Below are 54,000 nucleotides of genomic sequence, written 5' to 3'. Positions count from 1 at the left end.
CCGGCTCGATACCGGCTTTGGCAAGCAGGGGCAGCGCCTCATCGAGGATGCGGCCCTTGGGAATGGCGAAGGTGAGCGGACGAGTCATGACGCGCGGGCCTTACTGGGCGAGGCGGGAAAGGGCAAGGTGGCGCTGGTTCCGGCAAGCGCGGCACTTGCGTGCGCAGGAACGCGCCGGGCTATCTACGCCGCCTCCGCCAGCGCCGCTTCCGTCGCGGCGATCCAGCCGCCGCCCAGCACCCGGTCCCCGGCATAGAGCACCGCCGCCTGCCCGGGCGCGACGCCATATTCGGGCGCGTCGAAGACCAGCCGCTCGCCCTCCAGCCGGGCCGGGACGGGTTTGGCCATGGAGCGCACCTTGGCCGTCAAGGGCCCGGAAAAATCCCCGCCCAGCCAGTTGATGTCGCTCAGCCTTGCCGCCGAAACCGCGAGCGCCGCCTTCGGCCCGACGATCACCCGCCGCGCCTGCGCATCCAGCCGCACGACATAGAGCGGTTCGGCCTGGCCGCCGATCTCCAGCCCTTTGCGCTGGCCGACGGTATAGTGGATCATCCCCTTGTGCGTGCCCATCACGCGGCCGTCGATATGGACGATGTCGCCGCCCTCATCGGCATCCGGCCGCAGCTTGCGCACGATCTTCGCATAGTCGCCGTCCGGCACGAAGCAGATGTCCTGGCTGTCGGGCTTCATCGCCACCGACAGGCCCAGTTCGGCCGCGATCTCCCGCACCTGCGGCTTGGGCAGGCCGCCCAACGGGAAGCGCAGATAGTCGAGCTGCGCCTGAGTCGTGGCGAACAGGAAATAGCTCTGGTCCCGCGCCGGATCGGCGGCGCGATGCAGTTCGGCGCCCTGCGCTCCCTCCACCCGACGCACATAATGGCCGGTGGCCAGGCAGTCGGCGCCCAGATCGCGGGCTATTGCAAACAGATCGGTGAACTTCACCCCCATATTGCACTTCACGCAGGGGATGGGCGTGCGCCCGGCCATATATTCGTCGGCAAAATCAGCGATCACCGAATCCCGGAACCGGCTTTCATAATCAAAGACATAATGGGCGATGCCGATGCGGTCCGCGACCGCCCGCGCGTCGCGTATGTCCTGCCCGGCGCAGCAGCTTCCCGTCCGCCCGACCGCCGCGCCATGATCGTAGAGCTGGAGCGTGACGCCGATGGTCTCCGCCCCCGTGCGCGCGGCGAGCGCGGCGACGACGCTGCTGTCCACGCCGCCGGACATGGCGACGACGATGCGCCGCGCATCGAGCGGCTCGTTGAGCTGGAACTGGGGCTGCATGCGCGCGCATATAGTCGCCCGCCCTTCGGGGTGCCAGACGAATTCAACGTTTCGTCGCATTCCATACCCCATTTTGGGGGCAAATTTACCGGACCTTATCCTTTGCTCCGTAAACCGCTCTCCCATGGATCTGGGATTCCTCAGGACGGGCGGGCTCAAGGCCGGCTTCGTCAAGCCTTCGGGCCGGCGGCGCGTGCCGGTCTGGCCGTCCTTGCGGGCCGCTTCGGCGGCGGCGCAGGCGGCCAGCCCCACCGCGCAGGCGGTCGCAGGCGTCCTGCGGGGGCAGGAGATCGAGGGAGACTGGGTTCAGGAACTGGCCGATATTCTCGCGCCACGTTCCGGCGGCAAGATCGAGGCCGTGGGGCTCGCGGGCAGCTTTAACCCGTTGATCGCGAACCGTTTAAAGGTGGGGAAAGGATGATGAAGGGGGCGTTTACCGTGGCGCTTTAGGGCCTGTTCAGGGCTTGAAGCGCAAACAGGCAAGCACTGCTGAAATCGGCAACGCCAGTGCCGCTTATTGAGGGTGATAATGATCGAAAACCAGAAAATCAGACCTGCACAGGTCGTCGGGCCGCTGGGAGAACCCCTGACTCTGGAAAGCCTGCCGCCCGTCGATACGACTCGCTGGGTCGTGCGCCGCAAGGCTGAAGTCGTGGCGGCCGTGAACGGCGGCCTGCTGACCGTGGACGAAGCCTGCGCGCGCTATTCGCTGACGCTGGAGGAATTTGCGAGCTGGCAGCGCGCCGTCGACCGTTCGGGCATGCACGGCCTGCGCGTGACGCGCATCCAATATTACAAGTCCCTCTACGAACGGCAGCAGAAATACTGATCATCCGTTTCAGCAATGAAGGGTCGCACAGGAAGGCCGCCGGATATGTCATCCGGCGGCCTTCTTCTTTGTCAAGTGCGAAAGGGAACGTAACGCCGACTTCTCCGTTGAACAGATCAGCCCACCCGAAAGGGGCTATGGTCCAAGGAGAGTGAGAAATGGGCATCATCTTGTGGCTCGTTGTCGGCGGCATCATCGGCTGGCTTGCCAGCATGGTCATGCGGACCGACGCACAACAGGGCATCCTGCTGAACATCGTCGTCGGCATCGTCGGCGCGTTCATCGGCGGCCTGATCTTCAGCGGCGGTTCGATCAATGACGGCCTGACGCTTTACAGCTTCCTCGTGTCGCTGGTCGGCGCCATCATCCTGCTCGCGATCGTTAATCTGGTCCGTCGCGGTTCGGTCCGCTAAACAGCGCCGGAGACGATCAAAAGGGCCGTGCTCCGAAAGGGCGCGGCCCTTTTTTGCGTTCAGCCCCGCCCGGAGAAGAAGCGATAGAGCGCCAGCACGCCGATCGCCCCCAGCACCGCCGCGATGAAGCTCGCCTGCTCGCCGGGCGCATAGACGCCCAGCAGCCGCCCGACATAGCCCGCCAGCAGCGCGCCGGCGATGCCCAGCAATATGGTGACGACGCAGCCGCCCGGATCGCGCCCGGGCATGACCAGCCGCGCGATGGCGCCCGCGAACAGGCCGACCATGATCCATCCGAGCAATTCCATCGCCGCCCTCCAGCCGCCATACAGGGCATAGCGCCATAGTCGCGCCGCTTTGGCAAGGGCCAGCAGGTACGACGGAAGGGCTTTGCCGTCCTCCGCACCGCCGTGATAATGGGGGCTTGAGCCGGGTGATGTATTCATATAATACAGCACCCGAACGGCGCCTATGGCCGAAAGATGGGTTCAGGATGAATTACGAAACTTCATTGGTCGGCGACGCTCCGGCAAATGTCCTTGGCGAGCAGGAGGAACGCTCCGTCTGGCGCCGTCGGCTGACGATCGGCGCCGTGATCGCGATCATCCTGATCGCCGCCGCCACCTGGGTCAGCATGCACGGCAAAGGGGCGGAGGCGCCCGCCGGCGCCGTGCAGGCGCCGGTCGTGACGGTGATCAGCCCGGGCCGGTCGACCGTATCCAACACCGTCAGCGCCACCGGATCGCTCGCGGCGCGGGTGGAGATGCCGGTGGGCGTGGTCGGGGAAGGCGGCGCGGTGACGCGCGTGCTGGTCCAGCCGGGCGACTGGGTGCGCGCCGGCCAGGTGCTGGCGACGGTCGAACGCTCCGTCCAGACCGAGCAGATCCGCTCCCTCGCCGCGCAGGTGGAGGTCAACCGCGCCGACGCCAAGCTGGCGCAGGCGCAGCTCGACCGCGCCCGGGCGCTGGTGTCGCGCGGCTTCATCAGCCAGGCCGACATCGACCAGCGCACCGCCACCCGCGACGCCGCCAATGCCCGCGTCAGCGTCGCCGTCGCGCAGCTGGCCGAACAGCGCGCTCGCACTGGCCGCCTCGACATCCGCGCGCCCGCCGCGGGCCTGGTGCTGACCCGCGCGGTGGAACCTGGCCAGATCGTGAGTTCGGGCAGCGCCGTGCTGTTCCGCATGGCGAAGGGCGGGGAGATGGAGATGCTGGCCCAGGTCAGCGAGGGCGATCTGGCCGCGATCCGTCCGGGCAACAGCGCCACCGTGACCCCGGTCGGCGGCACGGCGCAATTTGCCGGGCGCGTCTGGCAGGTGTCGCCGGTGGTCGACAATCAGACCCGGCAGGGCATCGCCCGCATCGCCATCCCCTATAATCCGGCGATCCGTCCGGGCGGCTTCGCATCCGCCGCGATCGTCAGCGGCACCGGCTCCGCGCCGATGCTGCCGGAATCGGCGGTGCAGAGCGACGAGAAGGGCAATTTCGTCTATGTCGTCAACGGCCGGGACGAGGTGCAGCGGCGCGACGTCAAGATCGGTCAGGTGACCGATGCGGGCGTGTCGATCCTGAACGGCCTCAACGGCGACGAACGCATCGTGGCTTCGGCCGGCGCGTTCCTGACGCCGGGGCAGAAGGTGAAGCCGGAAGCCGGCAAGTCGAAATGAAGCGGCGGGATGCGTCTGACCGGCGCATCCACCGGCAGGCGAGGAAGCCGTCATGAGTTTTCGTAATATCTCCGCCTGGGCCATCCGCAACCCGGTGTCGCCGATCGTCCTGTTCGTCGCGCTGCTGCTGGCCGGCCTGGTCAGCTTCAGCCGGATGGACGTCAACCAGAATCCCGACGTCAGCTTCCCCATGGCCAGCGTCGTCGTGCGCCAGCCCGGCGCCGCGCCGACAGAGCTGGAGACGCAGGTGACGCAGCGCGTCGAGGCCGCAGTGCGCGGCATCAGCGGCGTGGACGAGATCACTTCCTGGGTGTCGGAGGGCGAATCCAACACCAATGTGCAGTTCCAGATCGGCACGCCCGTCGACCGCGCCGTCAACGATGTGAAGAACGCCGTCGACCAGATCCGCAGCGACCTGCCCGAAGGGATATTGGAGCCGCAGGTCAGCCGGGTGGACATCGACGGCGGGCCTATCGCCTATTTCAGCGCCGAAGCGACCGACATGACGCTGGAGGAGCTGTCCTGGTATGTCGACAATACGGTGGCGAAGCGGCTGCTGGCCGTGCCGGGCATGGCGGCGGTCAAGCGCGGCGGCGGCGTGTCCCGCGAAATCCGCGTCATCTTGGACCCGGCCAAGCTGCAGTCGCATGGCATCACGGCGTCCCAGGTCAACCAGCAGCTTCAGCAGGTGAACCTCAACGCGGCGGGCGGCCGCACCGAAATCGCGGGCGCCGAACAGGCGATCCGCGTGCTCGGCAACGCCCGCGACGCCTATGCCCTGGGCCAGACCCAGATCGCCATTTCCGGCGGCCGCACCGTCAAGCTGGCCGATCTGGCCGACGTGCGCGACATGTATGCCGAACAGCGTTCGCTGTCCCTGATGAACGGGCGGCAGGTGACCAGCTTCAGCATGGAAAAGGCCAAGGGATCGTCCGACGTCACCGTCTTCGACGAGGCGATGAAGGTGCTGGACCAGCTCCGGAAGGAAAATCCGAAGGTCCAGTACAAGCAGCTCTACACCAGCGTCGAATATACCAAGGGCCAGTATCACAGCGCCATGCAGGCGATGATCGAGGGCGCGGTGCTGGCCGTCGTCATCGTCTTCCTGTTCCTGCGCGACTGGCGCGCGACCATGATCTCCGCGCTCGCCATTCCGCTGTCCGCGATCCCGGCCTTCTGGTTCATGGACATGATGGGCTTCACGCTGAACGGCATCTCGCTGCTGGCGCTCAGCCTGGTGGCGGGCGTGCTGGTCGACGACGCCATTGTCGAGATCGAGAATATCGTGCGCCACATGCGCATGGGCAAAAGCGCCTATCAGGCCTCCATCGACGCCGCCGACGAAATCGGCCTCGCGGTGCTGGCGACCACCATGGCGATCGTCGCGGTGTTCCTGCCCGTCGCGCTGATGCCGGGCATTTCGGGCCAGTTCTTCATTCAGTTCGGCATGACCGTGGTGGTCGCGGTGCTGCTCAGCCTGGCCGTCGCGCGCCTGATCACGCCGATGATCGCGGCCTATTTCCTGAAGGCGCATGGCCAGGAAAGCCATGGCGAGGGCTGGCTGATGGACGCCTATATGGCCGTGCTGCGCTGGTCGCTGGACGAGCGCAAGGCCGTCGCCCATCGCGCCCGTGGCGGCATGGCCCGCTTCACCGCCTGGATTCGCGACCACCGCATCTGGACGCTGGGCATGGGTTTCCTGGCCTTTGTCGCCACGATCTTCGCCTTCGGCACGCTGCCCATGTCGTTCCAGCCGACGATCGACACCGATTTCAGCCAGGTGAAGATCGAAACCGTGCCCGGCAGCACCCTGCAACAGACGACGGCGATCACGCGCAAGGTCGCGGACATGCTCGCCGCCGACAAGGATATGGTAGAGGCCGCCTTTGCCGACATCCAGACGACGGGCGCCGACATCTTTCTGACATTGAGGAAGGACCGGCCCATCTCCTCCGTCGAATGGGAACGCAAGGTCGCGCCCAAATTCCAGCAGGTGGCCGACGCCCGCGTCAATTTCCAGTCGCAATCGGGCGGCGGCTTCGGCCGCGACATCATCATCATGTTCGGCAGCGACGATCCGGTGAAGCTGGAGGAAACCGCCAACAGGCTGGTGGCGGAAATGGCGGGCATCCATGAAATCCGTGCGCCGCGGGTGGCGGGCGACATGAACCGGCCGGAAATCGTCATCAAGCCGCGCTTCGACCTGGCCGCCAGCCTGGGCGTCACCACCGCCGCGCTCAGCCAGACGATCCGCGTCGCGACGATCGGCGACATCGACCAGAACAGCGCCAAATTCTCGCTGTCCGACCGGCAGATTCCGATCCGCGTGGCGGTCGCGGAAAACAGCCGGCGCGACCTTGCGACGATCCAGAACATGCCGGTGCCCACGGTCAGCGGCGGGTCCGTACCGCTGAAGGTCGTGGCCGACATAGAATTCGGCGCGGGCCCGACGCAGATCCGCCGCTACAACCAGATCCGCCGCATCGTCGTGGGCGCGGACCTGGCGCCGGGCATCGTGACCAGCCAGGCCATGGCCAAGATCGACGCCCTGCCGACCATGAAGGCCATCGCCGCCGGCAAGATACTGGGCGTGCAGAAGCTGAATACCGGCGACAGCAAGTGGCAGGCGGAGATGATCCAGAATTTCGTCATCGCCGTCATTTCCGGCATCATGCTGGTGCTGGCGGTGCTGACGCTGCTCTACAAGCGGCTGATGCCTCCGTTCGTCAACCTGGGGTCGCTGCTGCTGGCGCCGCTGGGCGGGGCGGTGGCGCTGCACCTGACCGGCAATCCGGTGTCCATGCCCGTGCTGATCGGCCTGCTGATGCTGCTGGGCATCGTCGCCAAGAACTCGATCCTCGTCATCGACTTCGCGCTGGAGGAGATGGGCAAGGGCGTGCCGAAGCTGGAGGCGATCATCGACGCCGGGCACAAGCGCGCCCAGCCCATCGTCATGACCACCGTGGCGATGGTGGCGGGGATGGTGCCCACGGCCCTGTCGCTGGGCGGCGACGGCGCATGGCGCGCGCCCATGGGCATCACCGTGATCGGTGGGCTCATCCTCTCGACCGTGCTGACGCTGGTGATCGTGCCCGCGACATTCAGCCTGGCGCTGGGGATCGAGGAATGGGTCGGCCCGCGCCTGGGCCGCCGCCTGCTGACCTACAAGCCCGGCGACAACCGCGCTGCGACGGCGCAACCGGCGGAATAGGGTGGTTTCTGCCTTTCAGCTTTTCTCATAATGCGCCGTGCTCCCGCGAAGGCAGGGGCACGGTTCACCTGAACCGAACGCGAACGCCCGCTATCCGCCCCACCGTGCCAAAGCCGGACGGCGGATCGGCGGTCGGGCTTGCCCGCTCCCGCTCCGCGGGCCTATAGGCCGCGCCATGACCAGCGAACCCTTCCGTTCGCAGCTCGCCGCGCTGGAAAAGCGCGGCCGCCTGCGCAGCCTGACGCCTCGCGCCGGGCGCGACTTCGCTTCCAACGACTATCTCGGCTTGGCGGGCGATCCGATCATCGGTCAGGCCGTGGCCGATGCCGTGGCGCGCGGGGTGCCGGTGGGGTCCGGCGGATCGCGCCTGCTGCGCGGCAACGCGCCCGAACATGAAGGGCTGGAGGCGAAGGCCGCCGCTTTCTTCCGGACCCAGGCGGCGCTGTTCATGGCCAACGGCTTTGCCGCCAATCTGGCGCTGTTCTCCACCCTGCCGCAGCGCGGCGACCTAATCGTCGCGGACGAGCTGATTCACGCCAGCGTCCATGACGGCATCCGCATGTCGAAGGCCGCGGCCGTCTTCGCCCGCCACAATGATGTGCAAAGCTTTGCCGACCTGATCGCCGCCTGGCGGCAGGAGGGCGGCAAGGGGCGGGTGTGGATCGCGGTCGAAACGCTCTATTCGATGGACGGCGACATGGCGCCGCTCGGCGACCTCGCGACGCTGGCGGCCAGGCATGACGCCATGCTGATCCTGGACGAGGCCCATGGCACCGGCGTCTTCGGCCCTTCCGGACGGGGCCTGTCGGCCGGGCTGGACGGGCTGCACAATGTCGTGACGCTGCACACCTGCGGCAAGGCGATGGGCGTGGAGGGCGCGCTGATCTGCGGGCCGCGCATTCTGATCGATTACCTCATCAACCGGGCGCGCGCCTTCATCTTCTCGACCGCGCCGTCGCCGCTGATGGCGGTGGCGGTCTCCGCCGCGCTGGACCGGATCGAGCAGGCGGGCGACCTGCGCGAGCGGCTGAAGACGCTGATGGTCGATGCGGGCGAGAATATCTGCGCGCCGCTCGGCCTGCCAAGCCCGCGCAGCCAGATCGTGCCGGTGATATTGGGCGAGGACCGCCGCGCCATGGCCACCGCCGCCGCCTTGCAGGAGGCCGGCTTCGACGTGCGCGGCATCCGTCCGCCGACGGTGCCGCCGGGCACCAGCCGGCTGCGCATCTCGCTGACGCTGAACGTGGGGCGCGCCGACATCGCCGCCCTGGGCGACATTTTGCGGCGGGTGGCGACGTGAGCGGCTTCATCGTCACGGGCACCGATACGGACATCGGCAAGACGGTCTTTGCCGCCGGCCTGGCGGGTGCCCTTGGCGCCCATTATTGGAAGCCGGTGCAGGCGGGCGTCGATCCGGAGGGCGACAGGGAGCGGGTCGCCGCGCTGTCGGGCCTGCCTCCGGCGCATATCCTGCCCGAAGCCTATCGCCTCACCACGCCCGCCTCCCCCCATCTGGCGGCGCGGATCGACGGGGTGGAGATCGCGCTTGACCGGCTTGCCCTGCCGAAGGTGGACGGCCCGCTGGTGGTCGAGGGCGCCGGCGGCCTGATGGTGCCGGTCAGCGACAGGATGCTGATGATCGACCTGTTCGCGCATTGGGGCCTGCCCGCGATCCTTTGCGCGCGGACGGGGCTTGGCACCATCAACCACAGCCTGCTCAGCCTGGAGGCCCTGCGGGCGCGGGCCATCCCCATCGCCGGCATCGTCTTCATCGGCGAACCGCATGAGGAAAATGAACGGATCGTTCCGCTGCTGGGCCAGGTGCCCAGCCTTGGCCGCCTGCCCTGTCTCGATCCGCTGGATGCGGGGCAGTTGCGGACGGCTTTCGCAGCATCGATCCGTCTGCCCGGCTAAAGACCGGTGAGGCAAAGCGGAAAACGCCCAAGTTTTTCGACAAACGACATGGACATCCTCGCTTCGAAGCGCTCAATTCCCTGCATCGCATAAAGCAAGGGAAAGCTTTGATGAAATATCTCCTCCTCGGCGCGGCGGCAGTTGCGCTGGCCGCAGGCGCGTCCGTGGCCCAGACCGGTCAGACGACCGACCCCGCCGCAAAGCCCACCTATGGCAGCTACGGCTTCGACAGCGCCGGCATGGACAGGTCGGTGAAGCCCGGCGACGATTTCTACGACTACGCCAACGGTAGCTGGGCGAAGAACACGCCCATCCCCGCCGACAAGTCCAATTACGGCGCTTTCAACACGCTGGACGATCTGTCCCGCGAACGGACCAAGGCCATTCTCGACGCCGCGCAGGGCGATCCGAACAGCAAGATCGGCAATGCCTATGCCAGCTATCTCGACGCCGCGACGGTGGAGAAGAAGGGCCTGAACCCCGTCAAGCCGTGGCTCGCGAAGATCGGGGCGGTGAAGGACAAGGCGTCCTATGCCCGGCTCGCCGCCGAAGCCGCCCGCGCCGGCATCGACGGCCCCTTCGGCTTCTACGTCAATCAGGACGACAAGGACCCGGAAACCTACATCCTCGTCCTGCACCAGTCGGGCCTGGGCCTGCCCGACCGCGACTTCTACCTGGAACCCGACGCCAAGATGGCGGCGATCCGCACCGCCTATGTCGCGCATCTGGAAAAGATGCTGACCCTAGCGGGAGAAAGTGATGCCAAGGCCCGCGCCGCCGCGCTGATGGCGTTCGAAACGGAAGTGGCCAAGGTCCACTGGACCCAGGTCGACAGCCGCGACGCCGACAAGACCTATAACAAGATGACGCTGGCCGATCTGCAAAAGGCCGCGCCGGGCTTCGACTTCGCCGCCTTTTTCGCCGCCAACAGGCTCGCGCCCAAGGATCTGCTGGTGTCGCAGCCCAGCGCCGTGGCCGGGGAAGCCGCGCTGATCGCCAAGACCCCGGTCGGCGTGCTCAAGGACGCGCTGCTGCTGCGCACGCTGCACGGCTTTGCCGACCAGTTGCCGGACGCGGTCGCCAATGAGAATTTCGCCTTCTACGGCACCACCCTCTCAGGCACGCCGGAGCGCGAGGCGCGCTGGAAGCGGGCGGTGGACTTCCTCAAATCCTCCATGGGAGAGGAAGTGGGCAAGGTCTATGTCGCCAAATATTTTCCGCCCGAAACCAAGGCGGCGATGGACCAGCTCGTCAGGAACGTGATCGCCGCCATGGGCCGCCGCATCGACGGTCTCACCTGGATGAGCGACGCCGCCAAGGCCCGCGCCCACAAGAAGCTGGCGGCCTTCACGCCCAAGATCGGCTATCCCGACAAATGGCGCGACTATAGCGGCCTGACGATGCAGCGCGGCGACCTGTTCGGCAATGCGCTGCGGTCGAACCAGTATGAGTTCGACTATCAGATGGGCAAGCTCGGCAAGCCCATTTATCGCTGGGAATGGGGCATGACCCCGATGGAGATCAACGCCTACGCCAATTTCGGCATGGTGGAGATCGTCTTCCCCGCCGCCATTCTGCAACCGCCCTTCTTCGATCCCCATGCCGATCCGGCGGTCAATTATGGCGGCATCGGCGCGGTGATCGGCCATGAACTCAGCCATCATTTCGACGATCAGGGCGCGAAATATGATGAGACCGGCAAGCTCAACCAATGGTGGAGCGATCAGGACGTCGCCAATTTCAAGGCGCTGACCGACAGGCTGGTCAAGCAATATGACGCCTATGAACCCTTCCCGGGCGCGCATGTGAAGGGCGCCTTCACCCTGGGCGAGAATATCGGGGACCTGGCCGGAGTCGCGGTGGCGCTCGACGCCTATCACGCATCCCTGGGCGGCAAGCCCGCGCCGGTGATCGACGGCACCACCGGCGACGAGCGCTTCTTCCTGGGCTGGGCGCAGGTGTGGCGGCGCAATTATCGCGAACCCAATCTGCGCCAGCGGCTCGTCACCGATCCGCATTCGCCATCGCAATATCGTACCGACACCGTACGCAACTTCGATCAGTGGTATGCGGCTTTCAAGCCTGATGCGGGCGGCAAGATCTATCTTGCACCGCAAGATCGCGTGAAGATCTGGTAAGGATATGGAGCGGGGGCCGGAAGTGATTCCGGCCCCATTTTCGTTCTTGTTACGTAATGATTTCATCGGACGATGAATCGTGAGTTACGGGCGATTAACCGCATTTTCTTTGTTGACCGTCTCTTAAATGCAACATTTTGTCGGATCGCCCTTTTATCGGTTCAACCTCTTCCTCAGCTTGGCGTTCAAAGTCTGTGCAAGTTTGAGGAGAAGCATTTTGACGGGTCTGAAATCAATCATTCTGAAAAGCGGCATGGCCTCGATCGCGCTGGCGGTCGCAGGCCCGGCGCTGGCGCAGGGCGCTGCCGCTCCCGCCGCCCCGGCTGCTCCAGCGGCGGCGGGCGCGAGCACGTTCAGCGATGCGGAGATCAAGCAGTTCGCCGCCGCTGCGGTCGAGGTGACGAAAATTCAGCAGGATACGTCCATCGCTGAAGCCGACAAGCAGCCCAAGATGCTGGCCGCGCTTCAGGCGTCCGGCATTCCGCCGGAAAAGTTCAACCAGATCGGCCAGGCGGCTGCGGCTGACCCCGCGCTCCAGCAGAAGATCCAGGCGGCGGCTCCGTCCGCGCCCGCCGCTCCGGCGGCGCCTGCGGCCGGTGCGGCTCCGGCTTCGCCGACCACGCCGCCCGCCCAGTAAGCGCGGCGTTGGAAGCATCATTGCATTGGGGGAGGTCATCGGCCTAAGCAGCGGCCATGACCTCTCCCGTCTGGCACCCTTTTTTCCAGCATGGCTTGAACGAGCCGATCCCCCTCGTCCGCCGGGCCGAGGGGGCTTTGCTGCATCTGGCCGACGGCGGCACGCTGATCGACTGCATTTCAAGCTGGTGGGTCACGACCCACGGCCATTGCCATCCCCGGATCGCCGCGGCGATCGCCGGGCAGGCCGGGCGGCTCGACCAGCTGATCTTCGCCGGCTACACCCATGAACCAGCGGAGGAGGTGGCGCGCGGGCTGATCGAACTGGCCCCCAGGGCCGCGGACCGCGACCCGCTCGCTCATGCCTTCTTCTCGGACAGCGGCTCCACGGCGGTCGAAGTGGCGCTGAAAATGGCGCTTGGCTACTGGCACAACCGGGCGCTGGACGGCCTTTCCGACCCGCGCCACCGCATCCTCGTCCTCCAGCACAGCTATCATGGCGACACCATCGGCGCCATGTCGGTGGGGGAACGCGGGGTCTATAACGCCGCCTGGTCGCCGCTGCTGTTCGATGTGGACACGGTCCCCTTTCCCCATGAGGGCAAGGAACAGGCGACGCTCGACGCGCTGGAGGCCGCCTGCGCGCAAAGGCCGGCCGCCTTCATCGTCGAACCGCTGATCCTGGGGGCAGGGGGGATGCTGATCTACCCGCCTTCCGTCCTGCGGGACATGGCGGCGATCTGCGCGCGCCACGACGTCCTTTTCATCGCGGACGAGGTGATGACCGGCTGGGGCCGCACCGGCGCCCTTTTCGCCTGCGATCAGGCCGGCGTGGTGCCGGACATCATGGCCGTGGCGAAGGGCATCACCGGCGGCGCGATCCCGCTCGCCGCGACGCTCGCCACGCCGCGCATCTTCGACGCGCACAGGTCCACCGACCGCGCCCGCCTTTTCTACCATTCCAGCAGCTACACGGCCAACGCCATCGCCTGCGCCGCCGCCGCCGCCAATCTCGCCATCTGGCGGGAGGAGGATGTGCTTGGCCGCATCGCAACTCTCGGCCAGGCCATGGCGGATCGACTCGAAGAACTCGGCGCGCATCCCGCCTTTGCCAAGGCTCGCCGGCTGGGCGCCATCGCCGCCATCGACCTGATCACGCCGGACGCCGGCTATCTGTCCGACGTCGCGCCGCGCCTGCGCGCCTTTGCCCATGAAAACGGCCTCTTGCTGCGGCCGCTGGGAAACACCATCTATCTGATGCCGCCCTATTGCCTTGACGCAGATCAGCTCGATCACGTCTTCGCGGTGCTTCAAAAAGCCGGTGAAAAGTTCGGACGTCCCGCCTGACTTTCTTTTTCCGCATTTTGGCGCTATGGCGGCGCGATTTTTCGGCTTTCCAGGATATTATGGCAAAAGAAGAACTGCTTGAAATGCGCGGACAGGTTGTGGAGCTTCTCCCCAACGCCATGTTCCGCGTGCGGCTTGAAAATGATCACGAGATCCTCGGCCACACTGCCGGCAAGATGCGCAAGAATCGCATCCGCGTGCTGGTGGGCGACGAAGTGCTGGTCGAACTGACCCCCTACGACCTGACCAAGGGTCGGATCACCTACCGCTTCAAATAAGCCGCCTCACGCATGCGGCTCATCCTTGCTTCGGCTTCTCCCAGACGGTGTGAACTTCTGGGTCAGATCGGCGCGTCTCCGGACGCGGTGGACCCGGCCGACCTCGACGAAACACCCCGGAAGGGCGAACTTCCCGCCGCCTACGCCGCTCGCGTCGCCGCCGAAAAGGGCGCGCTGGTGGCAGGGCGTCACCCCGGCGCCTTGGTCCTGTCTGGCGACACGGTGGTCGCCGCCGGTCGCCGCATCCTGCCCAAGACGGAAACGGAAGCCGAAGCGCGCGAGTGCCTCCAACTCCTGTCCGGCCGCCGCCATCGCGTCTTCAGCGCAATCACCCTGATCGACGCGGAGGGCAAGGCCCGCCACCGCCTCTCGACCAATATCGTCACGTTCAAACGGCTCGATCGCCCCGAAATCGAAGCCTATATCGCTTCTGAAGAATGGCGCGGCAAGGCGGGCGGCTATGCGATACAGGGCCGCGCCGCCGGACTCATCCGCGCCATGCAGGGCAGCCACAGCGCGATCATGGGCCTGCCCCTCTACGAAACCCGCGCGCTGCTCAAGGCAGCGGGCTATCCACTGGACTAACCACACATGGCCGAATGGCTCTACGAAGAAGGCATTGGCGAGGCCCGCGCCGCGCTGATCGAAAAGGGCCGGCTGGTCGAAGCGCAGATCGAGCGGGAAAGCGACGCCGCCCGTGCCGGTGCGGTCATACAGGGCAAGCTTATCCGCACCGTCATCCCGAAGAAGCGCGGCATCGCCCGCCTGATCTCCGGCGAGGAAGTGCTGGTCGAACCCATCCCCCCGAAGATCGCGGAGGGCGCGACAATCCTCCTCGAAATCCTGCGCGAAGCCATCCCGGAGGAAGGGCGCGCCAAGCTCGCCAAGGCGCGCATTGCCCAGCCCGGCTCCAAGGCGCATCCCGCCCCCAGCCTGCTCCAGCGCCTGCGCGCCACCGGCCTGCCCATCATCCCCTGCCCCGCGCATGAGGAAGACCGCTTCGAAGCCCATGGCTGGAGCGAACTGATGGAAGAGGCGATCTCCGGCGAGATCGGCACGGAGGAAGCGGCGCTGCGCATCTTCCCCACGCCCGCGATGATCCTGATCGACGTCGACGGCTCCCTGCCCCCGGCCAAGCTCGGCCCCAAGGGCGCGAAGCTGGCGGCGCAGGCGATCCGCCGCATGGGCCTGACCGGCTCGATCGGCATCGACCTGCCGACGATGAACAACAAGGACGAGCGCGCCGTCGCCTCCGCCCAGATCGACAAATATCTGCCGCTCCCCTTCGAGCGCACGGCGGTCAACGGCTTCGGCTTCGTCCAGATCATCCGCCGCCGGGAACGCATGAACCTCATGGAACTGCTCCGCGCCGACCCGGTCGAGACGGCGGCCCTGGCGCTGCTGCGCCGCGCCGAGCGCCACGGCAATGGCGGCCCCGCGACGATCACGGCAGCGCCTGCGATCATCGACCGCCTGCACAAGGCGACCGACTGGATCGAACAGCTCGCCAAACGCCGCGGCGGCGTGATCGGCTTGAAGGCGGACGCGGCACTAACCATATCGGCCGGCCATGTCTTCTAAAGCCTCCTCCTGCCCGATCTGCGGCCAGCCCTCGCACCCCGAAACCCGCCCTTTCTGCGGAAAGGCCTGCCGCGATCGCGACCTTCTGCAATGGCTGGGCGAGGGCTACCGCGTCCCCGGCGCACCTGCTTCAGACGAGATGAAAAAAAGTGACGAAGATGGGGTAGACAGCACCCCGGCCTGATGCCTATAGGCACGCCTCACCAAACGACAGGTGGTCCTCACCGTCGCCCGTGCCCGGGTAGCTCAGTTGGTAGAGCATGCGACTGAAAATCGCAGTGTCGGCGGTTCGACTCCGTCCCCGGGCACCATTTGTTCTTTTTTCCTCATCCAGCAGCGTCCAGTGCCATCCAGAAAATGGCGGAAAACGTGGGTTTTTCAATAGCCCCTCGTCCCCCCACGTCCCCGGGGGTGCACTGTCAGCCACCCCCTGATCATGGTATTTTCATGGTATCCGGCAATTTGCCATTTCGGAGATACCATGATGGCCCTCACGGTGACGGCGATAAATGCAGCAAAATCAAAGGATAAGCCATACAAGCTGACCGATGGCTTGGGCCTATATCTTCTGGTCAAGGAGACGGGCGGCCGCCTCTGGCGGATGAACTACAGCTTCCTCGGAAAACAGAAGACGCTCTCCTTTGGCAGCTACCCCGAAGTATCTCTCGCCAAGGCTCGCGAGAAGAGAACGGCGGCGCGGGAAGCGCTGGCGGACGGGCAAGACCCGGCTGAAGTGCGGAAGGCCAAGGTTCGCGAGGCAAAGGCCAAATCAGAGGAAACCTTCAAGGCGATCGCCGATGAGTGGCTTGCCCGCCTTGAGATCGAGGGGCGTGCGTCCAAGACGCTCCAGAAGATGCGCTGGCTGCTCGATCTCGCCTACCCACTCATTGGCAACCGGCCCATCGCAGACCTCACTGCACCCGAATTGCTGGAAGTCCTCCGCACGGTTGAGGTGCGCGGGCGGTATGAGACGGCAAACCGCCTTCGCAGCACCTTCGGCACGATCTTTCGCTACGCGATCGTGACCGGGCGCGCGCAGCGGGACGTGGCCGTCGATCTTCGCGGCGCGCTAATAACGCCGAAGCCGCAACACCGGGCGGCGATCCTGGAGCCCAAGGCACTTGGCGGCCTCCTTCGCGCGGTCGATGCCCATGACGGCCAGCCCACTGTGCGAATCGCGCTGAAGATGCTGCCGCATATGTTCCCGCGCCCTGGCGAACTGCGAATGGCTGAATGGAAGGAATTCGATTTCGAGGCGGCCGTCTGGACCATCCCGGCGGCGAAGACGAAGATGCGTCGTCCCCATAAAGTGCCGCTCACGCAGCAAGTCCTGGACATGCTGGCCGAACTGGAACCGATTACCGGCAGCGGCAAATATCTCTTCCCCAGCGTTCGTTCCGCTGATCGACCGATTACCGACAATACTCTCAATGCCGCGCTGCGACGGCTCGGGTTCGGGAAAGACGAGGTGACGGCCCATGGGTTCCGGGCCACCGCAAGCACGCTCCTGAACGAAATGGGCAAGTGGCATCCGGACGCCATCGAACGCCAGTTGGCGCATGTCGAATCCAATGATGTTCGACGAGCGTATGCGCGCGGCACTCATTGGGACGAGCGTGTCAGGATGATGCGGCACTGGTCGAACTACCTTGATGACTTGCAGACCGGCGGGAAGGTGCTGAAGGCGAATTTCAGGCGCGCAACGAAGTGAGCGTCGTAGGCTGGGCGAACTGGGGGAGATCGAAGCATGTCTTCGGAAATTAGTGAACCTGTCCCTGGCTCGATCGCGGTAGGAAGCCTTGCTCAGGCAAAGAGGCACAAGCGACGATTTGATGCCATCATCACTCTTGAAGATCCGCATGCACGGCAGAATTTGCGGCTTCGATTTGGAGGTAAGCCTGCGCCAGCGCATCTTGTCCTGACGTTTGAGGATGTGGATGTCACGAGCCTTGGCATCCGCGTTGCAACCGCTGAGCAGGTTGGCGCGGCGATAGAATTTGCTCGGCTCCATATGGAAGGTTCTTTGCTAGTTCACTGCTTTCACGGCGTCGGGCGCTCGACCGCGATCGCTCTAGCCATAATTGCCGACCGGCTTGGTCCGGGCGCAGAACGCGAAGCGCTCGATCGCCTGCTGGCGGTCCGCCCTGAGGGTATCGCTCCGGTGAGGGCCGCCTTGCGGTGATCGGCTGATATTTTGACATGGCACCGGTGCAAACGCCGGTGTTTGCACCGATACTAAGGACGGTGCGATGAGCCAGATTACGGTAATTTCGGGGCCGGAGCGGCGGCGTGTATGGACCGACCAGCAGAAGCGCGAACTGGTCGCGGCGGTTTCGGCGCCCGGTGCGAACGTGGCGGAGATTGCCCGCCGCGCCGATCTTCGGCCGAACCAGATCTACAGATGGCGGCGAGAGATGGGGCAGGCAGCCCAAGGCTTTGCAGAAGTGCAGGTGCAGCCCGATCCGATGCCAACGAGCGGATCGGCGATCATCGTGGAGTTCGAGCGGGCGATCGTGCGCATAACTGCTGGCGCCTCGCCGGGGCTGGTGTCGGCGGTGCTGCGGTCGGTCAAGCCGTGATCCCAGTCCCCTCCGGCGTTCGGATATGGATTGCAACGGGGCACACGGACATGCGGCGCGGCATGCGCAGCCTGGCCCTGCAGGTGCAGCAAAGTTTCGGACGTGATCCCTTCGCGGGCGACCTCTACATTTTCAGGGGACGCCGCGGCGACCTCTGCAAGATCATCTGGCATGATGGTGTCGGCATGTCGCTTTATGCCAAGCGGCTGGAGCGCGGGAAGTACATCTGGCCCTCTGCGGTGAACGGGGTGATTGCCATTTCCCCCTCGCAGATGGCCTGCATGTTGGAGGCGATCGACTGGCGTAATCCGCAGGCCACCTGGCGCCCGACATTGGCCGGATAAAAGCCCCGGCATGACCTAAGAAGCTAGGGATTTCGGTGCTTTTCGGCTATGCCATTGGCCATGGGGACCGAAGCGCAAGCAGAGATCGACAGCCTTCGCGAGCGGCTTGCCGCTGCCGAGGCTGTCGCCGCTGAAGTCGCCCGCATCAAGGCCATCAACGCTGACCTGGAAGCCCGCAACGCCCTTCTCGAACTGCAGAACGAGAAGATGCGTCGTACCCTTTTTGGCCAGCGATCCGAACGCACGCGCCATCTGCTCGACCAGATGGAACTGACCTTCGAGGAGTGCGAGACCGCTGCCAGCGAAGATGAGCTTCTGGCTGCCCTGGCAGCGGCGAAGACCAACGTCGCACCGTTTGAACGCAAGCGGCCCGCCCGCAAGCCCTTGCCTGAGCATCTGCCACGCGAACGCGTCGTCATCGCCGCGCCCGATGCGTGCCCCTGCTGCGGCTCGGATCGGCTGTGCAAGCTGGGTGAGGATATTACCGAGACACTTGAGGTCGTGCCGCGCCAGTGGAAGGTGGTTCAGACCGTGCGGGAGAAGTTCTCCTGCCGTGATTGCGAGAAGATCACCCAACCGCCGGCGCCTTTCCACGTCACGCCCCGCGGGCTCTTTGGCCCCAGCTTCCTGGCGATGCTGCTGTTCGAGAAGTTCGGCGCGCATCAGCCGCTCAACCGCCAGCGTGACCGCTATGCCCGGGAGGGCGTGGACCTGAGCCTATCCACCCTGGCCGATCAAGTCGGCACCTGCACCGCTGCGCTGATGCCGCTCTATCTGTTGATCGAGGCGCATGTCCTGGTCGCGGAGCGGCTGCATGGCGACGATACGACGGTGCCGGTGCTGGCCAAGACCAAGACCGATACGGGCCGGATCTGGACCTATGTCCGGGATGATCGACCTTTTGGCGGACCCGCGCCGCCTGCGGCGATCTTCCATTATTCCCGCGACCGGCGGGGCGAGCATCCCGTGGGCCATCTTCGTAGTTGGAGAGGCATCCTTCAGGCTGACGCCTATGCCGGTTATAATGCGCTGTTCCATGGCGATCGCCTGCCGGCGCCGCTCACCCGTGCCCTGTGCTGGAGCCACGCGCGCCGCTATTTCTTCGAGCTTGCCGATGTCGCCGCGCAGCTCAAGAAGCGCCGCAAAAAGGCCGTTATCTCGCCGCTGGCAGTGGAGGCGGTCCGCCGCATCGACGCGATTTTCGATATCGAGCGCGCCATCAACGGCAGATCGGCCCAGGAGCGCCTTGCTCTTCGGCAGGAACTCAGCGCACCGCTGGTTGCCGATCTGGAAGAATGGATGCGCGACAGCCGGTTGAAGCTATCGAAGAACAGCGATGTGGCCGAGGCCATGGATTACATGCTCAAGACATGGCCCGCCTTCGCAGCCTTCCTCGACGACGGCCGCATATGCCTCTCGAACAACGCGGCGGAACGGGCGCTCAGAGGTATAGCCCTGGGCAGAAAATCATGGCTCTTCGCCGGTTCAGATCGCGGCGGTCAGCGCACTGCCTTCATGCTGAGCCTCATCGGCACGGCGAAGCTCAACGACATCGATCCGCAGGCTTGGCTTGCCGACGTTCTCGCGCGCATCGCCGACATCCCCCAGAACCGTCTTCACGAACTGCTGCCCTGGAATTGGTGCGCGCCCGAGGATCAACGCGAAGCCGCCTGATCCGTGGCCTTCACCGAATGCCTACCCCTGAGGCTACACCCAATCTCGTTGTCGTGGAATTGGCTGATCGAATTCTGCAACGATCCGGGCATCTGGTTGCGGCGTTGGCAGCCTGGGAGGCGACCATTCCTCGACTCGAGGTGGCGCGCGCCGCGAGGCTCAAGCTGGCTCAGGCACATCCAGAACTTTATGCGCGGATTTGAAGTCGCGGTAAAAACTGAGGTTTCGAATTTGCAGTTTCGTATTGCTTCGGCAGGCCTAGTCGCCGGTGTCGCGCTAATGTGGGAGATCGCATCGAATGTCTTGCCATCGCCGCCTGCCCTAAAGCCATAAAGGACGGCCAGACCACCCAGCCGGAAATCCCATCATCGTAAGGTGACCTGTCGGATGGGTCGCTAGCAACGCCTTCAGATCGGCCGCCCAAGTAGAAGTCGGATCCACCTTTCCAGCAAGAAAGCCGATCAAGACCAGCGAATTGTAAAGCATAGCAGGGCCATTTCCAGCCGGCGGTTCCAAGGTTGCGGCTAGGTCGGCGGGCTTGTTAGGCAGTTTCGGCCTGATCAGAAATCCGCGGTTCCACAGACGAGCGTGATGCGCGCAGCTATTTCGTACGATCGAGAGATGTTTGAGAATGGGAACGAGGAGCGCTTCGGGTAAACCCAAGGGTTGGGCAATTACATTCCGTAGAGCCCTGTCATCCAAAGAGGAATACCAGCGGGATAGTTGGCCGAAAGACATCATCTCAGCCACCATCCATACCGGGGGCATTGCCGGATCATCATATGTCTTTCGGTAATGATCGATATAGGTTTCGGGGGACGTACCGACCTCGCGCGCAAGGCGTGAAAGATTGTCGTGGAACTGGCGACGGTCGGTGTAGAGCGCAGCATCCAGATAGCCGTGCGGGCCGCCATGCTGTGCCAGCGCATAAGCCCAGCTTCCTCTAACTGCGACTTCAATTCTTTCAATCGCATTCAACAGCAACAGCCTCAAGCGGCGGTCAAACTCGTAAAGGGCGGTAATTGTATCGAAGTCAGTACCGGGCAGGAATCTTGGACCGGGCTGGCCCTTAGGCTTTTCGAATGGGAGCCAATAAGCGCTCAAGCGATAGTAGCTGACATGGCGGAGCCAATGCTCTGCACGAGGAACATCTGCGATCGCCATGCCTTGCGCTGTCAGGTGCGCAATCTGCTGGGCGATCGTCGTTGCGGGTTTATTGAAAGGGCGAGTCACCAAGCTACTTAGCTTCTGTGGTGCTGAAAATAAAAGACCCGCCAAGTGTGCATGCCCTTTCGGGTAGAGGCCTGGCGGGTTCGATTGCGCTCAAGATAGAAGGCAAATTCCTACATTTCAACTAATCGTTTCACAAATCAGACGAAGCGTTCCCGCTTAGTTCGAACAGGTCCGAGCGTTTTCCGCGCGGGCGAGAATGCCATCCCGGTACCTGGCCTTCATTTGCGGGATCAGTTGGGCCACCATTGGATTGCTCCGAAAAGCACCCACTTTCTGATCGATCGCGTTCTCCATCGCCCTGATCGCTTCATCGATGCTGGCTTGATCGTTTGGGTCAAAACGGACCTCCGTGATCGTGCCGTCAAGTTCCTTGAACGCACGGGATGCGTCGTCAAGCGTCTTAGTCAGCTTATCGAAACCAGTGATCTTCACCATCGAATTCTCCTATTTCGCCCAGTGTCCAAGAACCCATTCCCACTGATGACGGGCATAGTCGTAGCGCCAATGCGCCCTTACCCACTTCGTCTTTCCGAGCGGCCGCAGCGTTTTCATGTTCTGCATTCGATCAAGCGGCTTCAGCGGACGGAGCGGCTTCAGCTTAGGCAATTTGCGCATCAGCGCCTCCAAAAAAGGGCCGCTCCGACGGGAGCGGCCTAACAGTTCAGCCTTTCGGCGGATAGGGATCGTTCCCATAGGACCAAGCTTCACGGAACTGGCCATTCGCGCCCTGGATGCGGAGTTCGGCACCTTGATTTTGGGCGATTTCGCGCCCACGTTCGATAGCCTGGGCTTGCGTCTCGAACGAGCCGGTGAGACGGCTATTGCCTTCGCCCCGAACGCCCCAACCGTTTCCATTCCGCACGACGTATTGATTCTTACCACTCATATTTACTGCCTTTCTGCACGTTGAAGGGGCGCCCGGCCGCACTATCTCTTGACTCAGAGAGCTCGGCGTGATTCCCCGTCTCTTGTGTAAGGCAGTATCAATCATGAGACGACTTGTCTTACACGTGAGACACTATCGCCGGCGGTCCTTGAGAGTCAAGGGGCGCTGTTGGAGAATTTTATGGAAACCCTTCCTATCCAGGATCTGGGGCGCCTGATCGCAAAGAAACGGGGCAACCGTGGGATAAGATCGGCTGCTGCCGAGGCGGGGGTAAGTTCGGCGACCTTGTCCAGGGTAGAGAATGGAAATGTGCCTGACTTGGCAACTTTCGCTAAGATCTGCCGTTGGCTTGGCGTCGATCCGGCGATCTTCCTAGGAATTGAGACGAGCGAAGAGCCGAGCAAAAAAGCTGCGGTTGTCCATTTCCGCAAGAAGAAGACCTTCTCACCGGAAACCGCCGAATCGTTGGCAGAACTTATCTTGGCTGCACAACGGGCTAAAGAGGCTCGGTTGGCATTGCAGCAACAATAAGAATGCGCAGGGGGTTTAAGGCTGAGTCTGAGAGACTATCAGAGGCTGCTCGGGCTTCGCTGGGTTTAGGCGCGCTCGAAAAACTTGATCCCTGGGTATATGCCGAATCGCTGGGAGCATACGTTCTCGCAGCAAACGAACTAGACTTGCCCCCACAGCATGCAGCCCAACTTCTCGAGCGGGATCCGGACAGTTGGTCGGGAATGACGTTGGCAGAAGATGGCCTCCTCCTGATCGTGCTAAATTCAGTCCATAGCAAACGTCGCCAAGCCTCGACGTTGATGCACGAACTCGCACACTCAATTCTGGATCACACCCCGGCAAGCGTACAGGTCTCGCCCGCGGGCTTGGTACTGCTCTCCGACTATTCAGATGAACAGGAAGAGGAAGCTGATTGGCTGGGAGGCGCACTCCTGCTGCCTCAAGCAGCACTCTATCATCACCGCAGTGCTGGGAAGTCTGTGACTGATATCGCGCGCCATTTCGGCGTAAGCGATGACTTGTGCCATTGGCGTTGCCGCATGACGGGCGTTGAGAAGCGACTGGCTTTCCGGGCTAGAGCATAGTAAGCGTGGGCTGGAGGCCGCAGATCAGGCGGCTTCGGCGATCGGTTGCTGATCTGGCCGCCAGTTCCACGGCATGAGTTCATCCCAGCGGGCAGCAGGCCATTCGCCCGCGATCTTGGCGATGACGTCGGCGATATAGGCCTGTGGTTCGAGGCCATTGAGTTTGGCGCTCTCGATGACGGAATAGACGGCAGCGGCGCGATCGCCGCCCGCCTTTGAGCCAGCGAACAGCCAGTTTTTACGGCCCAGGGCCACGCAGCGCATGGCGCGCTCTGCAATGTTGTTGTCGATCTCCAAGCGCCCATCGTCGAGGAAACGTGTCAGCGCGACCCAGCGTTTGCGCCCATATGCGATCGCCTTGGCCATCTCAGACTTGGGCGAGAGGCGGCGCAGGGCATCGTCGAGTGTCTGGCGCAACTCGTCGATCAATGGCTGGGTGCGGTCCTGCCGGCTTCGTCGTCGGAGATCGGGTTGCTGGCCTCGAACTTCTGCCTCGATCTCGTAAAGCTCACCGATGCGTTCCAGCAGATCAGCGGTAAGCGACGTCGGCTTGGTGGCGTGGATGTCGAATATCTTCCGCCGGAAATGCGCCCAGCAAGCAACCTCGGTGACGCGGTTCGTGTCGTAGAGCTTGTCATAACCCGCATAGCCGTCGGCCTGGAGATACCCGGTGAAGTTGGCCAGTTGACGCTGGGGGTGCGCGCCTGTGCGATCGGTGGTGAACTCATACCAGACGAGTGAGGGGTTGGTGGCGCCGGAGCCGCGATCGTCGACGGCGTAAGCCCAGAGCCTGCCGGTTGCCGTCTTGCCGCGGCCCGGATCAAGCATGGGAACCGGCGTATCGTCAGTATGGATCTTCGAAGCGGTCAGGCCGACCTCGCGGATGCGACTGACGATCGGGTCGAGCAGCACGGATGCCTGTCCAACCCAGCCCGCCAGCGTCGAGCGGTCGATCTCGATCCCCTGCGCAGCCATGATCTCGGCCTGGCGGTAAAGCGGCAGATGATGATCGAACTTGGAGACGACGACGTAGGCCAACGTGCCGAAGGTCGCCTTCCCCCGGGCAATGGCTTTTACCGGCGCGGGCGCCTGCACGATCTTCTCGCAGGACCGGCAGCTATACTTGGGCCGGATGGTCCGAACGACGCGCCACTGTACCGGCACCGCATCAAGCATCTCGTCGCTATCCTGCCCCAAGGGCCGCAACGCGCCGCCGCAGTCGGGACAGGCGCAGTTGCCCTTCTCAGGTTCGATCCGCTGCTCTTCGCGTGGCAAATGGGCGGGCAGCGCCCGAACCGGCGATGGCCGATCGATGGCTACTGGACCGCCTCGACGCGCGGCGGCGACAATGGCCTCACCTTCCAGTTCCTCGAGCGCCAGTTCAAGCTGTGCGATCTGGGTATCGAGCTTCTCGGACGACTTGCCGAACTGCATCCGCTTGAGGCGCGCGATCTGCACACGCAGCGTGTCGATCAGGATGTCGCGGGCAGAAATATCGGCGTGGGCGGCCGCCAAAGCAGCTTCGAGCTCGGCGATCCGAGCGTCTTTGTCAGCGGTGGAAAGGCCTGCGTCCGACACCGCGATCCTATAGCGGAACAGCCGACGAAATGCCAGCAAAAGCGCCGGAAAATGGGCGTTTTAGCCCGCGAGTGATGGGGTAAAAGTGCGTTCCGGCCGCCGCCAGTCGATGCCTTCCAGAAGCATGGAAAGCTGGGCCGCCGTCATCACCACCGACCCGGTCTTGGTCGATGGCCACACGAACCGGCCCCGGTCCATCCGCTTGGAAAACAGGCACATGCCCTGACCGTCATACCAGAGCAGCTTCACCAGATCGCCGCGCTTCCCTCGAAAGGCGAACAGCGCGCCGGAATGCGGGCTTTGCTCCAGAACCTGCTGCGCCATCACGGCCAGGCCGTCAAAACCCTTGCGCATGTCTGTCGCGCCGCAGGCCAGGAATATCCGCGTCGATGGTGGCAGCGGGATCATCGCGTCAGGATGCCGATCACCCGCGACAGGGCATCGGCATCGACCGTGGCATCCACGCTTACCCTGATACCCGACGGCAGCTCGATGCCAATCACGCTGCCGCTGCGCGCCGCGACCGTTGGGGCGGGTAAGGCTGGTTGCTCGCTGATCTGCACCTCCGCAAAAACGGGCTCGATCGGCTTGCGCACCCCGGCCAGTTCACCGGACATCGCCTGTCGCCGCCATGTGTAGATCGATCCGCTGCCGACATCATGGCGTTCACAGGCCGCGCGCACGCAGCCCTCCGGGCCGAATGCATCCCGCAGCACGGCCAGCTTCTGCTCCACCGTCCAGCGCCGCCGACCCGACACCCGGCTAACGACCTCTATCCGACTACTCATACGACCGCTCGTATGAGTAGTCGCTGCACCGCTCGCTGAATCCTCGATCTCGTCCGACACCCGCCACCCCGCTCAAAGAGCGGCAATCATCCCGGCGGATGCCCGGCGTGCAAGGCGGTCGTCAGACCCCGCTTACAGAGCATAACGCATGATCAAAATTGTTATCTGGGCATGAATGATAGCGGTGGCCGCTAGGTCCCAATCCCAGAAGCGTTCGCTACGCTGATCGGCCGATTATTGATAATATCCTAAAGCCGCAGCGCGTCGGCCCGGGTTTAGAAAAGACAAGGTGACGGCGCATAGGTTTTGCACCACTGTGAGCAATCTTCTGAAAGAAATGGGCAAATGGCATTCGGCCGCGATCGAACGGCAGTTGGCGCATGCGATGCCCTCCACGGTCTTATGCGCGCAGCGAGCATTAGAATGGCCGGTTCGAAATGATGCATTATTGGAGCGACTATCTCAACCAGTTCCAGGCTGAGAAATCATCAAGGTCAGGTTTGGGCGGCGCTAGCGCGTATCTTGCTGGTCCCTCTGTCAGTGAGGCAATGTGAAAGATCGCGTAATAGCGTTTTATGCAAATTAACGCATAAGACGGCCTTATGCTAAAAACAGCATATTACGGAATTATGCGATTTGGAGCATAAGAACGGCCAGGAGGTTGGCTAATGCCCCATATCGCGCGATCACCTAAGCAGCTCGGCGTCGCCATCCACAGGGCGCGTAAGCAGAAGGGCATGAGCCAGACGGAACTGGCTCGCTTGGCAGGCCTGCGGCAGGAACTCGTTTCCAAGATCGAGACCGGACAAGAAGGCACCCGTTTATCCTCTATTTATGCGCTGTTTGCCGCTCTCGATCTGGAGATGGTCATTGATCAGAGGTCCGGCAAATCTGTGCCTGATATTGAGAACATCTTCTGATGGGCCGGTGCAGAGCGCACCCGCCGCTCAACACATTCACCAACAACTGTCTAGCCGGGCGCCTTCTCAAGAAGGCCAACGGCGCCATCGAATTTCGTTACTATCAAAGTTGGCTTGCCTGGGAGCACGGTTTTCCAATCTTCCTTAAGTTGGTGAACGCCGATATCGCTTTTGAGGTAAAACTCGTTTAACGCATTGTGGTAATTCAACAAATCAGGGGCGGTTAATTGGCAATAAGCGAAGAAGTGCGGCAGATCATCTTCGTCCTAGAAGAAGAGGGCTTCGGGGCACTCGCGGGCGAGCTCCTCACTGAGATCAGCCTCGGGCGCGAGATTGAGAAGGAGGTCTATGTCGAGAACCAATCGGACAAAGCCGATCTAGCCGAGACAGTAATCACGCGCGTGCCGATCGAGGAAACCGATCAGCTACGTACAGCCATAGACATCCTGCGAGCACGTCTCGTGCTCCCTGTTAGAGCATTTGTCGAGGCTGAGAAAATCGCCAATGAGATTGCGGGTGATGGTCAAGTCCGTATAGAATTCATCGATCCCGAACAGCGTGCTGCGACATCGCCAATCAGCACGCGGGACGTGGGTGATACCAGTGTCGCGGACGCGCTCGACGCGCTCCTGATGCGACTGCCGAATATGATCGCGCCGCCTCAAGCCGACGGCGTCTGACGTGGCATTCAGCAGTGCAGCCGAAACAGAGCTGAGAAATATGTTAAGGGCATTCCGCGCAGCCCATGGAGGCATGGCCGTACCCACTGGCGAGGGCAAGGCACTTGAGGCTTGGGTCCTGATGAAGCTGGCCTATACTGTTCGTCGTCACATGACGCGCTTCTGGCGCGTCTCACTCCGTCAGGGAGATGGCACGGTCCTGCCTGCCGGCGCGAGCTTCAACTTCCCAAGCCAGCGCTCTCGCATCCAGCCCAGCAGCCCAACCGCACCAGGATATGTGCTTATTGAGCATGTGACCGACACTGATCGACGGTTCGAACTGCGAGGGAGCGTGCAATGGAAGGGGCGTAGTGCTGCGAAGCACGAGATCGACGTCTCGATGCTTCCTGCGGCAATTGGCGAGGCGATACGTAACAACGGGGGCGGATATCCTCACGGGCTGCCTATCGTTGCCGTCGAATGCAAAGACAAGGGTGGCTATGGCCCACTCGACGAGACACGGCAGACACTGGCGCGGATGTACGACCTCGTCCTGGTGACACAGCCTATCCCGGGTTGGTCCTGCCGCATTTTCGAGACGAACACACACACCAGATGGGGCCGGAAGAGCTCGCGCTACATCTCCTTCTTCCAGAAAGGAACATTTGGCATCGTGCGGGCAGGCCATTTTCAATCTGGCGCGACCACCCTCGCAGGGCATTATTCAATTGGGCACTATCGAAATATCTACACCGTCACGACCGAGATCGGCCGCCTGCAGGACAGCTTTCGCGAGACCCTCTCGCGTATCGGCAGTTTTTGATAGCCGCGCGGAAGGTCTCTTGCATGCCGCATGACATCAACGAACCGACGCCGGAAATCCGGGCACTCTGCGCATGCCCGGTCGACTGGGAAGCCATTGAAGGGTTCGAAGATGAGTGCCCCGACGCCCTCGAACTTCTCCACTATGAGTGGGTGCGATCGATTGCGAGGGTATCGGTGTCGAGCGAGGAGCTCAAGCTTGTGGAGACGGTCTTATTTGAAAATGATGTCTACGACATCCCTGACGAAGGTACACGGTTAAACCTCGAGGAGCGCAGGCCCGCTGCAGAAGATTTCTACCTGAAGGGAGTCGGACGGCTTGGAAGGTTGCACTTCCTAAGCCCCGGAGAGCATGGAAAGCATTTTTCGAGCGCGGGCCCAAAAATGGCGAGCAGGAATATCTCCTATTTCAATAAAAATTGGAAATCGAGTACACTATCGAACCTGTTCTGGTCTTGGTTTTCGGACATTATGAGCGTCAACGAAATCCCATCGCGAGAGGGGCCGATCGACTTTTCGTTCGATGTCAGTGGATTGTGGGATACCTTTTGTTGCGGCAGAAATTTTAGGATCGCTCTCGACACCTGCTTCGAGATTGGTCAGCAAAATGGTGTTCCGTTCCGACACCTCGCTATTGATCTCGATCTTGGCGCATGTGTTGCTCATGGCTATCCCATATCGGGTGCCGAAGCTGAGGAAATTATGGGCGTCATGCCGGTGCGGCCGATCAAGTCGCGAGAATATTAAGGCTTAAAGGATTCGGGCTCTGCACCCTCATGATCCGCCGCGCCCACCGGAACGTAATGCAGCCGGATATGCTGCCCGGCAGCGTCGAGCACCTCGTCGATGAACCCCAAATACGCGCTGAATGAACGCCTCCGACATATACCAGACCCATGGCTTGTGGTTGCTCTCTGCCTTCTGGAACCATCCTTTTGGCCATCGGGTGACCTGGTTCGCGAACTTTTCCCGGCGCTCGACGGGCCACTCCAGACCATTGTGCAGGATGTTATTTCGATAGCTCAGCAGCGCCTGCAGAACCGGCTCCAAGTCGCTCGGCAAATGCGGCCTCAACTCGGTTGAATCTGCCAGCTGCACGATGCCACGGATCAAGTCGCTCTTGACCTCGCCGTCGCCAAAATAATGGTGAGGATCCCAGAAAAGTGCCTTTGCTCGCTCCGAGCGCGGAGCGTCCGAGCCGTGCCCTAAAGAGTCGACACCCAACTTTCCGATGCCTCGAAAAATGCCCGTGAACAGATTCTCAACGAAGGGAGCGAGCATGCCGACCGCAGCGGCACTTCTCGCAGCATCGTGATAGACTGAGGCATGGACAGCATCGGTCCACATGCCGCCGAGATGCTCCGATTGCGCGACCTTTGCACGGTTCGCCAAGGCTTCGATCTCTACCCGTTGCCCCGCTTCCGCTTCTCTCGATGTGGCGAGAAAGGCCCGAATGGCGATCAGTTGGGCTTCGAGGTCGTAATCATCAAAGTAGAAATGAGCCCAGTCACGGTTCGTCAACCCATCCATACTCAAATCCATTAGTGGCATTTCCCTACCTTCCCGCGCAGTTTTAGCGCGCGGTGCTTGCGATGCTATTGCGGCATTAAAAGTTCGAAGTAGCGGCCGCAGCCGGTCAGGTCCGCAAATTCTGGCGCTTCGAATATTACGATGCCTCGAATGTAGGCAATGAGCACGGGCGGCCATGATTCGGACTGATCAAAATCAATGACCACGATACATCCTGACAGTCATTCGGCCTTTGTCTGGACCGTTCGCCTTCCCACAATTGTTTAGACGACGGCTCATTTGTCGGCGTTCTGCTTGATGGCATCGACTAATCGATCGAGTTCCGGCCTAGCCGTGTTAATGCGTTCGATTGCGACAACAATCGGCTCCAGCGCTGTTTCTAGTGAGACATCCTCGAACCCAGCTGCCAGGTCTTCGCGATTAATTGAGATTGTCAGCGCAATATCGCCGGTCTTAGGATCACAGAGGAATCCTTTCCCAACCAACTCGTCGAGCAGGGCTCGTTGCGATTTCATGAGCGCTTTCCAAGGCCGCTGTTTCAGCGCATCCGTGGCCGCGGAGAGGCTGATCCCGGCGCCGGCAAAGCCGGCAATGGTCCCGACCCACGTTTCAGGTTCGTTGCCATCAATGCACGACCTCGTGTCGAGGACGAAAGACAAATAGAAATCATCATTGGCAACGGCCCCATCCATTCGCCATTCTTCTGGCGCTAGCCACTGTGTTTCGTCGAAATCAGCCGGCGCCTCGCCTGCCCAGCCTAATTCATGCCGCTTCTCTTCCATGACATTCGCCACCGCCTTCTCGAGCATTGGCTCCATGGTTGAGTGGGCATATCGAAGAGCCGCCTCCAACTCATTGATGTGGTTGACGATAACGGCACCGACGGCGGGTTCCGACATAGGCAAAGTGCTCCTAAAATTTCCGGATATGGGCTGCAAAGCTGTCGATGAGGCGCTGAACGAAAGATCGATCAGCAGCGCGGTCATACGACGCGACCTGAGCTGCCCGCGCAACGTCAAACCACGTAGTGGAGACAACTTCAGGCAGTTTCGTCCGAAACGGCGCGAGAAGCACGATCTGCGGAGATAGATTTTGAAGTTCAGCTCGGCGAGCAATGGATGCCGTATATCGCTCCAACTGTTGTCGGCCCAAACCGGCGCGAATTTTCACCTCCACACCGATCAGGTGGCTCGTCGTTTCAACAATCAAATCTACGCGATCGGCCGCATCACCCAAAGGACAAATCTCCGTCTCGATCCGATACCCCCGCTCGAGCTCACGAGACCAGTCGATGCCCGCGATGGCGCTCGAAAGGTAGCTCCCAAGGAAATTTCGAGAGGCCTCTCCGCCGAACTCTGACATCCAGAGCCCTGCAAGAGCGGCGGTATTCCGCACTTCGTCACGTCCAAGGCTAGCAACAGCCCACGGATTTATTAGCCCTCCCATTTTTTTCGCAGTGGCAAGAGGTTCCTTGAGTGCTCGAAATGCCGCCTGTAAATCGCGAAGCGCGTAAAATTGCTGTGGTGCGCGAGGTGGAGCGAAAGGCAACGCCCGGCGCAACGCACCAAAGGCGTTCTCGAAATCCCTCGTAGATAACGGTTCAGCCATAGGTTGAACTCGACAGCAGGGGTGCAAAATTGCATGGAAGCTGACATCCCATCTTCCCTCTCGAATGCGAATTGCCCCAGCCTTTCCAAGAGGCGCCTTCAGGTGCTTGTACTGATGATTGTGCCATTCGCCATCGTACAGGTACGCAGAGAGAGATAGCCGACAGCGTCGCGGCCCATGTCAGACGATGCCGTAGGACGTTCGAATCCGGCATAGGTGTCCGCAACCTTTCGCGAGCCATTTCTTGATCAAATCTTCGAGTTCGCTGTGCGTTAGGTGTAGGATCAGACGATCTTCATGGAATGCCATCGTCCGCTCCTTCCCTGTTCGCACTGCCGAGAAAACTGGCCGAAATTTCGTTCGCGATCAAACTGATTCGATTCCGTGTTCTGCCAAGCGGCCCGAAAGGCAGCTATCCCGTGCTTCATTCTCAAAGCCGCCGGTCAGCGGTCGGCCAATCCAGGCGCACGTGTGGTTGCCAGCACACGTATCCGTCGGGCGGGGTTGTGCATGGGGTGCTTGCCATCCTTCTCATGCCTCGTCAGGACAAGCCCATGAGCCGCGCTTACCTCTCCTTGCTCGCCCGAGACGCAATTACCCTCAGCGATGCGGAGTTGTTGGGGCGTCTGGCCTTGCGCTCACCGTTTGCGATAGAACCGACCCAGCGCGCCGCATGGGATTATCAAATCCAGCATTTGCGCGAACTGGCGCGGGACTTGCCCGATGCCCATGCCTTTATGGAATTTCTGATTCCGCGCGTGGGGCGGCGGGCGGACCTGATTTTGCTGACCCATGGCATTGTGTTTGTGATCGAATATAAGCTGGGCGCCAGCCAATTTGATCGTTCCAGCTTGGACCAAGTCTATGGTTATGGCCTCGACCTCAAGCATTTCCACGAGACCAGCCATGGTCTGCCGATCATACCAATTTTGGTCGCCACCCATGCGCCGCTCAGTGGCGACCTGCATATGCAATGGGATGAAGATGGGCTCGCGCGACCTTTGGGCGTCAATGCCGCGGGTCTTTTGCCAGCCATCCAACATATATGCCATGTTTGGCATAGTGCACCGATCGATGCCGCAGTGTGGGAAGCCGGGCGCTACCGCCCAACGCCAACGATCGTAGAGGCGGCACAGGCGCTCTATCGCGGACATGCGGTTGAAGACATCTCTCGCTCTGAAGCAGGAGCTGAAAATCTCACAAAAACCGCGGAATACGTGTCCAATGCGATCGAGGCAGCGAAGCGCCATAAGCGGAAGATCATCTGCTTCGTCACCGGCGTCCCAGGTTCTGGCAAGACGCTGGCAGGCCTCAATCTCGCTACAGCGCGCCAGCGTGCGCATAGCGACGAGCATGCCGTCTTCCTTTCAGGCAACGGGCCCTTGGTGGATGTTTTACGCGAGGCGCTGGCCATTGATGCCGTAGCAAGGGCACGTGAGGTCGGTACCAGCACGTCCAAGGTGCAGGAGGACCGCCGTGCGGCAGCCTTCATCCAAAACATCCACCACTTCCGCGACGATGCACTGGTCTCTCAAGATGCTCCGGTGGAAAAAGTCGCCGTGTTTGACGAGGCGCAACGGGCTTGGGATGTCGAGCAGACCTCAAAATTCATGCAGCAGAAGAAGGGCCAACTTGGCTTTTCCATGTCGGAACCGGAGTTCCTGCTATCGGTGATGGATCGCCATGACGACTGGTGCGCGATTATCTGCCTGGTTGGTAATGGGCAGGAAATTAACACCGGGGAGGCCGGTATTGAGGAATGGCTGCGCGCGCTCGGGCGCAGCTTCCCGCATTGGGAAGCGCACATCCCCGACAGCCTCGTTCATTCCTGCCCATTGGCTAAAGAAGTAACGGCGCCCGCGTTGCATTTGGCCACGTCGCTACGGTCGTTTCGAGCCGAGCGCCTGTCTGATTTCGTTGGCCATTTGATTGCCGGCGATGCCTCCTCAGCGCGCGCGGTTAAAGGCACGCTGTCAAATTTTCCGCTCTACGTCACGAGGGACCTCGAACAAGCTAGGCGCTGGCTTCGTTCCAAACGCCGTGGCGCTGAACGGACAGGCCTGCTCGCCTCGTCTAATGCCGCCCGTCTCAAACCGCATGGGGTGTTCGTTAAAGCCAAAATTGAGCCGGCAAAATGGTTCTTGGCACCAAATTACGACGTGCGATCGTCGGATGCGCTTGAAGACGCTGCCACGGAGTTCGACGTTCAGGGCCTGGAGTTGGATTGGACCTGTTTGTGCTGGGATGCCAATTATCGACGCGTCGATGATCAATGGCAGGCCATGCAGTTCAAAGGCACGCGATGGCAGGCGGTGAATGACGAAGCGCGCAAAGCTTATGTGGCCAATGCCTATCGCGTGCTGCTGACCCGCGGTCGGCAAGGCATGGTTGTTTTCGTGCCGGAAGGCTCAGAGGAAGACGCAACACGGACTCCCGCGGTTTACCAGGCCATTTATGCCTTTCTGAAAGACTGCGGTCTCGAAGACTTAGCGATCATCAATCTGGATCGAGAACCCGTGGTTCGGCTTGCAACAGGCTAGGTACGGATGTCGGCCGGAGAGTTATCTAACGCTCCATGACGCATTATTGCCAAATGTCCTGAAATTGATTAAATGATGCCATATGGAGATATGGCATGTCGATGCTTGAGTTGGTGGATACGGCGTCTGGGCCCTTCCAGAATAGCCCCGTTACTCAGGAAGAGGGGGCAGCGATGTTTCGTGCGGCCATGACCCTTTTCGGGAAATGGGGTATAACAGACGAGCAGGCAGCAATCCTGACCGACATGCCTGTGCGCACCTATCGGCGTTGGAAGGCCGAGGGGCCAGGTCGCATGTCTCGCGATGGTCTCGCGCGCCTCTCCAATCTCATGGGTATTCACAAGGCCCTTCGGCTGATCTTTCAGGAGCCGCAGCGGGGCTATAGCTGGGTGAAGGCGAACAATACTGCCTTTGAGGGCGCCAGCGCCCTTGATGTCATGCTGGGCGGTGAACTGACGGACTTGATGCGTGTGCGGCGCTATCTTGATGCGGAACGTGGCGGCTGGTGACTCTGGCTAACGAACCGCCAATTTGCAGAGTGGAATGGGACGGCGCAGTGCGGATCATCCGCAGTGTCTACCCGCCCATCGACCTGTTCGAGGATATTGCCGATCCGGCGGATTGGCCTCTGTTGCTGTCGGCCGAGCAGAAGACCAATCCGCGCATTAGAGTGGCGATCGGGAATCTCGACCTTGTGCCTCCCGAACGACGGGTGGGTGGCAACGGGGCTTCCTATCTGATGGCGTCCTTCACCCATGTCAGTGTCGACCGTCCCAGCCGGTTTTCCGATGGGAGCTATGGCGTTCTTTACATCGCCGATTGCTATGAGACTGCCCTGTTCGAGACGATCCATCATCATGCGCGGTTCATGGCGTGCACGGCTGAATCACCCGGTTGGACCTCCCAGTTTCGGGAAATCATCCTGACAGTTTGCGCGGACCTTCACGATCTGCGCGGCCAGGACGATCAGTTCGCCGCTTGCCTCGATCCAGATGATTACGCGGCCGCCCAGTTGCTGGGTACTACTCTACGAAAGGCTGGTTCTGATGGAATAGCCTATCCGAGCGTGCGGCAAGCTGGGGGAGAATGTGTAGGGCTCTTTTATCCCGACTGTGCCTCCAGCCCGGTCCAGGGCAGGCATCTCGACTATCATTGGGACGGTAAACGGGTCGATCTGGTCAGGGATGCCGGCAGCGGCGCGGTTTTCCGGGTGGTGGAAGAATGACAAAGGGATCGTTGGCATCATGACGTTCTCTGCTGACGGTCGTCACGAGCGCGCTGCTGAGGCGCTAAGCAGTCATCCTGATTATCGGGTCCTGCGCCGGTTGATGCCTGTGACGGCTTTCCATGATGCTGATCCACGGGCGCCCAGCAGGATTGGCGTTGCGGTTGACGTGGAAACGACCGGCCTCGATCGAGAAACCGACAGGATTATCGAACTGGCAGTCCAGCGTTTTCGGTTCGATGCTCTGGGGCGCGTGATTCAGGTCGGCGTGCCTCGGGTCTGGCGTGAGGATCCGGGCATCGCGCTCGACCCCAGGATCACCAAATTGACCGGGCTTACGGCGGATGACCTTGCTGGTCAGGTCATAGACGAGGCGGCAGCCGTCGAGGTCCTTTCGTCCGCCGACATCATCGTCGCCCACAATGCGGCGTTCGACAGGCCATTTATCGACCGGCGCCTGCCTGCGATCGCAGGCAAGCCATGGGCCTGCTCCATGGCCGAACTGGATTGGCTCGAGCTTGGCTTCGATGGCCGAGCCCTTGCACACCTCGTGTCGCAATGTGGTTGGTTCTATGAAGGCCATCGGGCAGAAAACGATATCCTGGCGCTTATCTATCTGCTGGCTCATGGCCTGCTGGACGGCGAAACCATCCTCGCCAAGCTCATCGCCTGTTCGGAAAAACCCACCTATCGTGTCAATGCGATCGATGCGCCTTTTGACGCGAAGGACCGGCTGAAATCTCGGGGATATCGGTGGGATTCGGCCCTGCGCTTCTGGTGGAAGGCGATCGCGGAGGCCGACAAGGAGGCGGAGGAGGCCTGGCTACTGAGCGACGTCTATGTCGGTCATGGTAGCCCGGCCTTCCTTACCGTCACCGCAATGGATCGCCACCGCTAGCCAATTTCCAGCGTCCGTGGGTTTCAAGCTCGAGCGTGAGGACAGCGTGCATGCTTCATCTGCTGGTCAAGCGCTGGAGGCTGTCATAGCGGACCAAGGTCGCTCTTCCGACCTTCACGATCTCGATATCGCCAGCCTGGATCAGTTCATAGATGCGGGACCGGCTGAGACCGGTAAGACGCACAGCCATCGCCACGCGCACGGTGATGGGAGCAAGGCCCTGGTCGGAAGCGTCCGTCATGATTGTCCTCGCTGCGCAGTTTCTCGTGCCCGGATAAAATTGCGGTCGCTCTCTAGGAAGGCGGTCAGCATCGCTGGGATGAGATCGGCCACCGGTTCCTCGGTCCCATAGGTCTGCGCGTAGATTGCTGCATAATCGCGCAGCGCATTGAGCAGGTCGGGCGTAACGGTGATTGCCAGCTTGACCGGTGTCCTGTCCGGCAGCTTGGCCAATTTCAACTCCACCATGCTTATCCTCCTGTCGACCCGCGCCAAGGCGCGAGGATGAGATCGCGGCTGACCAGCAGGCGGACCGGTGTCCCAGAGCGCACCGTAATCGTCGGCTGGATGTCGAGGCTGCGCGACGTAATCTGGTCGCCGGCCCGCGAGACATTCTGCTGCGTTGATTCCCGGATCGCCTCGACAAGGTCGCTCTCACCATTGATGGTCAGTTCCGATCCAACACCGAGGAGTGTTGTGATCGCGACGCCCTTGAGCAGCGACCAGCTATGGAAGTCGACCTTGTCCGCCAGCCCCGCATAGCCCGCCGCGTCCGCGGCCGGGAAATTGTCGAGGCGGAGCGAACTGCCGTCCGGCAGGATGAGACGTTGCCAGATGACAAGCGCGCGTCGCTGGCCGAAGGCGACGATGCTGTCATATTTCCCGATCAGGCGAGCGCCCTGCGGCACGAGTAGGATCTGGCCAGTTGTGCTGTCGAAGACATTCTGTGTCACCTGGGCGGTCACGAGCCCGGGTAGGTCAGAATTCAGCCCGGTGATCAGGCTGCCGGATATGATGCTGCCGGCAGCCAGGAGGAAGGGTGACGCGGGTGGTGACAACATGGATGTGTTCACGTCGCTGCCGGTATTGGGACGTTCCGTAAACGCGACCTTGCGATCCTGTGGGGGTTGCGGCGCCGTTGGATCCGGCGGAACCATTGCGATCGGCGTCGCCGGTACCTCGGCGGCATGGTCGCCGGCCTTTGTCTGGAAAAGGATTTCGGACTCGCGGGCGGCCTTCAGTTCCGCCAGTCTTGCTAGCCTCTCAGCTTCTGCGGCGTCCGCAATCGGCCGATTGCCGCCCGGTGTGTCGCCGCCCAGATGCTGTTGCTGGGCGCGCAGAATCGGTCGCCCGAGATCACCCGGCAATGGTGGACCTAGTCTCGGAGCAGCCCCATAGCCTGCCGGCAGGCCGGCCAATGCGTCGCTGGGGTTCGTCGATGGTTTTGAAAGCTCGCTCTCCTGCGCCACTTGCCGGAAGACCTGGGGCTTAAGGGCCATCCACGCGACACCCATGAGGCTTGCCGACCCCAACGCCGCGATGCCTATGATGGCGCCGCGGCGGAAGCGGATCGCTTTCATCGGTTGCGCTCTCAGGACCAAGGTCTCGGGATCGACCTTGGCCTGGGGCGGAACTGGCTGGATCGTGGTGTCGGCCACACTCATGCGCCCCTCCGGCGCTTTGTGCTCTCGATGCGGGTGATGCGGACAACTTCCTGCTTTTTGAGCCCCAACCTCAGTTCCGCCGCGCCGAACAGTCGATCGACGACATAGTAGCGATCGCGCAGGCGGTAGTTGACGAGTTCTGCCTTGCCGTCTGCCCCCAGGACGAAGAGCGGCGGCGCATCGCCCTGGGTAAGCGACGGCGGGAATTCGATATAGGTCTGCCGGCCGTCGTCAAAGGCGCGCAACGGTCGCCACGACGGCCGGTCGCCGGAAATCGCATAGTCGAAATGAAGCTGGGCGATGTCGAGCCCGGCGGCAACGGGTTCGGCAGCGCGCGCGGCCTCTTCCTTGCTCTTGAAAGCGATGAGATCATCCTGTGGATAAGTCCAGCTTATGCCGGCCATGGCTGTCGCGGCCGTGCTCGCAAGGCGCAGGTGATAGGTTCGACGGCTCGTGGTTATGACGAGGTTAGTCGCAAGGCCTGCCGAGAAGGGCTTTACGAGGATATGCGTTCGCTTGGACGCGCCATCGCCATTGCCACCCCCTCCAGAAGTGGTGTCGCCGATCACCCAGCGCGTCGTGTCGCCGCTTGCCACTGCGACCAGCGTCTCGCCTGGCTGCAGCGCGATATCCGTCACTGACCCTGGTGCTGTATAGGCCAGGAAGATCGAGCCCTCATCGTAGGGATAGACCTGGATTGCATTGACGAAGCCCTGGACGACCGGTTGCGCCGTCGCCTTACGGTTGGCGGAGGCGACGCTGCGCAGGGGGGACGGCCCCGTCTGCGCCTCGGCCTGTGAGGTGACAAGAAAGATTGCGGATAGGAGAAGGGTGCGGGTCTTCATGGCTGGATCTCCTGGCTGTTCTGGAGGTTCGATGCCGCCAGCGCTGGCGGAAATGGCGAACTGAGGGCCTCGCCTGGCCGAGTAGGCGGTCGCAGGGGTGCGGGCCGGACGTCGCTGTCGAGTTCGCGGCTCCAGTTGATCGCATCGACATAGATGCCGAGCGGGTTCTTTCGCAGGACATCAGCGTTGGCGGGCGCCTTGGTCACGATTGTCAGGATCGCGGTCCAGCGGCTGGTCCCAGCCTGCACGCCTCTCTCGAAGACAGTCTCGGTCCACTTGACCTGGAAAGACCTGTCAGAGGCCCGGACGACGCTCGTCACCTGGACCGAGACAGTCCGCTCGCCGATCCGGGAGAAGGGATCATTGGCGCGGGCATAGTCGCCAAGGAACTGTGCGCCGCGCTGGGTGGTGAATTCATAGGCTTCGAACCAGCCGCGCCGCACCAGGACCGGATCGAGCGAGCTGCCCCGCACATTGGTGATGAAGCGGGCGAGATGCCATGCCACCTGCGGGTCGGTTGGGCGATAGTCGGTGACCGCCTCATTGACCGCCCTCGCTTCGCCTAGCCGATCAACTTCGACGACATAGGGGACGAGCCGACTTTGCGCCGATTGCCAGACGAGCCCGGCCGATGTTCCGCCAGCAAGGGCGAGGCTGGCCAAGGCTATCAGGCGCCAGTTTCGGGCCTGGACGCGCGCCGACCCGATCCGTTCGTCCCAGACCTGGCCCGCTCGTGCATAGGGCGTTTCGGGTGGCGGGGTGCGGCCATAGCGCTGGGCGCTGCGCTTGAAGATCATGGCTCAGTCATTCCTTTCCTTGATGTCGGGTGTGGCGGAGGCGCCGCCGCGATCCCCTTGCTGCAGGGCGTGAAGGGCGACCTGGCGGTGGTGACGTTTCGTCTGTTCGTTTTGCATCGCGCGCGCCCAGCCGGGCATGGCCTCGCTGGCGCTCGCTCCGCCGGAGGACGGTGTGCGGCCATTGATGGCGTTCCAGGCTGCCTCGCGACCGCTGCTTGCTGCTTCGCCAAGGCCCAGCGTGTCCGACATTCGGGTTCGTGCCGCATTGCCTGCTGCACGCGCAACGCCGGCGAGACCCGCACCCACCGACGGTGGATTGCCAGTCTCCCGGCCGAGGCTGTAGGCGGTGCTGGCAGCAGCGCCCATGGATGTTCCTGCCCGCACGGCACCGAGAGTTGCGCCTCCAAGAGCCCGCGCGCCGCCAATGGCTGCGCCGCCGCCGATCATGGCGGCGCCCGCAGCACCTACGCCCGTGCCAAGCGCAGCCCCTGCACCCAACTGGGGGGCGCCGGCGACGAGGCCGCTGGCAATCGACGGGCCGAAGATGCCGAGGCCGAAGAGCGCGAGGGACGCGAGCACGAGGCTCATGGCCTGGCCGATGTCGGGCTCCTGTCCCTGGAGCGCAGCGGTGAATTCGGCGAAGAAATTGGAGCCGATGCCCACGATGACGGCGAGCACCATCACCTTGATCCCTGAGGAAACGACATTCCCCAACACGCGTTCGGCAAGGAAGCTGGTGCGGTTCCACAGAGCGAACGGCACGAGGATGAAGCCGGCCAGGCTGGTGAGCTTGAACTCGAGGATCGTCACGAACATCTGCACCGCAAGGATGAAGAAGGCGATGATCACGAGCGCCCAGGCGAGCAGCAGGATCATGATGGAGAGGAAATTGTCGAAGAAGGTCGTGAAGCCGACCATCTCGCTGGCTTGGTCGAGCAGCGGCCACGCCGCCTGGAAGCCGATACCGGCAAGACGTCCGGGCTTCAGCAGGTCGTCGGCGCTGAGGCTTCCGCCGCCCGCGGTGAGACCCGCCTGGGCGAAGGAGCGGAAGATGATGTCGGCGAGTGTCGCGAAGCTGTTCAGGATGAACGCGAACGCGCCGATGTAGAGGATCTTCCGCACGAACCGGCCGATGACATTGTCCTCGCCGCCCATGGCCCAGAACAGGCCGGCGAGCGTGATGTCGATGCCGATGAGCGTGGAGGTCAGGAAGCCGACGTCGGGGCCGAGCAGGCCGAACCCGCTGTCGATATAGGTGATGAAGGCTGCCAGGAAGCGGTCGATGACATTGAGGTCGTTCATGGGCTTGGGCATCCTGGGGCTTGGGCGTCCTGCACTTGGCCGGGGACCGCGGGGCATGGCTGGGGGAGCAGAGCCACGCCCCGCGGCGGCGGCAGGCGGGAGGGGGAAACCGCATTGCCGCCTTGGACCGGATCGGGCTGGCGCCCGCAGGAGAGGGGCTATTGCGGCGTGTAGGCCGATCCGGAGCCGAGGAACTTCCTGGTGGCGGCACGCGCCTCGAGCGCCTGCGTTGCGCGCCTCGCCTGTTCCTGGCTTTCGCTGCGGAACTGGGCGGCCATCATCTGCTGGAGCTGGAGCTGCTGCTTGGCGGTGAGCGCCAGTAACTGGTTGGTGGCCTGAGTCGCCTGCAGCGATCCTTCGGCGCCCTGGCTGCGGGCGACGATATCGGCGAGGGCCTGCGTATCGTCGCGGACATTCTCAACCACCTGCGCCTGGACCGTCATCGCATGACGAAACCCGTCCATGCTGCCATCGAGTCGGCTGCGCGCATCCTGGACGCGCTGGTCGGTGCGAAGGGCGTCGGCAAAGTCCCGGGGGAAGAGCTTGGCGAATTTTGCGTCGAGTTCGCTGACATGGAAGTCGATGCCCTGCGCCTGTCCCATCAGGCGATCGATCGCAGCCAGTTTCGCTCGAAGTGCATCGAGCTGCGGAAAATCGATTCGCGAGAGATTCTTGCCCATGTTGACCAGCATCTGCGCCTCGTTTTGAAGCTGCCTGATCTGCTGGTTGACCTGTTGTAGCGTCCGGGCCGCTGTCAGGATATTCTGCGCATAGTTGCTGGGGTCGAACACGGTGATGGCATGCGCTGGCGTCGAGGGGGCTATGAGGCCAAACGCGAGCGAGCTGGCAGCGCCTGTGGCTAGAGCAGCCGCGACGAGGTGCTTGGCGGTAATAGCGCGCATTATTGGTCTCCTTGCAGGGGGGATGGAAGATTGGAGGAATGGCCGAGCAAATCGGCAGCCCAGTCGAGCCCGGCCGAAGCGAGGAAGCGCGCGGCGAAGTCCTCGCTGCCACCCGCCTCGATCAGCGCATTGATGCGGGACTGGGTCGACGGATCGGACGTTGCGCAGAGCGCCAGGGCAATCGGCCCCAGGCCCAGTTCGAACAGGCGGTTGCCGCGCGCCGATTGCAGGTAATATTGGCGCTTGGGCGTGGCGCGCGCGACGAGTTCAATCTGGCGCGCATTGAGGCCAAAGCTCTCATAGATAGCGCGGGATTGTGGCTCGATCGCGCGGTCGTTCGGCAGGAGGACGCGCTGTGGACAGCTCTCGATGATAGCTGGCGCGATCGTCGATCCTGCGATGTCAGCGAGGCTCTGGGTCGCGAACAGGACCGCGACATTCTTCTTGCGCAGGACCTTGAGCCATTCGCGGATCCGGGCTGCGAACAGCGGATGGTCGAGGAAGATCCAGGCTTCGTCGAGGATGAGCAAAGTTGGTCGCCCGTCGAAGTGGGCCTCGAGGCGATGGAAAAGATAGGCAAGGACGGGCGCAATCACGCTGGGCTGGCCCATCAGCGCTTCGGTCTCGAAACATTCCATGTCGCCGAGCGCAAGCTGTTGCTCGGCCGCGTCGAGGAGGCGGCCATGGGGCCCGTCCAGAGTATAGGGTTGCAGCGCGGTTCTGAGCGCATTGGACTGGAGCAGCAGCGCCAGGCCCGTCAGGGTGCGTTGTTCGACCGGGGCGGAGGCGAGGCTGCCAAGTGCCGACCAGACCATGTCCTTGGCATCCGGCGTCAGCGTCGCGCCCTCATGCTCGAGAAGCGCACCGATCCATTCAGCGGCCCAGCTCCGTTCGGCATCGCCATCAATCCCCGCCAGGGGCTGGAAGGCGAGCGCCTCCCCATTGCCGACGCCCAGTTCGTGATGCGCCCCGCCGCACGCGAGCACAGCCGCACGAGCGGAAAAACCCTTGTCGAAGATGAAGACCTGCGCCTTCTCGTAGCGCCGGAACTGCAGCATGATCGCGGAGAGGAGGACGGACTTTCCGGCACCGGTCGGCCCTGCGACCAGCATATGGCCGACGTCCCCCACATGGGTTGAAAGCCTGAAGGGGGTGGAACCGGCGGTTCTGGCGACCAGCAGCGGAGGCCCGTCGAGATGGGCGTTGCGCGCGGGGCCAGCCCAGACGCTCGACAGCGGCATCAGGTGCGCGAGATTGAGCGTATGGACGAGCGGCTGGCGAACATTGGCATAAGCCTGGCCTGGCAGGGAGGAAAGCCATGCCTCCACGGCATTGGTGCCTTCGCGGATCGTCGTGAAGCCAAGGCCGTTGACGATCCGCTCGACGCGGCGGACCTTTTCCTCGACCCGCGCCCGGTCCTCGTCGGCTACCGTGATCGTCATGGTCAGGTAGCCGAAGGCGACATGGTCCTGCCCCAGCACCTGCAGCGCGGCATCGGCGTCTGAAACCTTGTTGTCGGCATCGCTGTCGAGCAATTGGCTCGGCTGGTTGTAGAGTACCTCCCGAAGGAGGGCGGTAATCGACTTGCGCTTGTTGAACCATTGGCGGCGGATGCTGGTGAGCGCCTTGGTGGCCTGCGTCTTGTCGAGCGCAATGAAGCGCGTGACCCAGCGATAGCCGAAATCCTGGTGGTTGAGCGCGTCGAGGATTCCGGGGCGGCTGAGGCTGGGGAAGCCAAGCACGCTCAGGGTCCGCAGGTGCTTCTGGCCAAGACGCGGCTCGAGCCCGCCAGCGAGCGGCGTGTCGACCAGCAATGCGTCGAGATAGACCGGGGTCTCGGGGACGCTGACCGGATGCGGCCTTTCGGAGATGCAGCCATGGAGGTAGGTCAGCGTCTCGGTATCGTCGAGCGCCCGCACCTCTGGCATGAAGCCCGACAGGAGGTCGAGGATCCGATCGGTCTCCGCCGCAAACTGCCCGAGCGTCCCGCGCCAGTCTCGTCCCTTGTCAGCATCCGGTCGTTCGACCAGCGCGCGGCCGGCGCTGTCGATGCTGTCGGCAGGCGGCAGCCATTGCAGCGTCAGGTGGTAGCGGCTCTCGAAATGCAGGCCGGCAGCCTCGAACGCGGCACGTCTTTCCCGATCGACGAGAGCGCTCGCGGGATCAGGAAAGACGCTGTCGGGGTAGCCCTGGCTCTCGAGCCGCTCGGCATCGAAGTAGAGCGCCCAGCCTGAACCCAGGCGCTTCAGAACATTATTGGCGCGGGCGCAGGCCGCAATGAGTTCGGCCTCGGTTGCCGATTCAAGATCCGGTCCCCGGAAGGCGAGCGTGCGCTGGAAGCTGCCATCCTTGTTGAGGACGATGCCCGGGGCGACCAGGGCGGCCCAGGGCAGGTGATCGGCAAGACGGTCGGCGTGCCGCCGATATTCGGCAAGGTTCAGCACGAAATATGCCCTTTCTGGCGAAGATGGCGAAGGAGCACCGGGGCGAAGCTCGGATCACGCCGCGCCGCGAGTACGGCGAGGCTGTGGCCAGCGGCCCAGAGCAGCACCCCGGCGAGCCATTGCTGGAGGCCAAGGCCAACAGCGGCGGCCAGCGTGCCGTTGACGATGGCGAGCATGCGCGGTGCGCCGCCCAGGAGAATGGGACTTCCGAGCGCGCCGTGGATCGGCACCTCAAATCCCTCCATATGCTGGCCATCGCCGGTCATGCGATCAGCGCTCCGCCACCGAAGCTGAAGAAGCTGAGGAAAAAGCTGGAGGCAGCAAAGGCGATCGACAGGCCGAAGACGATCTGAATCAGTCGCCGGAAGCCTCCGGATGACTCCCCGAATGCCAGGCTGAGACCGGTGACGATGATGACGATCACCGCGATGATCTTCGCGACCGGTCCCTGTACGGATTCCAGCACCTGCTGGAGCGGCTCCTCCCAAGGCATGCCGGAACCGGCTGCCCGCGCCTGGATGGAGATTGCGAGGGCGAATGCGAGGCCTGTCGCCGCGCCAGCGAGGCGAGCCGACAAAGATAGGAAGCGAGTTTGGGCCGTCATGAAGCATCTCCTTGGGTTTGGGATTTGAGAAGGTTGGAAAGGCGATAGGCGCCGGTGTCGGGATCGAGCCCGGCCATCCGAGCGATGCTGGCGATGCGCCGGGCGCTGCCACGTCCTGAAATGAAGACGATGAGGTCGATGGCCTCGGCGATGAGCTGGCGTGGCACGGTGACCACCGCCTCCTGGACCAGTTGCTCGATCCGGGTCAGCGCGGCCTGCGCGCCATTGGCGTGGACTGTGGCGATCCCACCCGGATGGCCGGTGTTCCAGGCCTTGAGCATGTCGAGTGCCTCGGGGCCGCGGACCTCGCCGACGACGATCCGATCGGGCCGCAGGCGCATCGTAGAGCGCACGAGATCGGTCATGGATGCCACGCCAGCCTTGGTACGGAGCGCGACCGTGTCGGGCAGCGGGCATTGGAGCTCACGCGTGTCCTCGATGAGAATCACCCTGGCATCGACCCAGGCCATCTCGGCAAGCAGCGCATTAGCGAGCGTCGTCTTGCCCGAACTGGTGCCGCCGGCGATGAGAATGTTGAGGCGCTGCGTTACCGCGGCCCTCAGCGCCTCTGCCAAGGCCGGCGGCATGAGGCCGTCGGCGACATAGTCGTCGAGCGTGTAGAGCCGCTCGGCAGGTTTCCGGATCGAGAAACAGGGGGCTGGGGCAATCGGGGGCAGCACGCCCTCGAAGCGCTCGCCTGCATGACCCTCCGCATGGGGCGGCAGCTCGGCAGAAATGATGGGCCGGTCGGCGTGGATTTCCGCGCGGCCATAGGCGGCGACGAGCCGGATGATCCTTTCGACCTGGGAAGGTTCGATCGATATGCCCGTGTCGACCCGTCCCTCGCCAAGCCGGTCCACCCGCAGAGCCCCATCCGGATTGACCATGATCTCCTGCGTCAGAGGATCGGCAAGGAGGGCTGCGATATCCTCGCCCATGGCTGTCCGCAGCATGGCACGCCGCCGGTCGGAGGCGAGCGAAGGAGGCTGGTGTGGACTCATTGCCCATCCTCCGACCCGAGCGTCCGTCGTCCACTGGCGACATGGCGGCCAACCTGGGTCACGAAGGCTTCGAAACGCTTCGCTCCCAGCGCGCGCCCGGCCTGGTCATTCTCTGCAAGTGGCGTCTGGATCGCGAGCTCGAACCGGATGAACAGCGCCAATGTCTCGAGCATCACATGCGTGTCGGCTTCCACCCGGCCGATCGACCGGGTCATCCGGTCCAGCCTGATCGAGAACCGGTCCTCAAGTTCTGAGGCGCCCCGACGATTGAGCCAGGCGGTCAGCGCATCGACAAGAATTGCCGACTTGGTGGCGCCGGGCTTGGCGGCGAGGGCCTCGAGCCGGTCGGAGAGCGGGCGCGGCAGGAAAAGCTGGTGGCGGATCTTCTCCATGGTCAAAGCCCCAACTGCAGGTCGTCAGGACGGATGGAGGCTGCGTCGATGCCATAGACGGTCCGCGCAGTGCCCAGCGCCTGGACGCGGTCCATCGTGCGGCGTTCGGCCGCCTGATCGGTGTCGTCTTCGCCCAGGCCCAGGGGGTCGGCGACCTCCGGTTCGGGCGTGATTGTCGGCTGGATCTCGTGCCCAGGGTGACGGGCCTGTTCAAGCCCTCCGGTATCGCCATCTTCGCCGGCGTCGGCTTGCGCAGCGAGGCGCATGTCCGCCCCGCGAATCTGCCCCGCCCAGTCATCAGGACGTGCCTCGGGGAGGTCTTGATCGCGGGCTGCGTCCAGCGACGGTGGCGGCAGGACGCGCGCGGCAAACCGCCGATCCGCATAGTAGCGCAGCTTCCTGGCGCGGATCGGCGGGCTGCCCGAGACCAGCACCAGTTCGTCGGTTGGCGCCAGTTGCATCACCTCGCCCGGCGTCAGCAACGCGCGCGCAGTCTCCTGACGGCTGACCATGACATGGGCGAGCCAAGGCGCGAGGCGATGCCCGGCATAGTTTCGCATCGACCGCTGTTCGGTCGCGGTGCCGAGTGCGTCTGAGATGCGCTTGGCGGTGCGCTCGTCATTGGTCGCAAAGGCGATACGGACGTGGCAGTTATCCAGTATGGCGTTGTGTTCGCCGTAAGCCTTTTCGATCTGGTTTAGGCTCTGCGCGATGAGGAAGGCGCGCACGCCATAGCCGGCGAGGAAGGCAAGGCTCGTCTCGAAGAAGTCGAGCCGCCCGAGTGCCGGAAACTCATCGAGCATCATCAGCAGGCGATGACGGCGGTTGCCAATCTCTCCCCCACTACCAGGAACGTGAAGCTCTTCGGTCAGGCGACGGCCGATCTGGTTGAGGATCAGACGGACCAGTGGCTTCGTACGGCTGATGTCGGACGGGGGTACCACCAGGTAGAGGGACACCGGATGCCGGGCCTCGACGAGGTCGGCGATCCGCCAGTCAGAGGCCGCGGTCACTGCCGCAACAGTGGGGTCGCGATAGAGGCCGAGGAACGACATGGCCGTCGACAGCACGCCAGAGCGCTCGTTTTCGCTCTTGTTGAGCAGTTCACGGGCGGCCGAGGCGACAACCGGATGAACAAGCGGTGCATCCGCCGTGCCCACATGGTTGGTGACCATCATCCGGCGCAGGGTCGCTGCGAAGCTGCGCTGCGGATCGGAGAGGAATGTGGCGACCCGGGCGAGGGTCTTCTCCTCTTCCGCATAGAGGACATGGAGGATCGCGCCGACCAGCAGAGCGTGGCTGGTCTTCTCCCAGTGACTGCGGCGCTCCAAGGCGCCTTCCGGATCGACAAGGATGTCGGCGATATTCTGGACGTCGCGGACTTCGTTAATGCCGCGCCGCACCTCGCGCAGCGGGTTGTATCGCGCCGAGCGGGCATCGGTCGGATTGAACAGCAGGCAGTGCGAGAAGCGCGAGCGCCAGCCGGCGGTCAGCTGCCAATTTTCGCCCTTGATGTCATGAACGACGGTCGAGCCTGTCCAAGAGAGCAGCGTCGGTACGACGAGGCCCACGCCCTTGCCCGAGCGGGTCGGCGCGAAAGCCATGACATGCTCGGGACCATCGTGGCGAAGGTCGTCGGGTCCGACGCGACCGATCGCGACGCCGCGGTCGACGAGAAGGCCGGCATCCTTGATATCCTTGTGCGTTGCCCAGCGCGCCGAGCCATAGGTGGTGACGTTGCTTGACTGCCGAGCCCGCCAGATTGATCCGAAGATGGCAGCGACGCAGCCAATGAGGCCGCCCGCCGCCGCGATTGTCCCTGCTTCATCGAAGATCGCCGGCGCATAAGCGTCGAACGAAAACCACCAGGGGAATAGCGACCAGGGCGGGTAGATCGGCTGCCCGAAAAGCAGGAGCCAGGGCGCACCAAGCTCAGGCTGGTAGGCGAGCTGCGCTGCTGCCCACTGGGTCGCGATCCATATGCTCGCGACAATGATGGCAAGCACGATCAGGATTTGGCCGATCAGGAGTTTCGTAGGGGTCATGCGGGCCTCCACCCGCACTCGACTCATTGGTCTGCGGGCTGGCCAAGCATCGCGTAAAGGTGCGTGGCGCAGCAGGCACCGGCCGATGCCGCTGGCTACCTTTGCGGTGCCAGTGCGGCCCCTGCATTGACCCGGATCTTAAGTCTCAGGCGCAGGAATGAATAATTGAGACGCCCGCAGGCCTCGTCGGTCCTTTGGCCGAAGCTGCGTGAGGGCGGATCATGAAAAGGGGCCGGGAAATGCTTCCCGGCCCACAGTGTTGCCGATTGCCAAGGAGAGGTGTTGGCAATCAGGCGGCCACACCCATGCCAGCATCGTGCAGATCATAGCTGGCGAGCATGGTGTCGACGAGATTGGTTGAGCTTTCCCAGTCGAAGGTCCGGAAGCTGTGGCCCTTCGTGACGAAGGTGGCTCCCGCGTAGAACATCTCATACTGGTTGTGCCGGCTCGCAAATTCAGAGCCGATTGCATCCCAGGCGAGCTTGAAGAATTTTACGCGGTCCTGCGAATTGGCCACTGGCGACTGCTGCGTTTTCCCGATGAGAGCGGCCGTTTCCGGATTCGCGAAATCCGCAATGCTCGAGGGCAGCATGATGAGGCCGCCTCCAGCCAGGTCGCGCAGCGAGGTGATGACCTTGGAATAGAGCTGCTGCGTGAGAACCTGGGACGCATAGAGAAGGTGGCCGTCCGGTATGTAATAGCCGTTGCGAACCTTGCCCTTCGCCTCCATGCCATGGACCATTCCTTCCACGAGCGCGGCTTCGGCGGCCAACTGGCCGAGCATGTCGCGGACCGGCGGTAGGGCAAGCGTCCCGTTGATCTCGGCCGTGCGGCGCGCGATGCCCATGAGGAAGCGCATCTTGACCATCAGCCGGACCTGGCACTGATAATTCTGCAGTACGTGCGCAGGCGTCGCATGGAACTGCTTCATCACCATTGCGGTATCGCCAGCGATGAATACCCGATCCCAGGGAACCTTGACGTCATCGAAGTAGATGACGGCATCATTCTCGTCGAAACGGCTGGCTAACGGGTTGTCGAATTGGCTGGGCGACGCCGCCTCATAGGACTTGCGGGACAGGAGCTTCACGCCGGGCGCGTTCATCGGCACCGCCAGCGAGATCGCATATTTCTCGTCCCCAACGCCAAGCGGCTGGACGCAGCTGACGAAGACCTCGTTGGCCATGATCCCGCTGGTCGCCAGCATCTTGGCACCCCGGATCGTGATCCCGGTCGAATCCTCGTCGACAATCCCGGCGGTCAGATAAGGGTCAGCCTGCTCATGCGCGGACTTGGAGCGATCCGCCTGCGGATTGATGATCACATAGGTGAGGAAGAGGTCATTGTCCCGGGCGTAGCGGAAATAGTCCGCAAGCGCCCCAGCGCGCGCCCGGTCATGATTCTCGAACAGGTCGATGCCCATCATCATCCCGGCGAAGCAGGAGGCGACATGGTCGGGGGATCGCCCCATGAATCCGTAATGCGTGCCTGCCCAGGCCTCCATCGCCTTGCGGCGCATCACCAGGCCTTCATAGTCGGTCGGCAGGTCCCACGCCCGATTTACCCGCTCGCCACTCGACAGGCTCGTGAAAGTCATCAAATCGGAATTCGCGGCCTGGAAATCGTAGAGCCGGGCGGCCGACGCGACCGAATTGCAGAATGCGGGATGCTGGGTGACGTCGCCTGCAAGCTTGCCGTCGATGTAGATGGAACGGCCGTCGCGGAGCGTGGCGAGGTGTTGGCTTCCTGTTTTCATATCTTGTGCCTTTCGATCATCATTGGGCCGGGCCGCAGGCGATCGCGTGATATCCGCCGCGGAAGAAAATGAGGGGGGTGGTTTCGGGCTCGGTCCGGAAATCCAGGACCTGTCCGACGATGATGACGTGGTCGCCGCCATCGTAGGTCGCAAAATGCCGACATTCGAACGCCGCGAGGGAAGGTTCGATCAAGGGGCAGCCGGTAGTCCCGGTGATCGGATCAATGCCGGCCCACTTGTCGGGTCTTCCCCCGGCAAACTGGTTGGATATGGCTGCTTGCCGGGCGCCAAGGATGTTGATCCCGAAAGTCTCGGCTTGAAGCAGGTCGGAAAGGCTTGGCGCCTCGCGCCCGACGCTGAAGAGAACGAGCGGAGGATCGAGCGAGACCGAGTTGAACGAACTCACTGTCATAGCAATGGGTTCGCGCCCATCGGCTGCGGCGGTTATGACCGTGACGCCGGTTGCGAACTGACCGAGGGCGTCACGAAAGGCGCGGGCTTCGAAGCCGGCCATCTGTTGTGTCGTCATGCTGTCTTCCTTCGACGGGCCTGGACATGCAGCAGTGCAAGGGCGTCCTGCGAACCCCCGACGAGCTTGGCGAGGCTGTCGGAAAGGGCGCGCAACTCTCCCGGTGCCAGTGCACCGAAAATGGTGTCGTTGACGGAGCGCTGCAGATCGCCGACCGCCGCCAGCAAACCCCGTCCTTGCGTGGTCAATGTCATGACCACCCGGCGGCGGTCCGCTGGATGGGGCTCCTTGGCAACCAGTCCGGCGCCAACCAGCTTGTTCACCTCCGTGGTAACAAAGGCGCCCGACAGGTGGAGATAGTCACTCAGCAGGTTGATCCCGATGTCTCCCTGTCGGCTGAGATGCTCGACGGCGACCAGGATGGAATAGGCCGGACCCGAAAGTCCGGCTGCTTGGCCCAGCCCTGCGCGCAGCTCCTGCAGGTGGATGCTGAAGCCCAGAGCGTCCTGGATTGTCCTGCGCAGTAACTGATCAGAACCGTCGACCAGCAGTTCCGGTCGGCTGGCGGTCATCTCCAGGGCTGGCCTTTCTTGCCTAGCGTGCAGGCGGCCGTCGGCTTGGTCAGGCCGGGTCATAATAATGGATCTCAAGCAGCAGGCAGCCGCCCTCGGACTTGAAGGGACCGTGGTAGACGCCGGGGGGACGGCAGGCGTAGGTCGGGGCGACAAAGGCTTCGCCACCATTGCCTTCTTCGTCATTGCCGACGGTGAGGTCGCCCTCGAGGAGAAAAACTTCCTCCCAATAGTCATGCACGAAGGGCTTGGTGGTGAATACGCCAGGCTGAAAGCGCAGGAGACGCGTGCGGCTTCCCTGCTGCCGTTCAGGGTCAAGGCTTCCTGACAGGATCTTCTCGTCGACGCCGCCGCCTGGCTTATAGCCCTCGGGCAGCTGCCAGCCGTCTCCCGACATGGCGATCGCGTGGAATTCGCGATGTTCTTTTGTCACGGGCATATCATCAGTCCTTCTGGTTGAGCACGCGCTGGCATGTCTCGGCCACCCCCAGGAGGAGGTCGTCCGAGCCGGCCAGGGCGGCGATGGTCAGGCCCACGGGGCGTGCAGCCTCGGGGCAAGGGAGGGAGATCGCACAGCCATCGAGCAGGTTTGCGATCGTGGAATTGCGCAGCATCAAGGCGTTGGCGGCGTGGTAGGCCGAATCATCCTCAAGTTCCGAGATGTTGGGAGCGAGCGCGGGTACGGTCGGCCAGACGATGCCGTGCAAGCCGTTGAGATGCTCGGCCATGTCGGCGATGAAGGCGTTGCGGCCCTCGACGAGGCGCGCATAGGCTGCCGCGCCCATCCTGTTTCCTGCCTCGATCCGTGCCAGGACCTTGGGGTCATATTCGGCGCCCCTGCCCGCATCGAGATAGGGTTGGTGCCAGGCTGCGGCCTCGCTCGCCGGGAAGGTCGCATCCTTCATAAGGGACGGAAGGCAGTCGAGTGGTGGCAGTTCGATAGGCTCGATCGCCACTCCTGCCGCCGCAAGCCGAGCAAGGGCCGCATGGAACGGGCCTGCCACCTCAGGTTGGACGCCCTCCATCACATAATTGGTGACCACGCCAAGGCGAATGCGATGGGCAGGCACTGCGAACGGCTTGCCCGGAACATCGCGCAGCACGTCGAAGAGTGCCCGACAATCCGCGGCTGATTCGCCGATGATCCCGACCGCGTCGAGGGTGGTCGAGAGCGGTAGGACGCCATCCCGGCTGATGGCAGCCGCGGTTGGCTTAAAGCCTGTTACTCCGCAGAGCGCAGCCGGGATGCGGATGGACCCACCTGTGTCAGTGCCCACCGCAACCCGCGTCAGACCGAGCGCGACCGAGACGGCTGCGCCGGAGGATGAGCCGCCGGGGATACGCCACTCGCCGGGATAGGCAGGGTTGGCCGGGGTTCCGAAATGCGGGTTGATGCCAAGGCCGGAGAAGGCAAACTCCGTCATGTTCGTGCGGCCGAGCAGGACGAAGCCGGCGGCGCGTAGCCGCTGGACGACGACAGCGTCGCGTCTAGCCACGGGAGCGTCGCCCAGGAGGCGCGAGCCTGCCGTGGTGGGATGCCCCATGAGGTCAAAATTGTCCTTCACCGTCACCGGCATGCCCAGATAGGGCGCGCGCGATCTTGCGGCTCGGCGCGCGTCTGCCGCTTCGGCAAATCCCCTTGCCTCCTCGTCGAGCCTGGTCGTCAGGACAAAGCGCATGGCATCGCTATCGAGCCTTGCGAGCGCCTCCTCGACGCGGACCTGGCTGGCGCAGCCAATCATGCTTCGGCCACCGGCAGTGCCTCGATCGCATAGCTATGCCGCAGAGTACGTCCGAGGACCGGGTCATGGAGGACAATGGTGAAGCGATCGGAAAATCGAATTTCGCCCGAGACCGGCAGCGTGCCGCAGAACATGGCGAAGCCGTTCGGCACTGTGCCATGCTGGCGTTCATAGAGCGCCAGCAACTCGTCCGGGCGACGCAGCCCGGCCACCGAACCATGCTGGTAGAACTGTTCGCCGTCTTCGACCGTATGCGATGAGAGCTGCAGCTGGTCCCAATGTCCGCATACATCCTGCCAGCGCCATGCCGAGGCGGCGATCGGCTTGGCGCAGGCCTGCTTGGATAGGCTGATCCCAAAAGCCTCAAGCGCCCGGTCGGTATGGTCCGACCCAAGGCCGACATAGAGGGCGCCCTCATGCTTGAACAAGACGACCTCGGCCTCGCCGCTGCTTTCGCGGCCAACCACCTGGATGGCAGGGCGGGTCGATAGGAGCGCATGGTCTACGCGATAGTAAACAGGGACCGAGCTTGGACGCTTTACCCCAAGCTCCTCCAATTCCTGAATATGTGCCTCAAGCACAGCTTCATCGCGCCCGGTCCACCCAGCGATGACCAGCTGCTCCGGCTCGAACGGCACTGATTTTGCGCCATCGTCCGAGACGATCTTCAACTCCCTCATGACCTCTCCTTCAGCGAATCACATTAGCGCTAATGTATTGTGTGACGAAGCTTTGTCGATGGTTTTTTTGGGCAGGCGGAAATTTTTGGCTGCGCGCGCCCTACCGAGGCGGGGCCGCAGACTCTCGGGCCATGATCGTGAAATCGAGCTGGCGATGGACGATCTTCGGGCTCTTGCGGCCGGACTGGAGTTCCTTGAGCAGAATTTCGGCGCCTAGCTGTACCATCTGTTCGACGGGCTGTTTGACGGTCGTGATCTTTGGCCAGACCGCCGTTGCGAGAACCGTGTCGTCGAAGCCCACGACTGATAGCTCGTCCGGCACCGAGATGCCCTTGCCATGGGCGAATGACAGGACCGCTGCCGCCATATCGTCATTGCCCGCAAAGATCGCAGTTGGGCGATCAGCTTGCCCAAGGAGCATCTCTGCTGCCTCAAGCCCCGACTTCCATTTATAGTCTCCCTGAACGACCAATTGGTCGGAGGGATCGATCCCGGCCGCTTCCATTGCCCTTCGATACCCCTCGAGGCGAAAGCCTGTGGAAGCATGTTCGGGATCGCCTGTGATGAAAGCGATTCGGCGATGGCCCATGCCGACCAGCCAGGACGTCATTTCGGCTGTCGCGGCCTCGTCGTCGATCCATACGCAAGAATGAGCCGCTGGCGGCGCGCCGCCAGGCGCGATGCTGACAGGAATGGCGCCGCTTGCTGCGATCATGTCGAGCAATTGCGTTGAAGCCGAAAGCGGTGGTGGGACGATGACGCCTCGGGTGCCGGCAGCCAGGAGCTTGCGAACCGCGAGAAAGGCATCGGTCAGGCTGGTCCATCGCTCGATCTGCAACTGGGCGGCGAGATTGCCGCTGGCTTCCACCGCTGCGGTGACGACAGCAAGCATATATGGTGTCGCAGGTGTCAGCAGCAGCACGCCAATTCGATTGTCCGCAGCACTTGCGAGGCGCTTGGCGGCCAGGTTCGGAGTGTAGCCAAGCTCCTCGATCGCGGCCATGACGGCGCGCTTGGTGGCGTCGCGATAAGATCCTTGGCCATTGAGGATGCTGGAGACGGTCATCTGCGAGACGCCCGCACGATCGGCAACATCCTTCA

The 54,000-nt window shown here is 62.8% G+C and carries 61 protein-coding genes and 1 tRNA gene (2 of these 62 only partly in view); 30 read left to right on the top strand and 32 right to left on the bottom strand.

What is annotated here, in order from left to right:
* Positions 1 to 88 carry the 5' end (the start) of an ATP phosphoribosyltransferase gene (hisG, locus tag EWH10_RS18945; RefSeq protein ID WP_044661218.1) on the bottom strand. 575 nt of this gene lie to the left of the window's left edge, so the window shows 88 of its 663 coding nt (coding positions 1-88); its start codon is at positions 86 to 88; its stop codon lies off the left edge, out of view.
* Positions 89 to 183: 95 nt separating this feature from the next.
* Complete coding sequence (gene mnmA, locus EWH10_RS18940; RefSeq protein WP_044661219.1) at positions 184 to 1,290, bottom strand: tRNA 2-thiouridine(34) synthase MnmA; 1,107 nt, start codon at positions 1,288 to 1,290, stop codon at positions 184 to 186.
* 124 nt (positions 1,291 to 1,414) lie between these two features.
* Here mnmA and EWH10_RS18935 point away from each other — a divergent pair, with 124 nt between their 5' ends.
* The 3 genes from EWH10_RS18935 to EWH10_RS18925 all read left to right on the top strand — a co-directional run bounded on the left by EWH10_RS18935 (position 1,415) and on the right by EWH10_RS18925 (position 2,532).
* Entirely contained in the window at positions 1,415 to 1,711 is a 297-nt protein-coding gene (locus EWH10_RS18935; RefSeq protein WP_025549749.1) for a hypothetical protein, read from the top strand.
* Between the two features lie 108 nt (positions 1,712 to 1,819).
* Positions 1,820 to 2,119: a CtrA inhibitor SciP gene (gene sciP / locus EWH10_RS18930; RefSeq protein ID WP_007687284.1), complete on the top strand. Its 300-nt coding sequence runs from the start codon at positions 1,820 to 1,822 to the stop codon at positions 2,117 to 2,119.
* 158 nt (positions 2,120 to 2,277) lie between these two features.
* Positions 2,278 to 2,532, top strand: a complete 255-nt coding sequence (locus tag EWH10_RS18925) for a GlsB/YeaQ/YmgE family stress response membrane protein (protein WP_025549750.1) — start codon at positions 2,278 to 2,280, stop codon at positions 2,530 to 2,532.
* A 59-nt stretch (positions 2,533 to 2,591) separates the two neighbouring features.
* Here the strand turns inward: EWH10_RS18925 and EWH10_RS18920 are convergent, their stop codons facing one another.
* A complete protein-coding gene (locus tag EWH10_RS18920) occupies positions 2,592 to 2,840 on the bottom strand; it encodes a GlsB/YeaQ/YmgE family stress response membrane protein (protein ID WP_025549751.1) in 249 nt (82 codons plus the stop codon).
* Positions 2,841 to 3,025: 185 nt separating this feature from the next.
* On the opposite strand from EWH10_RS18920, the gene EWH10_RS18915 reads away from it, so the two are divergent.
* The 17 genes from EWH10_RS18915 to tnpC (EWH10_RS18835) all read left to right on the top strand — a co-directional run bounded on the left by EWH10_RS18915 (position 3,026) and on the right by tnpC (EWH10_RS18835) (position 19,900).
* Complete coding sequence (locus tag EWH10_RS18915) at positions 3,026 to 4,198, top strand: efflux RND transporter periplasmic adaptor subunit (RefSeq protein ID WP_025549752.1); 1,173 nt, start codon at positions 3,026 to 3,028, stop codon at positions 4,196 to 4,198.
* 52 nt (positions 4,199 to 4,250) lie between these two features.
* Positions 4,251 to 7,409 (top strand): efflux RND transporter permease subunit, encoded by a 3,159-nt coding sequence (locus tag EWH10_RS18910; protein WP_025549753.1) that lies wholly within the window; start codon positions 4,251 to 4,253, stop codon positions 7,407 to 7,409.
* 175 nt (positions 7,410 to 7,584) lie between these two features.
* Positions 7,585 to 8,709: an 8-amino-7-oxononanoate synthase gene (locus tag EWH10_RS18905; protein ID WP_044661220.1), complete on the top strand. Its 1,125-nt coding sequence runs from the start codon at positions 7,585 to 7,587 to the stop codon at positions 8,707 to 8,709.
* Positions 8,706 to 9,323: a dethiobiotin synthase gene (bioD, locus tag EWH10_RS18900; protein WP_044661221.1), complete on the top strand. Its 618-nt coding sequence runs from the start codon at positions 8,706 to 8,708 to the stop codon at positions 9,321 to 9,323. The genes EWH10_RS18905 and bioD overlap by 4 nt, the downstream gene beginning before the upstream one ends.
* A gap of 110 nt (positions 9,324 to 9,433) precedes the next feature.
* On the top strand, positions 9,434 to 11,461 hold the full coding sequence (locus tag EWH10_RS18895) for a M13 family metallopeptidase (protein ID WP_044661222.1): 2,028 nt from the start codon (positions 9,434 to 9,436) through the stop codon (positions 11,459 to 11,461).
* 253 nt (positions 11,462 to 11,714) lie between these two features.
* A complete protein-coding gene (locus EWH10_RS18890; protein ID WP_371873097.1) occupies positions 11,715 to 12,098 on the top strand; it encodes a hypothetical protein in 384 nt (127 codons plus the stop codon).
* 56 nt (positions 12,099 to 12,154) lie between these two features.
* Complete coding sequence (locus EWH10_RS18885; protein ID WP_065847229.1) at positions 12,155 to 13,444, top strand: adenosylmethionine--8-amino-7-oxononanoate transaminase; 1,290 nt, start codon at positions 12,155 to 12,157, stop codon at positions 13,442 to 13,444.
* 59 nt (positions 13,445 to 13,503) lie between these two features.
* On the top strand, positions 13,504 to 13,722 hold the full coding sequence (infA, locus tag EWH10_RS18880; protein WP_003049127.1) for a translation initiation factor IF-1: 219 nt from the start codon (positions 13,504 to 13,506) through the stop codon (positions 13,720 to 13,722).
* A 12-nt stretch (positions 13,723 to 13,734) separates the two neighbouring features.
* Entirely contained in the window at positions 13,735 to 14,307 is a 573-nt protein-coding gene (locus EWH10_RS18875; protein WP_044661225.1) for a Maf family protein, read from the top strand.
* 6 nt (positions 14,308 to 14,313) lie between these two features.
* Positions 14,314 to 15,303 carry a ribonuclease gene (locus EWH10_RS18870; RefSeq protein WP_065847227.1) on the top strand — a complete coding sequence of 330 codons (990 nt, stop codon included), beginning with the start codon at positions 14,314 to 14,316 and terminating at the stop codon, positions 15,301 to 15,303.
* Positions 15,293 to 15,487, top strand: coding sequence for a DNA gyrase inhibitor YacG (locus EWH10_RS18865; protein ID WP_083199170.1), 195 nt, complete (start codon positions 15,293 to 15,295; stop codon positions 15,485 to 15,487). Before EWH10_RS18870 ends, EWH10_RS18865 begins: the two co-directional genes overlap by 11 nt.
* 51 nt (positions 15,488 to 15,538) lie before the next feature.
* A tRNA-Phe gene (locus tag EWH10_RS18860) sits at positions 15,539 to 15,614 on the top strand.
* A 173-nt stretch (positions 15,615 to 15,787) separates the two neighbouring features.
* The gene (locus EWH10_RS18855) at positions 15,788 to 17,014 is read left to right on the top strand and encodes a tyrosine-type recombinase/integrase (protein WP_065847238.1); all 1,227 of its coding nucleotides are present in this window, start codon (positions 15,788 to 15,790) and stop codon (positions 17,012 to 17,014) included.
* Between the two features lie 36 nt (positions 17,015 to 17,050).
* Entirely contained in the window at positions 17,051 to 17,485 is a 435-nt protein-coding gene (locus EWH10_RS18850) for a hypothetical protein (RefSeq protein WP_130030169.1), read from the top strand.
* Between the two features lie 67 nt (positions 17,486 to 17,552).
* On the top strand, positions 17,553 to 17,882 hold the full coding sequence (tnpA, locus tag EWH10_RS18845; protein WP_065847223.1) for an IS66-like element accessory protein TnpA: 330 nt from the start codon (positions 17,553 to 17,555) through the stop codon (positions 17,880 to 17,882).
* On the top strand, positions 17,879 to 18,226 hold the full coding sequence (gene tnpB, locus EWH10_RS18840) for an IS66 family insertion sequence element accessory protein TnpB (RefSeq protein WP_065847221.1): 348 nt from the start codon (positions 17,879 to 17,881) through the stop codon (positions 18,224 to 18,226). The genes tnpA (EWH10_RS18845) and tnpB (EWH10_RS18840) overlap by 4 nt, the downstream gene beginning before the upstream one ends.
* A 60-nt stretch (positions 18,227 to 18,286) precedes the next feature.
* On the top strand, positions 18,287 to 19,900 hold the full coding sequence (tnpC, locus tag EWH10_RS18835; protein WP_065847236.1) for an IS66 family transposase: 1,614 nt from the start codon (positions 18,287 to 18,289) through the stop codon (positions 19,898 to 19,900).
* A gap of 321 nt (positions 19,901 to 20,221) precedes the next feature.
* On the opposite strand, the gene EWH10_RS18830 is transcribed toward tnpC (EWH10_RS18835), so the two are convergent.
* From EWH10_RS18830 to EWH10_RS18820, 3 genes are all read right to left on the bottom strand, one after another.
* Positions 20,222 to 21,178 (bottom strand): Abi family protein, encoded by a 957-nt coding sequence (locus EWH10_RS18830; RefSeq protein ID WP_229742735.1) that lies wholly within the window; start codon positions 21,176 to 21,178, stop codon positions 20,222 to 20,224.
* A 111-nt stretch (positions 21,179 to 21,289) separates the two neighbouring features.
* A complete protein-coding gene (locus tag EWH10_RS18825; RefSeq protein WP_065847219.1) occupies positions 21,290 to 21,568 on the bottom strand; it encodes a type 1 periplasmic-binding domain-containing protein in 279 nt (92 codons plus the stop codon).
* A 226-nt stretch (positions 21,569 to 21,794) separates the two neighbouring features.
* Complete coding sequence (locus EWH10_RS18820) at positions 21,795 to 22,019, bottom strand: DUF2188 domain-containing protein (RefSeq protein ID WP_065847217.1); 225 nt, start codon at positions 22,017 to 22,019, stop codon at positions 21,795 to 21,797.
* A 168-nt stretch (positions 22,020 to 22,187) separates the two neighbouring features.
* Between EWH10_RS18820 and EWH10_RS18815 the strand changes: the two genes are divergently transcribed.
* Positions 22,188 to 22,550, top strand: coding sequence for a helix-turn-helix domain-containing protein (locus EWH10_RS18815; RefSeq protein WP_242495902.1), 363 nt, complete (start codon positions 22,188 to 22,190; stop codon positions 22,548 to 22,550).
* 2 nt (positions 22,551 to 22,552) lie between these two features.
* Entirely contained in the window at positions 22,553 to 23,116 is a 564-nt protein-coding gene (locus EWH10_RS22180; protein WP_083199169.1) for an ImmA/IrrE family metallo-endopeptidase, read from the top strand.
* A gap of 24 nt (positions 23,117 to 23,140) precedes the next feature.
* On the opposite strand, the gene tnpC (EWH10_RS18805) is transcribed toward EWH10_RS22180, so the two are convergent.
* From tnpC (EWH10_RS18805) to tnpA (EWH10_RS18795), 3 genes are read right to left on the bottom strand one after another with little or no spacing between them, the layout of a single operon-like run.
* Entirely contained in the window at positions 23,141 to 24,733 is a 1,593-nt protein-coding gene (gene tnpC, locus EWH10_RS18805) for an IS66 family transposase (RefSeq protein ID WP_371873096.1), read from the bottom strand.
* 21 nt (positions 24,734 to 24,754) lie between these two features.
* A complete protein-coding gene (gene tnpB, locus EWH10_RS18800; RefSeq protein ID WP_065847213.1) occupies positions 24,755 to 25,102 on the bottom strand; it encodes an IS66 family insertion sequence element accessory protein TnpB in 348 nt (115 codons plus the stop codon).
* Complete coding sequence (gene tnpA / locus EWH10_RS18795) at positions 25,099 to 25,482, bottom strand: IS66-like element accessory protein TnpA (RefSeq protein WP_065847211.1); 384 nt, start codon at positions 25,480 to 25,482, stop codon at positions 25,099 to 25,101. Before tnpA (EWH10_RS18795) ends, tnpB (EWH10_RS18800) begins: the two co-directional genes overlap by 4 nt.
* A gap of 668 nt (positions 25,483 to 26,150) precedes the next feature.
* On the opposite strand from tnpA (EWH10_RS18795), the gene EWH10_RS18790 reads away from it, so the two are divergent.
* The 4 genes from EWH10_RS18790 to EWH10_RS18775 all read left to right on the top strand — a co-directional run bounded on the left by EWH10_RS18790 (position 26,151) and on the right by EWH10_RS18775 (position 28,630).
* Entirely contained in the window at positions 26,151 to 26,402 is a 252-nt protein-coding gene (locus EWH10_RS18790; protein WP_065847209.1) for a helix-turn-helix domain-containing protein, read from the top strand.
* 227 nt (positions 26,403 to 26,629) lie between these two features.
* Positions 26,630 to 27,082: a hypothetical protein gene (locus EWH10_RS18785; RefSeq protein WP_065847205.1), complete on the top strand. Its 453-nt coding sequence runs from the start codon at positions 26,630 to 26,632 to the stop codon at positions 27,080 to 27,082.
* A 73-nt stretch (positions 27,083 to 27,155) separates the two neighbouring features.
* Positions 27,156 to 27,884 carry a hypothetical protein gene (locus EWH10_RS18780; RefSeq protein ID WP_065847203.1) on the top strand — a complete coding sequence of 243 codons (729 nt, stop codon included), beginning with the start codon at positions 27,156 to 27,158 and terminating at the stop codon, positions 27,882 to 27,884.
* A 23-nt stretch (positions 27,885 to 27,907) separates the two neighbouring features.
* Positions 27,908 to 28,630, top strand: a complete 723-nt coding sequence (locus tag EWH10_RS18775; RefSeq protein WP_065847201.1) for a hypothetical protein — start codon at positions 27,908 to 27,910, stop codon at positions 28,628 to 28,630.
* A 27-nt stretch (positions 28,631 to 28,657) separates the two neighbouring features.
* Here the strand turns inward: EWH10_RS18775 and EWH10_RS18770 are convergent, their stop codons facing one another.
* The 3 genes from EWH10_RS18770 to EWH10_RS18760 all read right to left on the bottom strand — a co-directional run bounded on the left by EWH10_RS18770 (position 28,658) and on the right by EWH10_RS18760 (position 31,021).
* A complete protein-coding gene (locus EWH10_RS18770) occupies positions 28,658 to 29,413 on the bottom strand; it encodes a hypothetical protein (RefSeq protein ID WP_065847199.1) in 756 nt (251 codons plus the stop codon).
* A 275-nt stretch (positions 29,414 to 29,688) separates the two neighbouring features.
* Complete coding sequence (locus EWH10_RS18765) at positions 29,689 to 30,312, bottom strand: hypothetical protein (protein WP_065847197.1); 624 nt, start codon at positions 30,310 to 30,312, stop codon at positions 29,689 to 29,691.
* A 13-nt stretch (positions 30,313 to 30,325) separates the two neighbouring features.
* Positions 30,326 to 31,021, bottom strand: coding sequence for a PD-(D/E)XK nuclease family protein (locus EWH10_RS18760; RefSeq protein ID WP_083199168.1), 696 nt, complete (start codon positions 31,019 to 31,021; stop codon positions 30,326 to 30,328).
* A 554-nt stretch (positions 31,022 to 31,575) separates the two neighbouring features.
* On the opposite strand from EWH10_RS18760, the gene EWH10_RS18755 reads away from it, so the two are divergent.
* The 4 genes from EWH10_RS18755 (at position 31,576) to EWH10_RS18740 (ending at position 35,684) form a co-directional block, all read left to right on the top strand.
* Positions 31,576 to 33,561, top strand: a complete 1,986-nt coding sequence (locus tag EWH10_RS18755) for a DUF2075 domain-containing protein (RefSeq protein ID WP_065847231.1) — start codon at positions 31,576 to 31,578, stop codon at positions 33,559 to 33,561.
* A 95-nt stretch (positions 33,562 to 33,656) separates the two neighbouring features.
* The gene (locus EWH10_RS18750; protein ID WP_065847193.1) at positions 33,657 to 34,070 is read left to right on the top strand and encodes an MbcA/ParS/Xre antitoxin family protein; all 414 of its coding nucleotides are present in this window, start codon (positions 33,657 to 33,659) and stop codon (positions 34,068 to 34,070) included.
* A 47-nt stretch (positions 34,071 to 34,117) separates the two neighbouring features.
* Entirely contained in the window at positions 34,118 to 34,786 is a 669-nt protein-coding gene (locus EWH10_RS18745; RefSeq protein ID WP_065847192.1) for an RES family NAD+ phosphorylase, read from the top strand.
* A 19-nt stretch (positions 34,787 to 34,805) separates the two neighbouring features.
* Complete coding sequence (locus EWH10_RS18740; RefSeq protein WP_065847190.1) at positions 34,806 to 35,684, top strand: 3'-5' exonuclease; 879 nt, start codon at positions 34,806 to 34,808, stop codon at positions 35,682 to 35,684.
* 55 nt (positions 35,685 to 35,739) lie between these two features.
* Here EWH10_RS18740 and EWH10_RS18735 read toward each other — a convergent pair whose 3' ends face one another.
* The 20 genes from EWH10_RS18735 to EWH10_RS18640 form a co-directional block, all read right to left on the bottom strand.
* Positions 35,740 to 35,925, bottom strand: a complete 186-nt coding sequence (locus EWH10_RS18735; RefSeq protein WP_065847188.1) for a helix-turn-helix domain-containing protein — start codon at positions 35,923 to 35,925, stop codon at positions 35,740 to 35,742.
* Entirely contained in the window at positions 35,922 to 36,152 is a 231-nt protein-coding gene (locus EWH10_RS18730; RefSeq protein ID WP_130030166.1) for a DUF2274 domain-containing protein, read from the bottom strand. The genes EWH10_RS18735 and EWH10_RS18730 overlap by 4 nt, the downstream gene beginning before the upstream one ends.
* Before the next feature lie 2 nt (positions 36,153 to 36,154).
* Positions 36,155 to 37,348, bottom strand: a complete 1,194-nt coding sequence (locus EWH10_RS18725) for a TraB/TrbI/VirB10 family type IV secretion system protein (protein ID WP_065847335.1) — start codon at positions 37,346 to 37,348, stop codon at positions 36,155 to 36,157.
* Positions 37,345 to 38,193: a P-type conjugative transfer protein TrbG gene (gene trbG / locus EWH10_RS18720; protein ID WP_065847337.1), complete on the bottom strand. Its 849-nt coding sequence runs from the start codon at positions 38,191 to 38,193 to the stop codon at positions 37,345 to 37,347. Before trbG ends, EWH10_RS18725 begins: the two co-directional genes overlap by 4 nt.
* Positions 38,190 to 38,990 carry a conjugal transfer protein TrbF gene (trbF, locus tag EWH10_RS18715; protein ID WP_065847339.1) on the bottom strand — a complete coding sequence of 267 codons (801 nt, stop codon included), beginning with the start codon at positions 38,988 to 38,990 and terminating at the stop codon, positions 38,190 to 38,192. The genes trbG and trbF overlap by 4 nt, the downstream gene beginning before the upstream one ends.
* Positions 38,991 to 38,993: 3 nt before the next feature.
* The gene (gene trbL / locus EWH10_RS18710) at positions 38,994 to 40,292 is read right to left on the bottom strand and encodes a P-type conjugative transfer protein TrbL (protein ID WP_065847382.1); all 1,299 of its coding nucleotides are present in this window, start codon (positions 40,290 to 40,292) and stop codon (positions 38,994 to 38,996) included.
* A 158-nt stretch (positions 40,293 to 40,450) separates the two neighbouring features.
* Positions 40,451 to 41,194 carry a P-type conjugative transfer protein TrbJ gene (trbJ, locus tag EWH10_RS18705; RefSeq protein ID WP_065847341.1) on the bottom strand — a complete coding sequence of 248 codons (744 nt, stop codon included), beginning with the start codon at positions 41,192 to 41,194 and terminating at the stop codon, positions 40,451 to 40,453.
* Complete coding sequence (trbE, locus tag EWH10_RS18700) at positions 41,194 to 43,638, bottom strand: conjugal transfer protein TrbE (RefSeq protein ID WP_065847343.1); 2,445 nt, start codon at positions 43,636 to 43,638, stop codon at positions 41,194 to 41,196. The genes trbJ and trbE overlap by 1 nt, the downstream gene beginning before the upstream one ends.
* Positions 43,632 to 43,904, bottom strand: coding sequence for a VirB3 family type IV secretion system protein (locus EWH10_RS18695; protein WP_065847346.1), 273 nt, complete (start codon positions 43,902 to 43,904; stop codon positions 43,632 to 43,634). Before EWH10_RS18695 ends, trbE begins: the two co-directional genes overlap by 7 nt.
* The gene (locus EWH10_RS18690; RefSeq protein ID WP_009823093.1) at positions 43,901 to 44,242 is read right to left on the bottom strand and encodes a TrbC/VirB2 family type IV secretion system protein; all 342 of its coding nucleotides are present in this window, start codon (positions 44,240 to 44,242) and stop codon (positions 43,901 to 43,903) included. The genes EWH10_RS18695 and EWH10_RS18690 overlap by 4 nt, the downstream gene beginning before the upstream one ends.
* Positions 44,239 to 45,243 carry a P-type conjugative transfer ATPase TrbB gene (trbB, locus tag EWH10_RS18685; RefSeq protein ID WP_065847348.1) on the bottom strand — a complete coding sequence of 335 codons (1,005 nt, stop codon included), beginning with the start codon at positions 45,241 to 45,243 and terminating at the stop codon, positions 44,239 to 44,241. The genes EWH10_RS18690 and trbB overlap by 4 nt, the downstream gene beginning before the upstream one ends.
* Entirely contained in the window at positions 45,240 to 45,635 is a 396-nt protein-coding gene (locus tag EWH10_RS18680; protein WP_065847350.1) for a CopG family transcriptional regulator, read from the bottom strand. The genes trbB and EWH10_RS18680 overlap by 4 nt, the downstream gene beginning before the upstream one ends.
* A gap of 2 nt (positions 45,636 to 45,637) precedes the next feature.
* Positions 45,638 to 47,680: a conjugal transfer protein TraG gene (locus EWH10_RS18675; RefSeq protein ID WP_065847353.1), complete on the bottom strand. Its 2,043-nt coding sequence runs from the start codon at positions 47,678 to 47,680 to the stop codon at positions 45,638 to 45,640.
* A gap of 289 nt (positions 47,681 to 47,969) precedes the next feature.
* On the bottom strand, positions 47,970 to 49,436 hold the full coding sequence (locus tag EWH10_RS18670) for a 4-hydroxyphenylacetate 3-hydroxylase family protein (RefSeq protein ID WP_065847355.1): 1,467 nt from the start codon (positions 49,434 to 49,436) through the stop codon (positions 47,970 to 47,972).
* A 19-nt stretch (positions 49,437 to 49,455) separates the two neighbouring features.
* Positions 49,456 to 49,965, bottom strand: a complete 510-nt coding sequence (locus EWH10_RS18665; RefSeq protein ID WP_065847357.1) for a flavin reductase family protein — start codon at positions 49,963 to 49,965, stop codon at positions 49,456 to 49,458.
* Entirely contained in the window at positions 49,962 to 50,477 is a 516-nt protein-coding gene (locus EWH10_RS18660) for a MarR family winged helix-turn-helix transcriptional regulator (RefSeq protein ID WP_165363383.1), read from the bottom strand. Before EWH10_RS18660 ends, EWH10_RS18665 begins: the two co-directional genes overlap by 4 nt.
* Positions 50,478 to 50,526: 49 nt before the next feature.
* Positions 50,527 to 50,916 carry a cupin domain-containing protein gene (locus tag EWH10_RS18655; protein WP_065847361.1) on the bottom strand — a complete coding sequence of 130 codons (390 nt, stop codon included), beginning with the start codon at positions 50,914 to 50,916 and terminating at the stop codon, positions 50,527 to 50,529.
* Between the two features lie 4 nt (positions 50,917 to 50,920).
* Entirely contained in the window at positions 50,921 to 52,219 is a 1,299-nt protein-coding gene (locus tag EWH10_RS18650) for an amidase (RefSeq protein WP_130030164.1), read from the bottom strand.
* Entirely contained in the window at positions 52,216 to 52,899 is a 684-nt protein-coding gene (locus tag EWH10_RS18645) for a DUF2848 domain-containing protein (RefSeq protein ID WP_065847363.1), read from the bottom strand. Before EWH10_RS18645 ends, EWH10_RS18650 begins: the two co-directional genes overlap by 4 nt.
* 100 nt (positions 52,900 to 52,999) lie before the next feature.
* Positions 53,000 to 54,000, bottom strand: the 3' portion of a protein-coding gene (locus EWH10_RS18640) for a LacI family DNA-binding transcriptional regulator (RefSeq protein ID WP_083199180.1). Its footprint extends 112 nt past the window's final position; only the last 1,001 of its 1,113 coding nucleotides appear in the window; its start codon lies beyond the right edge, outside the window; the stop codon is at positions 53,000 to 53,002.

It is taken from the genome of Sphingobium fuliginis (genome assembly GCF_004152845.1).
In the GTDB taxonomy this organism is placed as follows: domain Bacteria; phylum Pseudomonadota; class Alphaproteobacteria; order Sphingomonadales; family Sphingomonadaceae; genus Sphingobium; species Sphingobium fuliginis.
The sequence above is the reverse complement of the archived record's forward strand: the minus strand, read 5'-3'. Positions and strand labels throughout refer to the sequence as shown.

What these genes read in the sequence shown, in the direction of transcription:
- EWH10_RS18645 (WP_065847363.1), bottom strand. Translation starts at nt 52,899, where the DNA reads ATGAGGGAGTTGAAGATCGTCTCGGACGATGGCGCAAAATCAGTGCCG.
- EWH10_RS18650 (WP_130030164.1), bottom strand. Translation starts at nt 52,219, where the DNA reads ATGATTGGCTGCGCCAGCCAGGTCCGCGTCGAGGAGGCGCTCGCAAGG.
- EWH10_RS18885 (WP_065847229.1), top strand. Translation starts at nt 12,155, where the DNA reads ATGACCTCTCCCGTCTGGCACCCTTTTTTCCAGCATGGCTTGAACGAG.
- EWH10_RS18725 (WP_065847335.1), bottom strand. Translation starts at nt 37,348, where the DNA reads ATGAGTGTGGCCGACACCACGATCCAGCCAGTTCCGCCCCAGGCCAAG.
- EWH10_RS18665 (WP_065847357.1), bottom strand. Translation starts at nt 49,965, where the DNA reads ATGACGACACAACAGATGGCCGGCTTCGAAGCCCGCGCCTTTCGTGAC.
- tnpA (WP_065847211.1), bottom strand. Translation starts at nt 25,482, where the DNA reads ATGAGTAGTCGGATAGAGGTCGTTAGCCGGGTGTCGGGTCGGCGGCGC.
- EWH10_RS18695 (WP_065847346.1), bottom strand. Translation starts at nt 43,904, where the DNA reads ATGACCGGCGATGGCCAGCATATGGAGGGATTTGAGGTGCCGATCCAC.
- tnpA (WP_065847223.1), top strand. Translation starts at nt 17,553, where the DNA reads ATGAGCCAGATTACGGTAATTTCGGGGCCGGAGCGGCGGCGTGTATGG.
- sciP (WP_007687284.1), top strand. Translation starts at nt 1,820, where the DNA reads ATGATCGAAAACCAGAAAATCAGACCTGCACAGGTCGTCGGGCCGCTG.
- EWH10_RS18655 (WP_065847361.1), bottom strand. Translation starts at nt 50,916, where the DNA reads ATGCCCGTGACAAAAGAACATCGCGAATTCCACGCGATCGCCATGTCG.
- EWH10_RS18905 (WP_044661220.1), top strand. Translation starts at nt 7,585, where the DNA reads ATGACCAGCGAACCCTTCCGTTCGCAGCTCGCCGCGCTGGAAAAGCGC.
- EWH10_RS18765 (WP_065847197.1), bottom strand. Translation starts at nt 30,312, where the DNA reads ATGTCGGAACCCGCCGTCGGTGCCGTTATCGTCAACCACATCAATGAG.
- trbF (WP_065847339.1), bottom strand. Translation starts at nt 38,990, where the DNA reads ATGATCTTCAAGCGCAGCGCCCAGCGCTATGGCCGCACCCCGCCACCC.
- EWH10_RS18790 (WP_065847209.1), top strand. Translation starts at nt 26,151, where the DNA reads ATGCCCCATATCGCGCGATCACCTAAGCAGCTCGGCGTCGCCATCCAC.
- EWH10_RS18780 (WP_065847203.1), top strand. Translation starts at nt 27,156, where the DNA reads ATGGCCGTACCCACTGGCGAGGGCAAGGCACTTGAGGCTTGGGTCCTG.
- EWH10_RS18735 (WP_065847188.1), bottom strand. Translation starts at nt 35,925, where the DNA reads ATGACGGACGCTTCCGACCAGGGCCTTGCTCCCATCACCGTGCGCGTG.
- EWH10_RS18925 (WP_025549750.1), top strand. Translation starts at nt 2,278, where the DNA reads ATGGGCATCATCTTGTGGCTCGTTGTCGGCGGCATCATCGGCTGGCTT.
- EWH10_RS18920 (WP_025549751.1), bottom strand. Translation starts at nt 2,840, where the DNA reads ATGGAATTGCTCGGATGGATCATGGTCGGCCTGTTCGCGGGCGCCATC.
- tnpB (WP_065847213.1), bottom strand. Translation starts at nt 25,102, where the DNA reads ATGATCCCGCTGCCACCATCGACGCGGATATTCCTGGCCTGCGGCGCG.
- trbG (WP_065847337.1), bottom strand. Translation starts at nt 38,193, where the DNA reads ATGAAGACCCGCACCCTTCTCCTATCCGCAATCTTTCTTGTCACCTCA.
- EWH10_RS18855 (WP_065847238.1), top strand. Translation starts at nt 15,788, where the DNA reads ATGGCCCTCACGGTGACGGCGATAAATGCAGCAAAATCAAAGGATAAG.
- EWH10_RS18915 (WP_025549752.1), top strand. Translation starts at nt 3,026, where the DNA reads ATGAATTACGAAACTTCATTGGTCGGCGACGCTCCGGCAAATGTCCTT.
- EWH10_RS18820 (WP_065847217.1), bottom strand. Translation starts at nt 22,019, where the DNA reads ATGAGTGGTAAGAATCAATACGTCGTGCGGAATGGAAACGGTTGGGGC.
- EWH10_RS18910 (WP_025549753.1), top strand. Translation starts at nt 4,251, where the DNA reads ATGAGTTTTCGTAATATCTCCGCCTGGGCCATCCGCAACCCGGTGTCG.
- EWH10_RS18690 (WP_009823093.1), bottom strand. Translation starts at nt 44,242, where the DNA reads ATGACGGCCCAAACTCGCTTCCTATCTTTGTCGGCTCGCCTCGCTGGC.
- EWH10_RS18890 (WP_371873097.1), top strand. Translation starts at nt 11,715, where the DNA reads ATGGCCTCGATCGCGCTGGCGGTCGCAGGCCCGGCGCTGGCGCAGGGC.
- EWH10_RS18865 (WP_083199170.1), top strand. Translation starts at nt 15,293, where the DNA reads ATGTCTTCTAAAGCCTCCTCCTGCCCGATCTGCGGCCAGCCCTCGCAC.
- EWH10_RS18825 (WP_065847219.1), bottom strand. Translation starts at nt 21,568, where the DNA reads ATGGTGAAGATCACTGGTTTCGATAAGCTGACTAAGACGCTTGACGAC.
- EWH10_RS18675 (WP_065847353.1), bottom strand. Translation starts at nt 47,680, where the DNA reads ATGACCCCTACGAAACTCCTGATCGGCCAAATCCTGATCGTGCTTGCC.
- EWH10_RS18680 (WP_065847350.1), bottom strand. Translation starts at nt 45,635, where the DNA reads ATGGAGAAGATCCGCCACCAGCTTTTCCTGCCGCGCCCGCTCTCCGAC.
- trbJ (WP_065847341.1), bottom strand. Translation starts at nt 41,194, where the DNA reads ATGCGCGCTATTACCGCCAAGCACCTCGTCGCGGCTGCTCTAGCCACA.
- EWH10_RS18870 (WP_065847227.1), top strand. Translation starts at nt 14,314, where the DNA reads ATGGCCGAATGGCTCTACGAAGAAGGCATTGGCGAGGCCCGCGCCGCG.
- EWH10_RS18875 (WP_044661225.1), top strand. Translation starts at nt 13,735, where the DNA reads ATGCGGCTCATCCTTGCTTCGGCTTCTCCCAGACGGTGTGAACTTCTG.
- EWH10_RS18750 (WP_065847193.1), top strand. Translation starts at nt 33,657, where the DNA reads ATGTCGATGCTTGAGTTGGTGGATACGGCGTCTGGGCCCTTCCAGAAT.
- trbB (WP_065847348.1), bottom strand. Translation starts at nt 45,243, where the DNA reads ATGAGTCCACACCAGCCTCCTTCGCTCGCCTCCGACCGGCGGCGTGCC.
- EWH10_RS18755 (WP_065847231.1), top strand. Translation starts at nt 31,576, where the DNA reads ATGAGCCGCGCTTACCTCTCCTTGCTCGCCCGAGACGCAATTACCCTC.
- EWH10_RS18670 (WP_065847355.1), bottom strand. Translation starts at nt 49,436, where the DNA reads ATGAAAACAGGAAGCCAACACCTCGCCACGCTCCGCGACGGCCGTTCC.
- EWH10_RS18730 (WP_130030166.1), bottom strand. Translation starts at nt 36,152, where the DNA reads ATGGTGGAGTTGAAATTGGCCAAGCTGCCGGACAGGACACCGGTCAAG.
- EWH10_RS18660 (WP_165363383.1), bottom strand. Translation starts at nt 50,477, where the DNA reads ATGACCGCCAGCCGACCGGAACTGCTGGTCGACGGTTCTGATCAGTTA.
- mnmA (WP_044661219.1), bottom strand. Translation starts at nt 1,290, where the DNA reads ATGCAGCCCCAGTTCCAGCTCAACGAGCCGCTCGATGCGCGGCGCATC.
- EWH10_RS18760 (WP_083199168.1), bottom strand. Translation starts at nt 31,021, where the DNA reads ATGGCTGAACCGTTATCTACGAGGGATTTCGAGAACGCCTTTGGTGCG.
- EWH10_RS18895 (WP_044661222.1), top strand. Translation starts at nt 9,434, where the DNA reads ATGAAATATCTCCTCCTCGGCGCGGCGGCAGTTGCGCTGGCCGCAGGC.
- trbL (WP_065847382.1), bottom strand. Translation starts at nt 40,292, where the DNA reads ATGAACGACCTCAATGTCATCGACCGCTTCCTGGCAGCCTTCATCACC.
- tnpC (WP_065847236.1), top strand. Translation starts at nt 18,287, where the DNA reads ATGGGGACCGAAGCGCAAGCAGAGATCGACAGCCTTCGCGAGCGGCTT.
- EWH10_RS18850 (WP_130030169.1), top strand. Translation starts at nt 17,051, where the DNA reads ATGTCTTCGGAAATTAGTGAACCTGTCCCTGGCTCGATCGCGGTAGGA.
- EWH10_RS22180 (WP_083199169.1), top strand. Translation starts at nt 22,553, where the DNA reads ATGCGCAGGGGGTTTAAGGCTGAGTCTGAGAGACTATCAGAGGCTGCT.
- EWH10_RS18740 (WP_065847190.1), top strand. Translation starts at nt 34,806, where the DNA reads ATGACGTTCTCTGCTGACGGTCGTCACGAGCGCGCTGCTGAGGCGCTA.
- infA (WP_003049127.1), top strand. Translation starts at nt 13,504, where the DNA reads ATGGCAAAAGAAGAACTGCTTGAAATGCGCGGACAGGTTGTGGAGCTT.
- EWH10_RS18935 (WP_025549749.1), top strand. Translation starts at nt 1,415, where the DNA reads ATGGATCTGGGATTCCTCAGGACGGGCGGGCTCAAGGCCGGCTTCGTC.
- EWH10_RS18770 (WP_065847199.1), bottom strand. Translation starts at nt 29,413, where the DNA reads ATGGATGGGTTGACGAACCGTGACTGGGCTCATTTCTACTTTGATGAT.
- EWH10_RS18775 (WP_065847201.1), top strand. Translation starts at nt 27,908, where the DNA reads ATGCCGCATGACATCAACGAACCGACGCCGGAAATCCGGGCACTCTGC.